General features: G+C 55.9%; 58 protein-coding genes (2 of these 58 running past the window's edge). 18 read left to right on the plus strand and 40 right to left on the minus strand.

Features of this window, described 5'->3' with window-relative positions; genetic code table 11:
- On the minus strand, positions 1–685 hold the 5' portion of the coding sequence (gene tyrB, locus LRM19_RS19190) for an aromatic amino acid transaminase (protein ID WP_271369639.1). It extends 509 nt beyond the left edge of the window; the window shows 685 of its 1,194 coding nt (coding positions 1–685); its start codon is at positions 683–685; the stop codon falls past the left edge of the window.
- 206 nt (positions 686–891) lie between these two features.
- Between tyrB and LRM19_RS19195 the strand changes: the two genes are divergently transcribed.
- The 6 genes from LRM19_RS19195 (at position 892) to LRM19_RS19220 (ending at position 3,840) form a co-directional block, all read left to right on the plus strand.
- Entirely contained in the window at positions 892–1,449 is a 558-nt protein-coding gene (locus LRM19_RS19195) for a DUF2589 domain-containing protein (protein ID WP_271369640.1), read from the plus strand.
- A 75-nt stretch (positions 1,450–1,524) separates the two neighbouring features.
- Complete coding sequence (locus LRM19_RS19200; RefSeq protein ID WP_271369641.1) at positions 1,525–2,127, plus strand: DUF2589 domain-containing protein; 603 nt, start codon at positions 1,525–1,527, stop codon at positions 2,125–2,127.
- A complete protein-coding gene (locus LRM19_RS19205) occupies positions 2,127–2,576 on the plus strand; it encodes a lysozyme (protein WP_252093657.1) in 450 nt (149 codons plus the stop codon). Before LRM19_RS19200 ends, LRM19_RS19205 begins: the two co-directional genes overlap by 1 nt.
- Positions 2,577–2,593: 17 nt before the next feature.
- Positions 2,594–3,076: a ribonuclease domain-containing protein gene (locus LRM19_RS19210; protein ID WP_271369642.1), complete on the plus strand. Its 483-nt coding sequence runs from the start codon at positions 2,594–2,596 to the stop codon at positions 3,074–3,076.
- A gap of 65 nt (positions 3,077–3,141) precedes the next feature.
- On the plus strand, positions 3,142–3,549 hold the full coding sequence (locus LRM19_RS19215) for a hypothetical protein (protein WP_115876918.1): 408 nt from the start codon (positions 3,142–3,144) through the stop codon (positions 3,547–3,549).
- Positions 3,550–3,840 (plus strand): hypothetical protein, encoded by a 291-nt coding sequence (locus tag LRM19_RS19220; RefSeq protein ID WP_111967849.1) that lies wholly within the window; start codon positions 3,550–3,552, stop codon positions 3,838–3,840.
- A gap of 80 nt (positions 3,841–3,920) precedes the next feature.
- Here the strand turns inward: LRM19_RS19220 and LRM19_RS19225 are convergent, their stop codons facing one another.
- On the minus strand, positions 3,921–4,514 hold the full coding sequence (locus tag LRM19_RS19225) for a response regulator transcription factor (protein ID WP_240741472.1): 594 nt from the start codon (positions 4,512–4,514) through the stop codon (positions 3,921–3,923).
- Between the two features lie 316 nt (positions 4,515–4,830).
- Here LRM19_RS19225 and LRM19_RS19230 point away from each other — a divergent pair, with 316 nt between their 5' ends.
- A complete protein-coding gene (locus LRM19_RS19230) occupies positions 4,831–5,961 on the plus strand; it encodes a hypothetical protein (RefSeq protein ID WP_115876920.1) in 1,131 nt (376 codons plus the stop codon).
- Positions 5,962–6,012: 51 nt separating this feature from the next.
- Here the strand turns inward: LRM19_RS19230 and alr are convergent, their stop codons facing one another.
- Together alr and dnaB are read right to left on the minus strand one after the other, a co-directional pair.
- Entirely contained in the window at positions 6,013–7,092 is a 1,080-nt protein-coding gene (alr, locus tag LRM19_RS19235; protein WP_252093656.1) for an alanine racemase, read from the minus strand.
- A 16-nt stretch (positions 7,093–7,108) separates the two neighbouring features.
- On the minus strand, positions 7,109–8,521 hold the full coding sequence (dnaB, locus tag LRM19_RS19240) for a replicative DNA helicase (protein ID WP_023310046.1): 1,413 nt from the start codon (positions 8,519–8,521) through the stop codon (positions 7,109–7,111).
- A 66-nt stretch (positions 8,522–8,587) separates the two neighbouring features.
- Between dnaB and LRM19_RS19245 the strand changes: the two genes are divergently transcribed.
- Positions 8,588–9,571, plus strand: coding sequence for a quinone oxidoreductase (locus LRM19_RS19245; protein WP_271369643.1), 984 nt, complete (start codon positions 8,588–8,590; stop codon positions 9,569–9,571).
- A gap of 184 nt (positions 9,572–9,755) precedes the next feature.
- On the opposite strand, the gene pspG is transcribed toward LRM19_RS19245, so the two are convergent.
- The 4 genes from pspG to LRM19_RS19265 all read right to left on the minus strand — a co-directional run bounded on the left by pspG (position 9,756) and on the right by LRM19_RS19265 (position 13,184).
- The gene (pspG, locus tag LRM19_RS19250) at positions 9,756–9,998 is read right to left on the minus strand and encodes an envelope stress response protein PspG (RefSeq protein WP_271369667.1); all 243 of its coding nucleotides are present in this window, start codon (positions 9,996–9,998) and stop codon (positions 9,756–9,758) included.
- A gap of 136 nt (positions 9,999–10,134) precedes the next feature.
- Positions 10,135–11,130, minus strand: a complete 996-nt coding sequence (gene dusA, locus LRM19_RS19255) for a tRNA dihydrouridine(20/20a) synthase DusA (RefSeq protein ID WP_271369644.1) — start codon at positions 11,128–11,130, stop codon at positions 10,135–10,137.
- A gap of 82 nt (positions 11,131–11,212) precedes the next feature.
- Positions 11,213–12,523 carry a conjugal transfer protein TraF gene (locus LRM19_RS19260; RefSeq protein WP_115876924.1) on the minus strand — a complete coding sequence of 437 codons (1,311 nt, stop codon included), beginning with the start codon at positions 12,521–12,523 and terminating at the stop codon, positions 11,213–11,215.
- Between the two features lie 172 nt (positions 12,524–12,695).
- Positions 12,696–13,184, minus strand: a complete 489-nt coding sequence (locus LRM19_RS19265; protein WP_127729258.1) for a cupin domain-containing protein — start codon at positions 13,182–13,184, stop codon at positions 12,696–12,698.
- Between the two features lie 115 nt (positions 13,185–13,299).
- Between LRM19_RS19265 and zur the strand changes: the two genes are divergently transcribed.
- Positions 13,300–13,812, plus strand: coding sequence for a zinc uptake transcriptional repressor Zur (zur, locus tag LRM19_RS19270; RefSeq protein ID WP_008503369.1), 513 nt, complete (start codon positions 13,300–13,302; stop codon positions 13,810–13,812).
- Positions 13,813–13,859: 47 nt separating this feature from the next.
- Here the strand turns inward: zur and LRM19_RS19275 are convergent, their stop codons facing one another.
- The 4 genes from LRM19_RS19275 to LRM19_RS19290 all read right to left on the minus strand — a co-directional run bounded on the left by LRM19_RS19275 (position 13,860) and on the right by LRM19_RS19290 (position 16,675).
- Complete coding sequence (locus LRM19_RS19275; protein WP_024906712.1) at positions 13,860–14,069, minus strand: CsbD family protein; 210 nt, start codon at positions 14,067–14,069, stop codon at positions 13,860–13,862.
- A 120-nt stretch (positions 14,070–14,189) separates the two neighbouring features.
- A complete protein-coding gene (gene dinF, locus LRM19_RS19280) occupies positions 14,190–15,527 on the minus strand; it encodes an MATE family efflux transporter DinF (protein WP_271369645.1) in 1,338 nt (445 codons plus the stop codon).
- A 62-nt stretch (positions 15,528–15,589) separates the two neighbouring features.
- Complete coding sequence (lexA, locus tag LRM19_RS19285) at positions 15,590–16,198, minus strand: transcriptional repressor LexA (RefSeq protein ID WP_111964211.1); 609 nt, start codon at positions 16,196–16,198, stop codon at positions 15,590–15,592.
- 108 nt (positions 16,199–16,306) lie between these two features.
- Positions 16,307–16,675: a diacylglycerol kinase gene (locus tag LRM19_RS19290; protein WP_271369646.1), complete on the minus strand. Its 369-nt coding sequence runs from the start codon at positions 16,673–16,675 to the stop codon at positions 16,307–16,309.
- A gap of 154 nt (positions 16,676–16,829) precedes the next feature.
- On the opposite strand from LRM19_RS19290, the gene plsB reads away from it, so the two are divergent.
- Positions 16,830–19,250 carry a glycerol-3-phosphate 1-O-acyltransferase PlsB gene (gene plsB / locus LRM19_RS19295; RefSeq protein WP_115876928.1) on the plus strand — a complete coding sequence of 807 codons (2,421 nt, stop codon included), beginning with the start codon at positions 16,830–16,832 and terminating at the stop codon, positions 19,248–19,250.
- A 115-nt stretch (positions 19,251–19,365) separates the two neighbouring features.
- Here the strand turns inward: plsB and gntU are convergent, their stop codons facing one another.
- The 5 genes from gntU to LRM19_RS19320 form a co-directional block, all read right to left on the minus strand.
- Positions 19,366–20,706 (minus strand): gluconate transporter, encoded by a 1,341-nt coding sequence (gene gntU, locus LRM19_RS19300; protein WP_127729256.1) that lies wholly within the window; start codon positions 20,704–20,706, stop codon positions 19,366–19,368.
- 3 nt (positions 20,707–20,709) lie between these two features.
- Positions 20,710–21,237 carry a gluconokinase gene (gntK, locus tag LRM19_RS19305; RefSeq protein ID WP_008503362.1) on the minus strand — a complete coding sequence of 176 codons (528 nt, stop codon included), beginning with the start codon at positions 21,235–21,237 and terminating at the stop codon, positions 20,710–20,712.
- 126 nt (positions 21,238–21,363) lie between these two features.
- Complete coding sequence (gene gntR, locus LRM19_RS19310; protein ID WP_021242747.1) at positions 21,364–22,359, minus strand: gluconate operon transcriptional repressor GntR; 996 nt, start codon at positions 22,357–22,359, stop codon at positions 21,364–21,366.
- Positions 22,360–22,460: 101 nt separating this feature from the next.
- Entirely contained in the window at positions 22,461–23,156 is a 696-nt protein-coding gene (locus LRM19_RS19315; RefSeq protein ID WP_008503360.1) for a pirin family protein, read from the minus strand.
- Positions 23,157–23,279: 123 nt separating this feature from the next.
- Positions 23,280–24,317, minus strand: a complete 1,038-nt coding sequence (locus LRM19_RS19320) for an oxidoreductase (RefSeq protein WP_271369647.1) — start codon at positions 24,315–24,317, stop codon at positions 23,280–23,282.
- A 256-nt stretch (positions 24,318–24,573) separates the two neighbouring features.
- Here LRM19_RS19320 and yhhY point away from each other — a divergent pair, with 256 nt between their 5' ends.
- The gene (gene yhhY, locus LRM19_RS19325) at positions 24,574–25,062 is read left to right on the plus strand and encodes an N-acetyltransferase (protein ID WP_021242744.1); all 489 of its coding nucleotides are present in this window, start codon (positions 24,574–24,576) and stop codon (positions 25,060–25,062) included.
- Between the two features lie 86 nt (positions 25,063–25,148).
- Here the strand turns inward: yhhY and ggt are convergent, their stop codons facing one another.
- A complete protein-coding gene (ggt, locus tag LRM19_RS19330; RefSeq protein WP_271369648.1) occupies positions 25,149–26,894 on the minus strand; it encodes a gamma-glutamyltransferase in 1,746 nt (581 codons plus the stop codon).
- A 123-nt stretch (positions 26,895–27,017) separates the two neighbouring features.
- Here ggt and LRM19_RS19335 point away from each other — a divergent pair, with 123 nt between their 5' ends.
- Complete coding sequence (locus LRM19_RS19335) at positions 27,018–27,395, plus strand: DUF2756 family protein (RefSeq protein ID WP_111964217.1); 378 nt, start codon at positions 27,018–27,020, stop codon at positions 27,393–27,395.
- On the opposite strand, the gene ugpQ is transcribed toward LRM19_RS19335, so the two are convergent.
- The 10 genes from ugpQ to livK all read right to left on the minus strand — a co-directional run bounded on the left by ugpQ (position 27,379) and on the right by livK (position 37,448).
- Positions 27,379–28,125: a glycerophosphodiester phosphodiesterase gene (gene ugpQ, locus LRM19_RS19340; RefSeq protein ID WP_271369649.1), complete on the minus strand. Its 747-nt coding sequence runs from the start codon at positions 28,123–28,125 to the stop codon at positions 27,379–27,381. The two genes, LRM19_RS19335 and ugpQ, sit on opposite strands and share 17 nt — an antisense overlap.
- Complete coding sequence (locus tag LRM19_RS19345; protein WP_271369650.1) at positions 28,122–29,192, minus strand: sn-glycerol-3-phosphate import ATP-binding protein UgpC; 1,071 nt, start codon at positions 29,190–29,192, stop codon at positions 28,122–28,124. The genes ugpQ and LRM19_RS19345 overlap by 4 nt, the downstream gene beginning before the upstream one ends.
- A 1-nt stretch (position 29,193) precedes the next feature.
- On the minus strand, positions 29,194–30,039 hold the full coding sequence (gene ugpE, locus LRM19_RS19350) for a sn-glycerol-3-phosphate ABC transporter permease UgpE (RefSeq protein WP_111964220.1): 846 nt from the start codon (positions 30,037–30,039) through the stop codon (positions 29,194–29,196).
- The gene (ugpA, locus tag LRM19_RS19355; protein ID WP_248175505.1) at positions 30,036–30,923 is read right to left on the minus strand and encodes a sn-glycerol-3-phosphate ABC transporter permease UgpA; all 888 of its coding nucleotides are present in this window, start codon (positions 30,921–30,923) and stop codon (positions 30,036–30,038) included. The genes ugpE and ugpA overlap by 4 nt, the downstream gene beginning before the upstream one ends.
- Before the next feature lie 127 nt (positions 30,924–31,050).
- Positions 31,051–32,367 carry a sn-glycerol-3-phosphate ABC transporter substrate-binding protein UgpB gene (ugpB, locus tag LRM19_RS19360; protein WP_023310025.1) on the minus strand — a complete coding sequence of 439 codons (1,317 nt, stop codon included), beginning with the start codon at positions 32,365–32,367 and terminating at the stop codon, positions 31,051–31,053.
- A gap of 245 nt (positions 32,368–32,612) precedes the next feature.
- The gene (gene livF / locus LRM19_RS19365) at positions 32,613–33,326 is read right to left on the minus strand and encodes a high-affinity branched-chain amino acid ABC transporter ATP-binding protein LivF (RefSeq protein WP_008500102.1); all 714 of its coding nucleotides are present in this window, start codon (positions 33,324–33,326) and stop codon (positions 32,613–32,615) included.
- A 1-nt stretch (position 33,327) separates the two neighbouring features.
- Positions 33,328–34,095 (minus strand): high-affinity branched-chain amino acid ABC transporter ATP-binding protein LivG, encoded by a 768-nt coding sequence (gene livG / locus LRM19_RS19370; protein WP_024906698.1) that lies wholly within the window; start codon positions 34,093–34,095, stop codon positions 33,328–33,330.
- The gene (gene livM / locus LRM19_RS19375) at positions 34,092–35,369 is read right to left on the minus strand and encodes a branched chain amino acid ABC transporter permease LivM (protein ID WP_048226437.1); all 1,278 of its coding nucleotides are present in this window, start codon (positions 35,367–35,369) and stop codon (positions 34,092–34,094) included. Before livM ends, livG begins: the two co-directional genes overlap by 4 nt.
- Positions 35,366–36,292, minus strand: coding sequence for a high-affinity branched-chain amino acid ABC transporter permease LivH (livH, locus tag LRM19_RS19380; RefSeq protein ID WP_013099131.1), 927 nt, complete (start codon positions 36,290–36,292; stop codon positions 35,366–35,368). The genes livM and livH overlap by 4 nt, the downstream gene beginning before the upstream one ends.
- 46 nt (positions 36,293–36,338) lie before the next feature.
- Positions 36,339–37,448, minus strand: coding sequence for a high-affinity branched-chain amino acid ABC transporter substrate-binding protein LivK (gene livK, locus LRM19_RS19385; RefSeq protein ID WP_008500098.1), 1,110 nt, complete (start codon positions 37,446–37,448; stop codon positions 36,339–36,341).
- Positions 37,449–37,872: 424 nt separating this feature from the next.
- On the opposite strand from livK, the gene panM reads away from it, so the two are divergent.
- The gene (gene panM / locus LRM19_RS19390) at positions 37,873–38,256 is read left to right on the plus strand and encodes an aspartate 1-decarboxylase autocleavage activator PanM (RefSeq protein WP_023334145.1); all 384 of its coding nucleotides are present in this window, start codon (positions 37,873–37,875) and stop codon (positions 38,254–38,256) included.
- 177 nt (positions 38,257–38,433) lie between these two features.
- Here panM and livJ read toward each other — a convergent pair whose 3' ends face one another.
- From livJ to ftsY, 6 genes are all read right to left on the minus strand, one after another.
- A complete protein-coding gene (livJ, locus tag LRM19_RS19395) occupies positions 38,434–39,534 on the minus strand; it encodes a branched chain amino acid ABC transporter substrate-binding protein LivJ (protein ID WP_143344528.1) in 1,101 nt (366 codons plus the stop codon).
- A 197-nt stretch (positions 39,535–39,731) separates the two neighbouring features.
- Positions 39,732–40,997, minus strand: a complete 1,266-nt coding sequence (locus LRM19_RS19400) for a 4-aminobutyrate--2-oxoglutarate transaminase (protein ID WP_271369651.1) — start codon at positions 40,995–40,997, stop codon at positions 39,732–39,734.
- A gap of 136 nt (positions 40,998–41,133) precedes the next feature.
- Entirely contained in the window at positions 41,134–41,991 is an 858-nt protein-coding gene (gene rpoH / locus LRM19_RS19405; protein ID WP_115876938.1) for an RNA polymerase sigma factor RpoH, read from the minus strand.
- Between the two features lie 251 nt (positions 41,992–42,242).
- Positions 42,243–43,298: a permease-like cell division protein FtsX gene (gene ftsX / locus LRM19_RS19410; RefSeq protein WP_271369652.1), complete on the minus strand. Its 1,056-nt coding sequence runs from the start codon at positions 43,296–43,298 to the stop codon at positions 42,243–42,245.
- Positions 43,291–43,956, minus strand: a complete 666-nt coding sequence (ftsE, locus tag LRM19_RS19415) for a cell division ATP-binding protein FtsE (RefSeq protein WP_045402529.1) — start codon at positions 43,954–43,956, stop codon at positions 43,291–43,293. The genes ftsX and ftsE overlap by 8 nt, the downstream gene beginning before the upstream one ends.
- Before the next feature lie 2 nt (positions 43,957–43,958).
- A complete protein-coding gene (gene ftsY / locus LRM19_RS19420; RefSeq protein WP_115876939.1) occupies positions 43,959–45,419 on the minus strand; it encodes a signal recognition particle-docking protein FtsY in 1,461 nt (486 codons plus the stop codon).
- A gap of 127 nt (positions 45,420–45,546) precedes the next feature.
- On the opposite strand from ftsY, the gene rsmD reads away from it, so the two are divergent.
- Positions 45,547–46,149: a 16S rRNA (guanine(966)-N(2))-methyltransferase gene (gene rsmD / locus LRM19_RS19425; RefSeq protein WP_023310014.1), complete on the plus strand. Its 603-nt coding sequence runs from the start codon at positions 45,547–45,549 to the stop codon at positions 46,147–46,149.
- The gene (locus LRM19_RS19430; RefSeq protein WP_010436509.1) at positions 46,133–46,414 is read left to right on the plus strand and encodes a DUF1145 family protein; all 282 of its coding nucleotides are present in this window, start codon (positions 46,133–46,135) and stop codon (positions 46,412–46,414) included. The genes rsmD and LRM19_RS19430 overlap by 17 nt, the downstream gene beginning before the upstream one ends.
- A gap of 60 nt (positions 46,415–46,474) precedes the next feature.
- On the opposite strand, the gene LRM19_RS19435 is transcribed toward LRM19_RS19430, so the two are convergent.
- A complete protein-coding gene (locus LRM19_RS19435) occupies positions 46,475–46,831 on the minus strand; it encodes a DUF2500 domain-containing protein (RefSeq protein WP_271369653.1) in 357 nt (118 codons plus the stop codon).
- A gap of 129 nt (positions 46,832–46,960) precedes the next feature.
- Here LRM19_RS19435 and LRM19_RS19440 point away from each other — a divergent pair, with 129 nt between their 5' ends.
- Together LRM19_RS19440 and zntA are read left to right on the plus strand one after the other, a co-directional pair.
- The gene (locus LRM19_RS19440) at positions 46,961–47,587 is read left to right on the plus strand and encodes a lysoplasmalogenase (RefSeq protein WP_024906687.1); all 627 of its coding nucleotides are present in this window, start codon (positions 46,961–46,963) and stop codon (positions 47,585–47,587) included.
- Between the two features lie 76 nt (positions 47,588–47,663).
- Positions 47,664–49,835, plus strand: coding sequence for a Zn(II)/Cd(II)/Pb(II) translocating P-type ATPase ZntA (zntA, locus tag LRM19_RS19445; RefSeq protein ID WP_271369654.1), 2,172 nt, complete (start codon positions 47,664–47,666; stop codon positions 49,833–49,835).
- 87 nt (positions 49,836–49,922) lie between these two features.
- Here the strand turns inward: zntA and ubiA are convergent, their stop codons facing one another.
- From ubiA to malK, 5 genes are all read right to left on the minus strand, one after another.
- The gene (ubiA, locus tag LRM19_RS19450; RefSeq protein ID WP_271369655.1) at positions 49,923–50,792 is read right to left on the minus strand and encodes a 4-hydroxybenzoate octaprenyltransferase; all 870 of its coding nucleotides are present in this window, start codon (positions 50,790–50,792) and stop codon (positions 49,923–49,925) included.
- A 12-nt stretch (positions 50,793–50,804) separates the two neighbouring features.
- Complete coding sequence (gene ubiC / locus LRM19_RS19455) at positions 50,805–51,302, minus strand: chorismate lyase (protein ID WP_021242729.1); 498 nt, start codon at positions 51,300–51,302, stop codon at positions 50,805–50,807.
- Positions 51,303–51,482: 180 nt separating this feature from the next.
- On the minus strand, positions 51,483–52,442 hold the full coding sequence (gene malM / locus LRM19_RS19460; RefSeq protein ID WP_115876960.1) for a maltose operon protein MalM: 960 nt from the start codon (positions 52,440–52,442) through the stop codon (positions 51,483–51,485).
- A gap of 111 nt (positions 52,443–52,553) precedes the next feature.
- A complete protein-coding gene (locus tag LRM19_RS19465; RefSeq protein ID WP_047173657.1) occupies positions 52,554–53,879 on the minus strand; it encodes a maltoporin in 1,326 nt (441 codons plus the stop codon).
- Between the two features lie 71 nt (positions 53,880–53,950).
- Positions 53,951–55,060, minus strand: coding sequence for a maltose/maltodextrin ABC transporter ATP-binding protein MalK (gene malK / locus LRM19_RS19470; RefSeq protein ID WP_023310005.1), 1,110 nt, complete (start codon positions 55,058–55,060; stop codon positions 53,951–53,953).
- A 370-nt stretch (positions 55,061–55,430) separates the two neighbouring features.
- Here malK and malE point away from each other — a divergent pair, with 370 nt between their 5' ends.
- On the plus strand, positions 55,431–56,377 hold the 5' portion of the coding sequence (malE, locus tag LRM19_RS19475; protein WP_271369656.1) for a maltose/maltodextrin ABC transporter substrate-binding protein MalE. 244 nt of this gene lie beyond the right edge of the window; only the first 947 of its 1,191 coding nucleotides appear in the window; the start codon lies at positions 55,431–55,433; its stop codon lies beyond the right edge, outside the window.

Below are 56,377 nucleotides of genomic sequence, written 5' to 3' on the forward strand. Positions count from 1 at the left end.
TGGCGTAAGCATCTTCTTCCATGCCCGCGCCAAAGCCCTGGTAGGCAATGTCGAGGAACGGGATCAGGTCACGGGCCTTCAGTACCTCAATCACCGTATCCCACTGGGCGTTAGTGAGATCTGCACCGGTCGGGTTATGGCAGCATGGGTGCAGCAGCACAATACTGCGCGCCGGCAGCGTGTTCAGTTTTTCCAGCAGCGCTTCAACGCGCACGCCGTTAGTTTTGCTGTCGAACCACGGATAGGTCTCGACCTTGAAGCCTGCGCCCTCGAAGATCGCAACGTGGTTTTCCCACGTCGGGTCACTGACCCACACGCCTGAATCCGGGAAGTATTTTTTCAGGAAGTCTGCACCCACTTTCAGCGCACCCGAGCCGCCCAGCGTCTGGATGGTCGCCACGCGTTTTTGCGCGAGCACCGCGTGATCGGTGCCGAACAGCAGCGGTGCAATGGTGTTGCGATAAGCGTTTAGCCCTTCCATTGGCAGATAAAGAGAAGCGCCGTGTGGAACAGCGTTCAGACGCGCTTCGGCTTCGGCAACGGCTTTTAATTGAGGAATAATGCCATCCTCGTTGTAATACAGACCGATGCTGAGGTTCACTTTGTCGCTGCGAGGATCTTCTTTGAAACGCTCCATTAAGGAGAGGATAGGGTCGCCGGCATAGGCGTCAACTTTCTGAAACACGCGATGGTTCTCCGGAATTCGATGAGGCAGGGATTTCAACAATAAACCGGAATATCACGCAACACCACCCCTTAGGATTATCCTGCGATCGGCATAGGTTTTTTGCGTCCTTTAGCCATGACATTTACCCAATATTTTCTCCTTCTCGCTTTCCGTAATGTGACTCCTGCGCAACCGCGCATTCACTGATTCAAGGAGTTCACATCATGGATTCACAATTTATTGGTTCAGTTATTAACGCCCTGCCGCTGGAGCATATGATCGGCGGTCCGCTGCAGGCGATGATCAAAGCACAGGTTCAGGCGAGCAAGTCCTATACCGACTTCCTGCTCTCTGTCTGCATTAAAGACGGCAAAGCCGTCGCGATCGAGTTCGACTACGACGAAACCATGGTAGACGAACAAGGCGTGAACAAAGGCAGCGTGACCCGCAAGATGAGCATTCCGCTGCTGGCGGCGATCACGCACCCTATCATCTGTATCGAAGACGGCACCATCGACTTTGAGCTGGAAGTGAGCCAGAGCGAAGCCAGTTCCAGCAGTACCGAAGCGGAGGCCTCCGTGGAAGCGTCCGTCGGCTGGGGTGTCTTTAAAGCCAAAATGACCGGCAAAGTCTCCCATAAATCGGAGCAGACCCGTTCGACCGATACACGCGCGAAATATTCCATTCATACCCAGATTAAACGCCAGGAACCACCTGAAGCTCTGCAGCGCGTGATTGATTACCTGACCAACGCCAAAACCAAGCCTGTCGCCGCGCAATAATCTTCCACGCCGCGACATACGTGCGATTCCGTAACGCAGGGGCTACCCGGGTAGCCCTTTTTCCAGGAGCGAAATATGTCTTTTAAAAAATGGCTGCGCGGCGGCAAGGATGAAGAGCCGGAAAACAGGACGGGCAAAGAGGATGAAGGCACGCCGCCTGTACAGGAAAACACGCCCCCTACGCCGCCAGCCGATATTCCCGGCGTGCCGATCTCGCTTGAAGATATTACGCGCGGGATGCAGTACGCGGCCACGGCGGCCAACGAACTGATTGCTCAGCAGTATATGAAAGCGCTGGATCCCTTTTTCGAACCTGCTGAGGACGGTTCGTTGGTTCCACGCACGATACAGCTGGCACTGGATGAAAAGCACTACTTTGACCTGCCCTTGGTCGCACTTTCAACGCCGCGCGGGCTGATGCTGGAGAAAATGAAGGTCAACCTGACGATCCGTACGGAAGGCATGCAGGCACCTTCCCGCCAGTCTGGTGAAAACGAATTTGGTCGCTTTCACGTCAGCCTTTCGCCTTCCAGCGATAACAAAGGCGGGCGTGACAGCCGCCACGTCGATGTGGAGATGCAGTTTACCGCGCTTGAGCCACCGGAAAGCGTTATGCGCTTGATTGACGAATACACCAACAAGGTGATTCCCCGTCCGAAAGCAGAGGAGACTCCGTAATGCACACACAACCAGAACGTACAGGTGACAAGGGTATTCAGCTGATTTGCCAGTTTGAAGGACTGAAGCTGGAGCGTTATCGCGATGCCGTAGGTTTATGGACCATCGGCTATGGCCATTTGATCCTCAAAGAGGAGATGGAAAAGCTCACCAAAATTACTACCGGCGAAGCCAAAGAACTGCTGCGCAAAGATCTGAAACGCACCGAGGACGGCGTGAAAAAGCTGCTGAACCAGCCAGCAACGCAGGCGCAATTCGACGCGCTGGTTTCCTTCGCCTTCAACCTCGGCGTTGGCAATTTGAAGAAATCAACGCTGCTCAAAAAATTCAACGCTGGCGATGTTCAGGGCGCCGCACTGCAGTTCAAAAGCTGGAATAAGGCAGGCGGGAAGGTATTGGCTGGTCTGACGCGTCGCCGCGAGGCGGAAATGAAGTTATTTCTCAGTTAACTCGACAGGAAAAACACATGAAATCATTATCCATAGTGCAAATGGCCGTTCTTTCTGCTTCCTTATTCGCCGTTTTACAGGCTACTGCCGCCATACCAACCTGCGAAGATGAAATAAAGGAAGTTAACGCCTTTTTATCTTCTCAGGGTGTACCGCCCGTCAATAATGTGACCGAGCTGGCGACAACCCTTCGCCATATAAAAAATTTTGGCCGCCTGCCCGACCGCTATATCACGTCGGAAGAAGCCAAACGCCTCGGCTGGTCGGGGAGTGAAAGCGAGTCACTTTGGGGGTTGAAACTCACTCATCAAAAATGGATCGGAGGCGACAAATACAGCCATAGCGCTCTTCCTGCCGATCAGCCCTGGCTTAGCGCGGATGTGGATGTCGTAAAGGGCTATCGCTCTCCTGAACGTTTGATTTACAGCCTGTCAGGGCAACAGCGCTTTATCACTACCGATAAGTATCAGCATATTGTTGAGCTGGATCCCTGCCAATAATAAGCGCCCGTTACGATAATAAATCCCCTTTTTCGAGGGGGTTTATCCTTGCAGAGGATGAATGTATGTCTGACATCTATCTCCCGACCCTCATCAGCGAAGCCTTGCTGGCATTTTCAGGCTTATTTGGCGGCGTCAGTATTTCGTTTTTCTGGCAACCGCAGCGGCTGCATCAGCACAGCCGATTTATGGCAGGCATTATTTTTGGCGGAATCAGCATGGGTGCGGCCGTCGCATTAGGTGGCTTATCAGCCCGCTGGTTAAAGATAGACCTTAACCAGGCCGATATCACGCTTGGTTTAGGTTATATCCTCGGGGCAATGAGTAATGGTCTGATCGTCTGGCTGGCAAACTTTTTCCGCCGGCACGAACAGCGCGATATTTTTGATGTCGCCAGCGTCATCAAAAGCAAAGTCAGGCACGAGTCACTTTCTCCGCCTGATTTAACCCATAACAATCCCGATGGAGAGTAAATGCTTAACATAATGAATGGCTGGGTTCTTCCCTTTATTATCCTCGTCGACCTTGTCACCTCGCTGCTCATTTTGTTTGCAGCCTATAGTCGAAGAGTCCATGCTCTGCCGGTAATGTGTAAAGTCGGCTTAGCTGCCCTCGCCTTTGGCTTTTTTGGTGAGAGCAGTTTAAACATGAAATTTATCCTTACTGGGGCTGATATACTGAGTGACAGTTTTCCCTTCTGGCTATTGCAGGACTTTGGAACTCTGGTGGTCGTGATATACTATTTCAAATCTCAGTATCATTAAAAAAAGCGCGACAGTATTCTGCCTGTCGCGCTTTTCACTAAACATAGTTTGATACCAATCCTGCGTCTTACAAAAACGGCCTAATTGCCCATATATTTAAAATAGAGCATTGCAGCCTGTGTTCGATTGTTGACCTGCAATCGGTGAAAAATGGATTCCAGATGTACTTTGACCGTACCAGCACTGATATTCAGTTGTCTGCTGATCTGCTTATTTGTTCCTCCATTCGCCAGCAGCTTGAGCACTTCCTTCTGCCGACGACTCAGAGTATGAATCGGTAAACCGCCAGTGGGTTGTTCTCGCTGAATCACGGCCTGCTCCGGAAAGCAGACCACACCCGAGGAAACCATGCTAAGTATCTGGCTGATTTTCTCGGCGGGAAGATCCTTAGTAAAAATGCCCTTAATGCTTTGACGAATGTAGAAGTTGAATATCTTATCCGTCGTTTTTCGTAACATTACCACGATCGGTAGCTCAGGCCAGTTTGACATCAAATTTGTGATAAAATCACGGCATTTCATTTCACCATCCAGCAAAATAATGCTGACTGGCATAGAGGTTAAAATTGCGTGTGCATCTTCAAAGTTGTTCGCTGAAAAAACAGTGCATTCCGGCATTACGCGTTCCAGCTCTGTTTTCATACCGTGAATGAAGATCGGTAATTCATCGATCATTAATATGTTCATTGTAGCATAACCCCGTGTGAAATCTATTTTCTTAGATTATTCAACTAACTTATTCCGAAATTAAGTATGCGTGCTATTGCAGAACTGTAAAAACAGCATTCGGCATAAGGCAAATGTCATATGCCTAAGCACAAAGTTAAGCAGTGCTACACATTAAACATAGCCATATTTAATTAAGAACGAACTTATCGCTATCAAAAATACCCTGGGCTTAATAGCATATTTCTCGAAATATTGCCGACACGTATTATTTAACTGCACGCGTGCCATCCACCTACATATTAATATTTCAATGAGGTCATTTATGACAATACTAACAGTGTATTTCTGTGGTACTGGTTCTAATAAGTTTGATGAGTCTCATGCTAATTACTGGAACGGCGAGCTCATTTCTTCTCTGGCCGCCAATAACAAGGGTAAAGAGTTCGCCGAATGGGTCATTCTTGATGGCCCGGGAAGCGGTAATCTTCAAAGCGATGAACTTTGGGTCAAAAGCGGAGAATATTCTCAGCTTCGGGCCCAGCTTCTGGGCAGCGGCTGGAATGAGAATGTTCAGCACGCGATCAATATTATTAAAGGGCACGTTGACTGGCAGCGAGAAAAGCTCACAAAAGAGAACTATGAGCAGCTCAAAAAGGCGGGCGTGCCGATTCAGGACGTTGAGGTTACCGGATCGTTTTGGTGGCGCAAGTATGATTATGGTGACCGTAAAGTGACCCAGCAGGCGCTGCAGCAGCAAATTATTAAAACCTTCCGTCAGGGCCAGATTCTGCCCACTCAGGTGAACCTTGTGGGATGGAGCCGGGGCGGAATTAGCTGCCATATGCTTGCGAATGCGATGCTGGCCGATCCCCTTTTGACGACTATTCCGGTGAATATTTTCGCTGTCGATCCGGTTCCGGGAATGGGTAATTTCCAGCCGGAAAAAGTCACTCTGGGCAGCAACGTGAAGGAGTATGTGGCTTTCTATGCCCGACACGAGCGTTCAAAAGGTTTCTCGTGCGTCATTCCACAGACCGATAGCACGACAAAGGTACATATTTATCCTATGTCTGGTCGTCATGCTACGCTGGTGGGAAATGCGTCGGCTAATGGGAATAGCGGGGAAAAAGTGGTGCATGAACCGGGCACGATCGTGCGTCATTTTGCCGAAGTTTGCCTGCAAAGATGGGGGGTCACGCTGGATAAAAAGCTCAATCTTGATGGTGTGCAGCTGCTGGAATTGCATCAGGTCATTCAGCGTAACGCTCCGCTGTTCGCCGAAATGCAGAAAACGGTGTACACCATTTCGGAAAACGATGGGGGAGAACGCTATGTCTCACTGGGCAATACAGGAAAACGCTTCTCATCCATCCAAGGCGCGCGCTTCAGTCCAGAGTCAGGGCTGGCGTCAGATTATTTAACGAATCAGGCGATTTATAACGTGTTGAAATAAGCGTTACTTGTCCAACGGCAGCGTATGCCGTTGGACTGTTATGTACACGTTTCAGTCGACGTACTTCATCGCCACCCGAGACGTCAGGCGGGTAATAAGTTCGTAAGCACTCACTTTAGTGATTTCAGCAATACGTTCAACGGGTAAACCTTCCCCCCACATCACCACATCGTCGCCGGGCTTATCCTGGGCTTCAGGTCCCAGATCGACACAAATCATGTCCATCGCCACGCGGCCAACGATCTTCACCTCGCGACCGTTGACCAGAACCGGCGTACCCGACGGCGCGGCACGGGGATAACCGTCGCCATAGCCCATCGCCACCACGCCGAGACGGGTATCACGCTCGCTGGTCCAGGTACCGCCGTAGCCCACCGGCTCACCCGCTTTATGGTCACGCACGGCAATCAGGTTAGAGACCAGCGACATGACCGGCTGGAAACCCATGTCCGGTCCCCAAGGCTTATTCTCCAGCGGCGACACGCCGTAAAGGATGATGCCCGGTCGCGCCCAGTCGAAATGCGACTGCGGCCACAGCAGGATCCCGCCGGAAGCTGCGATCGAGCGCATCCCCGGCTTGCCTTCGCAGAAGGTATTAAAGATATCCAGCTGCCGCTCGGTTGCACCGCACTCGGGCTCATCGGCACGGGCGAAGTGGCTGACAATATTCACCGGCTGGCGCACGTTTTTGCACCGGCATAAACGCTGGTAAAACGCTTCCGCGCTTTCAGGACGCACGCCCAGACGGTGCATGCCCGTGTCGAGCTTCATCCAGACGGTCACCGGCTCGCTCAGCTCGGCGGTTTCAAGTGCGGCCAGCTGTTCTTCATTGTGTACCGCCGTGTGCAGATGCTGGTCAGCAATGGTTGGCAGATCGCTGGCTTCGAAAAAACCTTCGAGGAGAAGAATCGGTTGGGTAATTCCCCCCGCGCGCAGACGGAGGGCTTCTTCAAGACGGGCGACGCCAAAGGCATCGGCATCGGGGAGCGTTCGCGCGGTCTCAAGAAGACCGTGTCCGTAAGCGTTCGCTTTCACGACTGCAACGAGCTTGCTGGCAGGCGCCAGTTCACGCAGACGTTGCAGGTTGTGTCGCAGAGCGCGGCGGTTAATAACAACAGTTGCCGCTTGCATTTGAATTCCTTAGAAATTACTCATCATCATATTGAGGACCGGCATAGTTGTCGAAACGCGACCACTGTCCGTTAAAGGTCAGACGTACCGTCCCGATCGGGCCGTTACGTTGTTTACCAATAATAATTTCGGCGATCCCTTTCAGGTCGCTGTTCTCGTGATAAACCTCATCACGGTAGATAAACATGATTAAGTCGGCATCCTGCTCGATGGAGCCGGATTCACGCAGGTCGGAGTTGACCGGGCGCTTGTCGGCGCGTTGTTCCAGAGAACGGTTAAGCTGCGACAGCGCCACCACCGGCACGTGCAGCTCTTTGGCTAATGCCTTGAGCGAGCGGGAAATCTCCGCAATTTCCAGCGTACGGTTGTCGGAAAGCGACGGGACGCGCATCAGCTGAAGGTAGTCGATCATGATGAGGCCGATGCCGCCGTGTTCACGGGCGATACGGCGCGCGCGGGAACGAACCTCCGTCGGCGTCAGGCCGGAGGAGTCATCGATATAGATGTTCCGTTTTTCCAGCAGAATGCCCATGGTGCCGGAGATGCGCGCCCAGTCTTCATCATCGAGCTGGCCGGTACGAATGCGGGTCTGATCCACGCGAGACAGCGATGCCAGAGAACGCATCATGATCTGCTCGGAGGGCATCTCAAGGCTGAAGATCAGTACCGGCTTATCCTGCAACATCGCTGCGTTTTCAACGAGGTTCATCGCAAAGGTCGTTTTACCCATCGACGGACGCGCGGCGACGATGATCAAATCCGACGGCTGCAGGCCGGCGGTTTTCTTGTTCAAATCGTCATAGCCGGTGTTTACCCCGGTCACACCGTCGTGCGGCTGCTGGAACAGCTGTTCAATACGGGCAACGGTGGCGTCGAGGACATCGGCGATGTTTTTTGGGCCTTCGTCTTTATTGGCGCGGCTTTCGGCGATTTTAAAGACCCGGGACTCAGCAAGGTCGAGCAGGTCTTCGCTGGTACGCCCCTGCGGATCAAAACCAGCTTCGGCGATCTCGTTCGCCACCGAGATCATCTCACGGACGACGGCACGTTCGCGCACGATATCGGCATAAGCGCTGATGTTCGCCGCACTAGGCGTGTTTTTTGACAGTTCCGCCAGATAGGCAAACCCACCGCAGCTGTCGAGCTGACCAAGACGCTCCAGTGATTCCGCGAGCGTGATCAGGTCGATCGGGCTGCCCGACTCCTGCAGACGCGCCATTTCGGTAAAGATGTGGCGGTGCGGGCGGGTGTAGAAATCTTCCGCCACGACGCGCTCGGCGACGTCGTCCCAGCGCTCGTTATCCAGCATTAAACCGCCCAACACCGACTGTTCCGCTTCAATCGAGTGCGGCGGGACCTTTAACCCTGCGACCTGGAAATCACGCTCGCGAGGTTCAGTCTGTTTGTTGAAGGGTTTGTTTCCTGCCATAGTGAATGGAGTTACCGAGATAAAGAGTGGGTCGAAAGATTACCATATTTTTCTTACGGAGGGAGCATGGCAACGCGCATTGAATTCCAGAAACACGGTGGGCCAGACGTACTCAAAGCGGTGGAGTTCACCCCCACCGCGCCTGGCGAAAACGAAGTGCAGGTTGAAAACAAAGCCATAGGCATAAACTACATCGACACCTATATTCGCGGCGGGCTCTACCCGCCTCCGTCGATACCGAGCGGACTGGGCACCGAGGCAGCCGGTGTCGTCGTCAAAGTGGGCAGCGGGGTTAAGCATATTAAAGAGGGCGACCGCGTGGTATATGCGCAGTCAGCGCTGGGCGCTTACAGCTCCGTCCACAACGTTCCGGCGGATAAAGCCGCCCTGTTGCCTAACGCCATCTCCTTTGAGCAGGCGGCGGCCTCCTTCCTGAAAGGCTTAACCGTTTACTACCTGCTGCGTAAAACCTATGAAATTAAACCCGACGAGCAGTTCCTGTTTCATGCCGCGGCGGGCGGCGTCGGGCTCATCGCCTGTCAGTGGGCAAAAGCCCTGGGCGCAAAACTGATCGGCACCGTGGGCAATGCCCAAAAAGCGCAGCGCGCGCTGCAGGCGGGCGCCTGGCAGGTGATTAACTATCGTGATGAGAGCATTGTCGAACGGCTGAAGGAGATCACCAGCGGCAAAAAGGTGCGCGTCGTGTATGACTCGGTTGGGAAAGACACCTGGGAAGCGTCGCTGGACTGTCTGCAGCGTCGTGGGCTGATGGTGAGCTTCGGCAATGCGTCAGGCGCTGTCACCGGCGTGAATCTTGGTATTCTGAATCAGAAAGGTTCGCTGTACGTCACGCGCCCTTCCCTGCAGGGCTACATCACCAACCGGGAAGAACTTGAAGAAGCCAGCAACGAGCTGTTCTCGCTGATCGCCAGCGGTGTCATCAAAGTGGACGTGGCAGATGCGCAGAAATTCGCGCTGACCGATGCGCAGCGCGCGCATGAGGTGCTGGAGAGCCGGGCGACGCAGGGGTCGAGCCTGTTGATTCCCTGAGCCCCAAAAAGAAATGGGGCTTCCCGTGGGAAGCCCTTTCTTTTTTTAGTTCGGCTGTATGTAGGGTACAGCACGATGAATTCTTTAACGGCAGTCATAGTGACAGATTCGATAAGTAAATCCTATTCTGTTCTAAGCCATGCTGCCGGAAAAGTTACAACTATGTGACGAACCCCTCAATACCTTAGTAACGAAAGCGGTTATTGCGCTGATAACCGGGCACTTTTGGCGATTTAATCGACCGAATCACCCACACCACAGCAACGGCCAGCAGTAACCACGGCAGCAGTTTGATCGTCAGCGCAAACAGTCCGCCAATAAACATGGCCACCGTCGCCACCACGATAGCCGCCAGAATGCCGAGCAGCGAAACGCCTGTCGCTAACAGCATGACAAAAAAGCCAATCACAAAAAGTAGTTCCAGCATGGTGCTCTCCCACGAGTTCCCGAGTAATGCATTAAGCATTACAAGATCCATGCCAAAGCTAACGTTTTGTTCTTAAAGCAAAACGCCCCGCGAGAACTCGCAGGGCGTGGTGAATTTGACGAACTTTTAGCGAAAGTTATCGCTTGTCTGCCACCAGTCGCAGCGCATGTTCCAGCACCTCAATATCGGCTCCGGCTTTATGCGCATTCTCGCTCAGGTAGCGGCGCCACTGACGCGCGCCCGGTATACCCTGGAACAGACCCAGCATATGGCGGGTGATGTGGCCGAGATACGTACCGTTGCTCAGCTCGCGCTCAATATAAGGGTACATCGCACGCACGACGCCAACCGGATCGGTGTCTGAACCTTCGATGCCAAAGATTTCGCGATCGACCGTCGCCAGAATGCCCGGGTTCTGGTACGCCTCGCGGCCGACCATCACGCCATCCATATGCGCCAGATGCGCTTTGGCCTCTTCCAGCGACTTAATGCCGCCGTTGATCGACATCGTCAGGTGCGGGAAGTCACGCTTCAGTTGATACACGCGCGGGTAGTCCAGCGGCGGGATTTCGCGGTTCTCTTTCGGGCTCAGGCCGGAGAGCCAGGCTTTTCGCGCGTGGATGATGAACATCTCGCATTCGCCCTTTCCGGAGACCGTATCGATGAAGTTGCACAGGAATTCGTAGCTGTCCTGGTCGTCAATCCCGATACGGGTTTTGACCGTCACCGGAATGGAAACGACGTCGCGCATCGCCTTGATACAGTCCGCTACCAGCTGGGCATTCCCCATCAGGCAGGCACCGAACATACCGTTTTGCACACGGTCGGACGGGCAGCCAACGTTCAGGTTGATCTCGTCGTAGCCGCGCGCTTCCGCCAGCTTCGCGCACTGCGCCAGCGCGGCCGGATCGCTGCCGCCCAGCTGCAGGGCAACCGGATGCTCTTCTTCGCTATAGGCCAGATAGTCGCCTTTCCCGTGAATGATTGCGCCTGTGGTCACCATTTCGGTGTACAGCAGCGTATGGCGGGAGAGCTGGCGCAGGAAATAGCGGCAGTGTCTGTCCGTCCAGTCGAGCATCGGCGCAATGGAGAAACGGTGTGCGGGGAAAGCGGTCTGTGATTCTGACGACATGGCGAAGTTTTAAGCATCTGGTGGAAAAGGGGCGCTACTATAGCACAAAGAAAAGCCGGAGGCGCAGCGCCTCCGGTGGACTTTAGAACGTCATGCTCAGCTGAGCCCCTGCGCCCCAGGTTTCGTCTTCACCGTACAGGCCCATCAGGTCAACATGCACGGTGCTAAACGGCGCGAAACCGACACCGCCGGTAAAGACATTGCTGTCGTTACCCTTCACGTCTGCACGATAACCCGCACGCACCGCCAGCCAGCTCAGCGGCGTCACCTCGGCACCGACACCCACGTACTGCGACGTATCTTCGCTCTTGAAGCCTTTGGTTTCGGTCAGATCGCCATCGGCGGTCAGCGTCACCAGGTCGTTGTGCCAGGCGGCACCGGCGGTTACCAGCGGGCGGATCTGATAGGTGTCTTTATAGCTCACCACTTCTCCCGTACGGCCGTTGCGGATACGGATATCTTTGGTGTCGATATCGCGCGACATCAGGTTTTGTCCGCTCACGCCAACGGTCCAGTGTTCGCCAAAATCGGCCGCAATACCGGCATCCACGTTAAAGCCCGTATCGTCAGTGCGGTAGCGGCTATCGTTCCACTTGTTACTGTCGTAATCGTAGATTGACGTGGTGTAGTTATAGACCCAGGTTTTTTGCAGCTTTGGCGTCACGCCCACGGAAACAGGGACGCCGCCGAGGTCAAACTGGCGGGCAACGGCAACACCATAGTCTGAGACAATCGCTGCCCGGCCAGACGCGGTTGAGTTGAGGTTTTTAGTGATCTGATCCGTGCCGTTCAGCGCAGCGTCCAGTGCAACACCGGCAGCCACCACATTACTGCGTTGAATACCGCGAAGGTAATCAATATCCTGCTGATCGATAGACGAGCTCACCCGGCCATGGGCATAGCCTTTCGCCATGAAGGCTACCGAAAGGACATCGTTAGGGATACTCACCGCAAGCCCTGCACCAGCCGTTGCGCGTGCGGTTTTGCCTTTGAGATAGTCCAGCTCATCGGCCAGATCTTTGGCCGCGCCCTGGAATTGATTAATGGAACCTAATGGATTGGTGATAATTTCTCTTGGCGTGAGATTATCAACCACATCCTTGTAGTGATTGATTTTGTCGTTGATGGTATCAATCTCGTCCTGAAGATTGTCCTCATCCGTTACCTGTACGCCAACGGACGGCAAAATGACCGTCACATCATCGTCAGGTTTTGCCTTTGCCAGCAGCGCGGGGTTGATTAATGCCCCACTGCCATAGCTCCCGGAGGCAACGCCAGTGCCACCCATTGCGTCGCTTCGTGATTCTGTCCAGGTATTGGCTGCTCCCGCCTGATTTGCCATAAACAAGGAAACAGCGATACTAACCACCGAAAATTTAAAATTTTTTTTCACAGTATGCCCGTTATAGTCTGTTATGAAATAACCCCTGTCTGTTATCACCCAAACAGGAACGAACTATTGCTGTGAATAAGTAGTAAAAGACCCGCTATTTCTATCCCTAAGTAAAACTCCCTTACGGCCTGTTATATTTTGTGACGGCCCTCAATATTTATAGAAGAGGAAATTATTTTTTCCCAGGTTTTCCATCATGCGGTCCAAAAAACTGGGGCGGGTGGTCTACCCAGCGATCCTCTCGGGTAGCGGCATAAACCGGATTAAGCGGATAGTATATGCGGTTATGCTTCTTGTTGGCCTCGCCAACGACCAGGAGCCGAACCTCGTCGTCCGTGTTGTTGATAAAGGTATGACAGATGCCGGTACCGGCGGGAAAACCTACGCTGTCGCCAGGCTCCAGCTTCCACAAGTAGCCATTAATCCAGGCGTCAGGGTGGCCTTCAAGCACGTAAATAAACTCTTCTTCGTCGCTCTCCGCGTGCGGATAGGACGTCCTGCGCCCAGGCGGCAGGCGCTCATGATGGATGCCAATACGCCCGAGCCCAAGCTTTCGAGCCAGCGGGGCGCCGATAGAAAAAAGCTCATCGCTATCTGGATAGGTCGAATCATCCGCGCCTTCTACGTCGCGCCAGTGCCGAATACAGTCAGGTTTTTTCATTGTTTATTTCCCGGTTTGTAATGGGTCAGGTATAGCACAGACTGGCGGATCTCGGCGTTTTTACCAGAACATGATAAAGTGAGGGTTTTCCGTCCTATAACATCCGGGGTGCTACATGGATAAGTCCACAAAAGAGCTGTTAGCGCAGGCCGAAAAGCTGTGTGCGCAACGCAATGTGCGCCTGACTCCGCAGCGCCTTGAAGTATTACGCCTGATGAGCCTGCAGCAGGGTGCTATCAGCGCCTACGATCTGCTCGACCTGCTCCGCGAAAGCGAGCCGCAGGCAAAGCCGCCGACGGTTTATCGCGCACTGGATTTCCTGCTGGAACAAGGGTTCGTGCACAAGGTGGAATCCACCAACAGCTATGTGCTGTGCCATCTGTTCGATCAGCCCACCCACACATCGGCGATGTTTATCTGTGACCGCTGCGGCGTGGTGAAAGAAGAAGCTGCGGAAGGCGTGGAAGATATAATGCATACGCTGGCAGCGAAAATGGGCTTTGCCCTGCGTCATAACGTGATTGAAGCCCACGGGCTCTGTTCCGCGTGCGTGGAGGTGGAAGCCTGTCGTCATCAGGACGCGTGTCAGCACGACCACTCTATCCTGGTGAAGAAAAAGCCGCGTTAGCGGCAAAAGATAAGGCGGCTTAGAGCCGCCCTGTGGGTTATTCAGCGTTACCAGCGGTAGTCGTTACGGGTTTCCCAGTCTTTGACTTCGTTTTCCGCCTGATCTTTCGCGTAGCCGTAACGTTCCTGAATTTTACCGACAAGCTGATCGCGTTTACCTTCAATGACGGTCATATCGTCATCAGTCAGCTTACCCCACTTTTCTTTCGCTTTACCTTTGAACTGCTTCCAGTTGCCGCCGATTTCGTCTTTATTCATCATCGTGTCCTCTTAGTTAAGCGTCGGGTCGTAACGTCCGTTACGTTCTTTTCTGCTGGACGTGATAATTATTGTAGTTAAGGATTCCGTAGTTAATTTCATATTCGGAATCTTTAACCGTCACGATATATCGTGGCGCGAAGAGAACCAGGTATCGTTTTGCCAGTGGCGGTGCCAGATAAACGCCAGCGATAACCCGCGCAGCGAGAGGAAGACGGCCAGGGCCAGCCACAAACCGTGATTACCCAGCCAGGGAAGCGTTAGCAGCGTCAGACCAAACCCTGCCGCCGCGACCGCCATGCTGTTGCGCATTTCCGCTCCGCGCGTCGCACCAATAAACATGCCGTCCAGCAGATAACACCAGACGCCGACCACCGGTAAGATGACTTGCCAGAGGAGATAGTGACTCGCCAGCTCGCGCAGAGCAGGTATAGACGTCAGCAATGCAACGATCTGCTCACCAAAGCAGGCGTAAACCAGACCAAAGGCCAGCGCCACCAGTCCCGACTGACGGCAGGCTGCCCGCCAGACAGCCCGAAGCTGCCCGCTTTCTCGCGCACCGTACGCCTGCCCGGAATGCGCTTCAACCGCGTAGGCAAAACCGTCCAGCGCATAGGCGGTAAAGGTCAGAAGCGTCATCAATATCGCGTTGACCGCCACGATTTCTGGCCCCAGTCGAGCCCCGAAAACCGTCAGCGCGCCGAAGCAGAGCTGAAGAAGCAGCGAGCGCAGCATGATGTCACGGTTGAGGGCCAGCAGCTTACGGATATTGCCACACCATGCGGTTTTGAGCAGCGCCAGAGAGATCCCGCGCATCGCCAGCACGCGCCAGACCATCCACAAGCCAATGATAAAGGTCCCGTATTCGGCAATCGCCGTCGCCAGCGCCGCGCCCCGCACGTTCATATGCAGGCCCATCACCAGCCAGATATCCAGCACAATGTTGAGAAGGTTGCCCACCACCAGCAAAATCACTGGCGCCCGTGCATACTGAACGCCCAGTAGCCACCCCAGCAGAACCAGGTTAGCCAGCGACGCTGGCGCGCTGAGCCAGCGGATTTCAAGGAAACGTCGCGCCTGATCCAGTACCGCCTCGCTGCCGCCAACGATATGAAGCGCAAGATCGATCAGGGGTGTCCGCAATACAACGATTAATGCACCCGCGCCAAGCGCGAGTATCAGCGGCTGCACCAGCGCACGCGCCAGACGCAGCGGATCTTTCGCACCATAAGCCTGTGCGGTAAGACCGGTGGTGCTCATGCGTAAAAAGAGCAGCAGCATAAACAGGAAGCTGGTTGCCGTCGCGCCAATCGCCACGCCGCCAAGATAAACCGGTGAATCAAGATGGCCTATAACGGCAGTATCAACCAGTCCCAGTAAAGGCACGGTAATATTGGAGAAAATCATCGGCAGGGCAAGACGCCACAATGCCTTATCTGATGCCGTCAGTAGTGACATGCGAAATACCGGGAAAGGTAGATGAACAGGCTACAGCGGAAGCGTAGCCTGTCAGGAAGAGATTACAGCCATTCACCGTTACGAATCACGCCTACTGCCAGACCTTCGATAGAGAAGTTCTGTTCGCGGAGATCGACCACAATTGGGGTGAACTCGTTGTTTTCAGGCAGCAACTGAACGGTGTTACCCTGTTTTTTCAGACGTTTGACGGTGACTTCATCGTCAATGCGCGCGACAACCACCTGGCCGTTACGCACATCCTGCGTTTTATGTACCGCAAGCAGATCGCCGTCAAGAATACCGATGTCTTTCATCGACATGCCGCTAACGCGCAGCAGAAAATCAGCGCTCGGCTTGAACATGGCTGGATCGACCTGGTAATGACCTTCAATATGCTGCTGTGCCAGTAAAGGCTCACCGGCAGCAACACGACCTACCAGCGGAATGCCCGTCTCTTCTTCTACCAGCAGTCGGATACCGCGTGACGCGCCTGATACAATCTCAATCACGCCTTTACGCGCCAGCGCTTTCAGGTGTTCTTCGGCAGCATTCGGAGAACGGAAACCCAGACGCTGCGCGATTTCCGCACGCGTAGGTGGCATACCCGTCTGGCCGATATGATCCCGGATGAGATCAAACACCTCTTGCTGCCTGGTCGTTAACGCTTTCATTCCGCCCCCTGGGTGTATATACAGTTATGCTGTGAGTATATACAGTCAAAGGCGATTTTGGAACCAAAAACTGCACAAAAAACCAGGGACTTAATTATTCCTCGAGGCTCATCGGAAATGTGACCAAAGCAGCGTGACCCAGGTGATAACGGCAGTGATAATCGCCAGTAATACGGCAGCAGATCCCATGTCTTTTGCGCGGCCAGAAAGCTCATGGAAATCGGAACCGATGCGATCCACAACGGCCTCAATAGCGCTATTAAGAATTTCCACTATCATCACCAGAAGTACGGAACCGATAAGAAGTACGCGGGTAATAGCATTAACATCAAGGAAACAGGCGACGATCACCGCGATGATAGCGGCGACGCCCTCCTGGCGAAACGCGGCCTCGTTGGCCCATGCGGCACGGAAACCTTTCCATGAATAGCCGGCGGCTTTGATGATACGTGTTAACCCAGTGGTATTATTGGCCATTAAAAGAACCTTTTTTAAAAAAGAGCGTCAGTAACAGGAGCCGTAGAGCGTTTCGCTACAGCCTGAAGTATGACGGGTAACAACAGAAATTTTGCGCGCTTTCTGTTATCCTTGCGCCGCAATTGCATTATTAACCAGAGGCTTTACATCGTTTATGTCCGGCTGGCCACGAATTTACTACAAATTACTTAATTTACCATTAAGCATCCTGGTAAAAAGCAAGTCTATCCCAGCAGAACCCGCGCTGGAACTGGGGCTCGATACGTCGCGTCCCATTATGTACGTTTTGCCTTATAACTCGAAGGCTGACTTACTGACGCTTCGCGCCCAGTGTCTGGCGCATGACTTACCAGATCCGCTTGAACCGCTGGAAGTTGACGGTACGCTGCTGCCGCGCTACGTGTTCATCCACGGCGGGCCGCGCGTGTTTACCTATTACACGCCGAAAGAAGAGTCCATCAAGCTGTTCCATGACTATCTCGACCTGCACCGCAGCAACCCCGATCTGGATGTGCAGATGGTGCCGGTATCGGTGATGTTTGGTCGTCGTCCGGGCCGCGAAAAAGGTGAAGAGAATCCGCCGCTGCGCATGCTTAACGGCATCCAGAAGTTCTTCGCGGTCTCCTGGCTGGGACGCGACAGCTTTGTGCGTTTCTCCCCTTCCGTTTCGCTGCGTCGCATGGCGGACGAGCACGGCACCGACAAGATCATCGCGCAAAAACTGGCGCGCGTGGCGCGTATGCACTTCGCCCGTCAGCGCCTCGCTGCCGTAGGGCCACGCCTCCCGGCGCGTCAGGATCTGTTCAACAAGCTGCTGGCTTCCAAAGCGATTGCCCGCGCCGTTGAAGATGAAGCGCGCAGCAAGAAAATTTCGCATGAGAAAGCCCAGCAGAACGCCATTGCGCTGATGGAAGAGATTGCAGCGAACTTCTCTTACGAGATGATTCGCCTTTCCGATCGTATTCTCGGCTTTACGTGGAACCGCCTGTATCAGGGCATCAACGTCCATAACGCCGAGCGCGTGCGTCAGCTGGCGCATGATGGCCATGAGATTGTCTATGTCCCCTGCCACCGCAGCCACATGGACTACCTGCTCCTTTCCTACGTGCTCTATCATCAGGGGCTGGTACCGCCGCACATTGCTGCCGGTATCAACCTGAATTTCTGGCCAGCAGGTCCGATTTTCCGCCGCCTGGGCGCGTTCTTTATTCGTCGTACCTTCAAGGGTAACAAGCTCTACTCCACCGTGTTCCGCGAGTATCTGGGCGAGCTGTTCAGCCGCGGCTATTCCGTGGAGTACTTCGTGGAGGGCGGGCGTTCCCGTACCGGTCGTCTGCTCGATCCGAAGACCGGCACGCTGTCGATGACCATCCAGGCCATGCTGCGCGGAGGTACCCGTCCGATTACGCTGGTGCCTATCTACATTGGCTACGAGCACGTGATGGAAGTGGGCACGTACGCGAAAGAGCTGCGTGGCGCGACCAAAGAGAAAGAGAGCCTGCCGCAGATGCTGCGCGGCTTGAGCAAGTTGCGCAATCTTGGTCAGGGCTACGTTAACTTCGGCGAGCCGATGCCGCTGATGACGTACCTGAACCATCACGTTCCGGAGTGGCGCGAGTCCATCGATCCTATCGAAGCGGTGCGTCCGGCCTGGCTAACGCCAACGGTTAACGGCATCGCGTCCGAGCTGATGGTGCGCATTAACAACGCCGGTGCGGCTAATGCCATGAACCTGTGCTGTACGGCACTGCTGGCTTCGCGCCAACGCTCGCTGACCCGTGAACAGCTCACAGAGCAGCTGGATTGCTATCTGGATATGATGCGGAACGTGCCGTATTCGGTTGATTCGACCGTACCTTCTGCGACCGCCAGTGAGCTTATCGATCACGCGCTTCAGATGAACAAGTTTGAAGTCGAAAAGGACACGATCGGCGACATCATCATTCTGCCGCGCGAGCAGGCGGTGCTGATGACCTACTACCGCAACAACATCACGCATATGCTGATGCTGCCGTCGCTCATGGCCGCCATTATTACCCAGCATCGTCATATCTCCCGTCAGGAGCTATTGCGCCATCTTGAGACCATCTATCCGATGCTGAAAGCGGAGCTGTTCCTGCGCTGGAGTAAGGATGAGCTGGCGACAGAACTGGATAAGATGACGGAAGAGATGCGTCGCCAGGGGCTGATCGCTGTTTCAAACGACGAGCTGCACATCAATCCGTCACGCTCCCGTACCCTGCAGCTGCTGGCGGCCGGTGCGCGTGAAACGCTGCAGCGCTACGCCATTACGTTCTGGCTGCTGAGTGCGAACCCGTCCATCAACCGCGGTACACTGGAGAAAGAAAGCCGGACGCTGGCCCAGCGCCTGTCCGTTCTGCACGGCATTAACGCCCCTGAATTCTTCGACAAAGCAGTCTTTAGTTCTCTGGTACTGACGCTGCGTGATGAAGGCTTCATCAGCGATACAGGCGATGCCGAGCCGGAAGAGACGCTGAAGGTTTACCAGATGCTCGCAGAGCTGATTACCTCGGACGTGCGCTTGACGATTGAGAGCGCCACGCAGGGCGAGTGATGTTAAAAACCCGGGTGATGGTTTCACCTGACCCGGCCTGACGTTCTGCATAATAAAAGGCCCGGTAAGCGTTAACGCTACCGGGCCTTTTTTTTGCCTTGTTAAATCATTGCATTTAGCTGAGCAGCGTAAAGGCAATCATCCCGACAATCGCACCCGTCGTGCCGAGTATGGTTTCCATCAGCGTCCAGGTTTTCAGAGTTTGCGCTTCGGTGGCACCGGTAAACTTACCGAACAGCCAGAAGCCGGCGTCGTTAACGTGAGAGACCACAATCGAACCGCCCGCGATACAAATAGAAAGCGCGGCCATCTGGGCACCGGAGTAGTTCAGCTGTTCAATCACCGGCATCACCAGACCCACGGCGGTTAAACACGCCACGGTAGCAGAACCCTGGATGATACGTACCGCCGCAGCCAGCACAAAGCAGGTCACCGCAATTGGCAGGCCCATCCCGGTCAGCGCTTCACCCAGAGCCGGGCCAACGCCGGAATCCACCAGCACCTGCTTGAACACGCCGCCGGCACCGATCACCAGCAGGATAATGCCCGCAGGCTGCAGCGCCGCACCGCAGATCTCCATCACCCGGTCTTTCGGCATCCCCTGACGCATCGCCAGGCCGTAAATCGCCACCAGACAGGCCACCAGGATCGCCGTGAACGGGTGACCGATGAACTCAAACCATTCGTAGGCAGTGGACCCCACCGGCACAAAGCGCGCGGCGATGGTTTTCAGACCCACCAGAACCAGCGGCAACAGGATCAGCGACAGGCTGAAGCCGAAGGACGGCATTTTGCCCTCGCCCAGGTGCGGCTCGGTGACGTCATCCGGAATATGCAGCTCAACGTAACGGCTGATGAAGTTGCCCCACAGCGGACCGGCGATAATCATCCCCGGGATTGCCGCGCACAGGCCAATCAGGATCATCCAGCCAAAGTCGGCGTGCATCTGGGAGGCCAGCAGCATCGGCGCAGGCCCCGGCAGCAGAAACGCCGCAGCCGCCGCCACCCCCGCAAACAGCGGAATGACCAGCTTCACGAGGTTAGTACCAGTATGGCGCGCCATGGAGAATGCGACGCTTATCAGCAGCACAACGGCCACTTCGAAGAACAGCGGCAGCGCGCAAATCAGCCCTGCCAGGCCAATCGCGTAGTGCGCACGGCTGTGGCCAAAGGATTTCAGCATCTTCACTGCAATCTGGTCGACCGCGCCCGTCTCGTGCAAAATCTTGCCAAACATCGCGCCCAGCGCGACCACAATCGCCAGGAAGCCCAGCGTACCGCCCATCCCTTTTTCCATCGTCGCGGCGATCTTGTCGAGCGGCATACCGGAAAAGAGACCAGCACCAATAGAAACCACCATCAAAGCAACAAAGGCGTGCATGCGCGCCTTCATCACTAAAAACAGCAGCAGCAATACCGAACCCACTGCTGTCAAAACTAGCGTTAATGTACTCAAAACTTACTGCCTTTTATTAATGACCTCGATGGTGCTGGCAACAACACCCTCCAGTGACTGATCGATATCAACCACTAAGACGTCTTTCTCGTCTTCACCCGGCTCCTGCAGCGCTTCGAACTGCGTTACCAGCATCTGGGTTTTGAAGAAGTGACCTTTACGCGCCTTCAGGCGGCTTTCAATCACCTCGAAATCCCCTTTCAGGTAGATGAAAGAGAGGTTTGGGTTGCCGTCGCGCAGCAGGTCGCGATAGGTTTTTTTCAGCGCGGAGCAGACGATCAGGGAGACTTTATTGGTACGCTGCATAGCGAACGCGGCGTCATTCAGCGCCTGCAACCACGGTTTGCGGTCGTCATCGTTCAGCGGCTCGCCGGAGGCCATTTTCATGATGTTGCTGCGCGGATGGAGGAAGTCGCCATCAAGAAACGCAGCCTGGAGTTGATGCGCCACTTCGCTGGCCACGGCTGATTTCCCGCTACCGGAAACGCCCATCAGGACGTAGACGTGGTGATCGTGATTAGTCGTGCTCAAAGGGTGTCCCTCAGTCAATTGTTACGGGTAACAGTTATCGGTAACATTGTCCTGCTGGGGCAAAAGAGAAGCAATATCCAAACGTGCGCGAAGTGAATAAGTGTGAGCTACTTCAAATTTGTCAGTTCAAATAGATCCACCCGGTGACAAGGTGAAACCTAAATCTAACATTTTCGGGGTAACCGTCTCGCCACGAATGCGCGCCAGCAGGCGTTCTGCGCCAATGCGGCCCATACGCTCACGCGGGGTCAGGACGCTCGCCAGACGCGGCTCCATCACCTGACCGATGTCATGGCCGTGGAAACCGGCGATCGCCATATCATCAGGGATCTTCAGCCCCAGACGCTGGCACTCAAACGCTGCGCCGACCGCAAGGTCATCGTTGGTACAAAAAATACCGTCCAGTTGCGGATACTCGCGTCGCGCCTGACGCATCAGCTCAATACCCGACGTATAGGAAGAGGACTGCTCCACCATCACGCTGTACGGGGTTAAGTTCGCGTCGAGCATCGCCTGCTCGTATCCCTTCTGTTTGATGATAGTACGTTCATCAAGACGCGCACCCAGATAGGCGATATGACGATGCCCGCGGGCGATAATGGCCGCCGTCATCTGGCGCGCCGCTTCGAAGTTATCAAAGCCGACGGCGATGTCGAGGCACGGCGACTGGCTGTCCATCAGCTCCACGACCGGAATACCGGCCACTTCAATCATTTTGAGCGTGCGGGCAGTGTGGGTTCGTTCGGTTAAAATCAGGCCGTCAATGTTCCAGGAAAGCATCGACTCAAGACGTTCCTCTTCGAGTTCCGGCTTGTACCCGTAGTGGGCGAGCATGGTCTGGTAGCCAAACGCATCGGTGACGCTTTCTATTCCACGTAATACTTCGGCGAAAACCTGGTTGGTCAAAGAAGGAAGCAGAACGCCCACCGCGCGGCTGGTCGCATTGGAGAGAATATCGGGCGCGCGGTTGGGGATATAACCCAGTTCATCAAGGGCAGCGGCAATCTTGCCACGTAACGCTACGGAAACCTGTTCCGGGTTACGTAAAAAACGGCTGACCGTCATTTTGGTCACACCGACGCGATCGGCGACATCCTGAAGTACGGGGCGTTTCTTTTTCATCGTCCTGAGAAATCTTGAAGTGAGAGATTTGCTCAGTTTACCACGGACAAAGCCCATCCTTCCCCTGTCAAAGGGAAGGATGGGGATTTATTTATGTTTTATTACACCGGCGGCAGGTCAAACAGCAGAATTTCGCTTTCGCTGTCGGCATGCACGGAGATCGCCTGCTCATCCCAGATGGCCAGACCATCGGCGGTTGTCGCTTTGGTGCCGTTGATGGACACCTCCCCTTTCACCACCTGGATCCAGACGCGGCGGTTAGCGGCAATCTGATGCACGGACTGTTCATCTTTCGCCAGCGCCCAGCGGTACAGCTCCATATCCTGATGCACTTTCAGGGAACCTTCACGCGCATCCGGGGAGAGCACCAGCTGTTTACCCTGTTTGGCGTCGAAGCGGCGCTGCTCGTAGCGCGGCGTGATGCCGGTCTCTTCTGGAATGATCCAGATTTGATACAGGTGCAGTTTTTCCGTTTTGCTTGGGTTGTACTCAGAGTGACGCACCCCGGTACCCGCGCTCATAATCTGGAACTCGCCCGCCGGAACCTGCTCTTTGTTGCCCATGCTGTCCTGGTGCTCAACCGCGCCTTCCAGCACATAGGTCAGGATTTCCATGTCTTTGTGCGGGTGGGTACCAAAGCCCTGGCCTGCATCAATCACGTCGTCGTTAATCACGCGCAGCGCGGAGAAGCCCATGAAGTTCGGGTCGTAGTAGTCGGCAAACGAGAATGAATGCCATGAGTCCAGCCAGCCATGATTCGCGTGACCACGTTCGTTTGCTTTGCGTAAGTAGATCATTGTTTTCACCCTCAGTTCGTTTCGATGGAGTAAGTGTGGACGCAAACGGTCTGGGATCATAGAGGGTGAAAATTGACTCCTCTGTTCAAAAATTATGAACAAGCGCAGAGGAGCCGTTTTTGCTTATTTCGCGAGGGTTATCGTGGCAGGAGAAGCCTGTTCGAAGGCTCGCTCAAGGATTTCGAGGTTGGTCAGAACGTCAGATTCCTTGACGTAATTCGCCGTGCCGTTTGTGAGGGTCTCAAACAGCGCATCGTAGACGCGGCCATAGTCGCCGGTTTCCGGCTTCAGCGTTTCTGTGACCGTCATGCCCTCGTCGTTCACATACTCCAGCACGCCCACGGAATCGTCTGCGGCAAATCCCGGCTCGCCCGGCATGATATTGGCCTTCAGGCTGGTCTCCTGCTGGTCAATGCCGTACTTAATGAACGAACCCCGGGTACCGTGAACGATAAATTTCGGGTAGTCGATCTTCACCAGGTGGCTGGTTTTGACGATGGCCTTCAGGTCGCCGTAGAACAGCTGGGCTTCGAAGGTATCGTCCGGATTGGCTTTGTTGCGCAGGCTGCGAATGTCATACGCCACGTGGTCCGGGCGGCCAAACAGGGAGATGATCTGGTCCATGGTGTGCACGCCCAGACCATAGAACGAACCATCCTGAGGCAGTCCGGGTTGCGTTTCCGCCACAGGACGGTAGTAATCGAAGTGACTTTCGATTTCCACGATGTTGCTGAGCTTGCCGCTTTCAATCGCTTTTTTCGCCGTCAGAAAGCAGCTGTCAAAGCGACGGTTCTGGTACGGCGTAACGGTCAGGCCTTTGCTTTTCGCCAGCGCGAACAGCTCTTTCGCTTCGGCAATGGTCGGGGTGAACGGCTTTTCTACCAGCACGTTTTTACCCGCATTGAGCGCGCGTTTGGCATAGTCAAAATGGCTGTCGGCGTGGGTGCAGACAATCACCAGCTTCACCTGTGGGTCGTTAAGCACCTCGTCGAGATCGCTGGTGAAGTGGATGTGGGAGTACTGCGGAGATTGCTCTTCCGGCTTCGCGCGGCGGCGGTAGATATGGGCCACATGCCAGGTATCTTTACGGTTGAGGACATACGGCAGGTGGTAGCGGGTGGTGCTTTTACCAAATCCAATAAATGCACAGTGTAGTGTCATGGCTCAGTCCTTTTGGAAGGTTACTGAGTCTAACCATAACAAAAAAAAAGCCAGCTAAAAGCTGGCTAAAGTAATACTGGAAGCAATGTGAGCAATGTCGTGCTTTCAGGTTCCCGTAGGGGTCTTCCTGAATGCAGAGCAATAATAATCATTCTCATTCGCACTTGTCCAATACTTTTTGCAAAAAATAGCGGTTGACTCAAATTTTAAAGTCATTGATGTTGGAAGGGACTTTTAACTGACTGAGGAACAAGGAATGAGTGAGATAGTGATACGCCACATCGAACCCAGCGATGCAGAAGCTTTACGTGACATCATGTCGCATCCTGATGTGTATCACGACACGCTACAACTCCCTCATCCTTCTATGGAAATGTGGCACGAACGCGTTGCGACAAAACCAGGCCGGCGCCATCTCGTTGCCTGTCTTGACCAGCGCGTTATTGGACATATGGCGCTGGACGTAATGGAAAACCCGCGTCGCAGCCATGTTGCCACATTCGGCATCAGCGTGGCTGCGGATATGCAGGGACGCGGCGTAGGCCGCAGGCTCATGAGCGAGATGATCAACTTGTGTGACAACTGGTTGCGCATTGAACGTATCGAACTGACGGTCTTTGCCGATAACCCCGCGGCAGTTGCCCTCTATAAAAATTTTGGTTTTGAAATCGAAGGGACCGGCAAGAAATTTGCCCTGCGCAACGGCGAGTATGTGGATGCGTATTATATGGCGAGAATGAAGTAGTGATTTGCCGGGTGGCGGCTTCGCCTTACCCGGCCTACGTTCGTGCAGTTGTAGGCCCGGTAAGCGCAGCGCCACCGGGCAATACATCAATACCCCGCCGTCAAATCATCCACCGAACGCGGATCTGATGCGCCAAACAGCGCTCCGTCCGGCCCTACCATAATGCTCTGGGTGCTGCCCATCGCCTCTTTCACCGCCACCTTCTGCCCACGCTGCTCAAGCAGTTTAATGGTGTCCGGGCTAAAGCCCTTCTCGACGCGCAGCTCGTCCGGCAGCCACTGATGATGGAAGCGCGGGGCGTTGGTGGCTTCGGCGACGTTCATCCCAAAGTCAATGCTGTTCACCACCATCTGCAATACTGTGGTGATAATTCGGCTGCCGCCCGGGCTGCCGGTTACCAGCCAGGTTTTGCCCTCTTTCACCACGATGGTGGGCGACATGGACGACAGCGGACGTTTCTTCGGCCCTACCGCATTCGCATCACCGCCGACCAGCCCATAGACGTTCGGCACGCCCGGCTTGGCGGAGAAGTCATCCATCTCGTTGTTCAGCAGAATGCCGCTATTGCCCGCCACAATCCCGGTGCCAAACGTGGTGTTGAGCGTATAGGTCACCGCCACCGCGTTACCGTCTTTATCCACCACCGAGAAGTGGGTGGTCTGGTTGCTTTCATACGGCGCCAGCTTGCCGGGGCGGATCTCGCTCGACGGCTTGGCCTTGTTGATATCGATCTGATCGGCAATGGATTTGGCGTACGCCTTGTTGGTCAGCGCCTGCCATGGCACCTTCACGAAGTCCGGATCGCCGAGATATTCCGAGCGGTCGGCGTAGGCGCGTTTTTCCGCTTCCGCCATTATCTGCATGGCATCCGCGCTGCCGAAGCCGAACTTGTGCATATCGAAGTTTTCAAGAATGTTGAGGATCTGCACGATGTGAATGCCCCCGGAAGACGGCGGCGGCATGGAGAAGACCTCGTAGCCGCGGTAGGTGCCGCTAATCGGCTCGCGCTCCACCGCCCTGTAGTCCGCCAGATCCGCTTTGGTGATGAGCCCGCCGTTCTTCTGCATCTCTTCCGCAATCTGGTCGGCAATCGCCCCTTTGTAGAAGGCGTCCGGACCGTGCTCCGCAATCAGCTCCAGGCTTTTGGCGAGGTTCTTCTGCACCAGCTTATCGCCCTTCTTCAGCGGCTCGCCATCTTTCCAGAAGATCGCCTTGCTGTTTTCGTGATTCGGAATGACTTCGCTACCGTAGGTTTTGAGGTCGTCTGCCAGCGCGTCATTCACCACAAAGCCCTCCCGCGCCAGCTTGATGGCAGGCTGCACCACCTTGTTTAGCGGCATCGAGCCGTATTTTTCCAGCGCCAGCGAGAAGCCAGCAACGGTGCCCGGCGTGCCGGACGCGAGATGCGAGGTCAGGGATTTTTTACTGTCCGGGTTGCCCTGGTCATCAAGGAACATGTCCCGTGACGCCTGAGAAGGCGCCATTTCACGGAAGTCGATGGCGGTGGTTTTCCCGTCTTTGGTGCGCAGCATCATAAAGCCGCCACCGCCCAGGTTCCCCGCTTGCGGGTGCGTCACCGCCAGCGCGTAGCCGACGGCGACCGCGGCATCCACCGCGTTACCGCCCTGTCTGAGAATATCGACGCCCACGCGGGTCGCCAGCGCATCCACGGATGCCACCATGCCGTGGGTTGCCCGCACGGGATGAAAAACATCTTCCTCCACGCCGTAAGAGACCGGAGGCGCCGCGGGCGGGTTCGCCGCCACGCTAAATGTACCGCCAGCCATCAGCGCGGCGAGGGCGACCCAGCGCAAAAACGTTGGTTTCATCATTATTGTTCTCCAGGTGAAGGGATCCATATTCCCCGCTTAAGCCTGGTTCACAACTCCTAAAAAATCATCGTCATGGTGAAATCAGGGTAAACTTAAGAGAGACCTCAAGAGGAGGAAATGACAATGAAACGCTTATTGATTCTTACGGCGCTGATCCCCTTTGCCGCGCTCGCACAGCCACTCAACACCATGAATAACCCGAATCAGCAGGGTTACGTCATCCCGAGCCAGCAGCGTATGCAGACCGAGATGATGAGCCAGCAGCAGCAGCAAAAAGGGATGCTGAATCAGCAGCTGAGAACGCAGACCCAGGTGCAGCAGCAAAGCCTGCAAAATCAGATGAACGCCAACACCCAGCGCGTGCAGCAGGGGCAGGTGCGCGAGCAGCCGTTGCCAAATAAAAACGGCGGGATGTTAGGGGGAATGACGTCGTCAGGCAGCGGACAGCAGCATATGCTGCCGCCGCAGTCGAATGGCAGTATGCTTAATCCGCAGAACTAAAGTCCGGGCCGATCAGGTCGATTGCATCGGTGCAGATGCTGTCCACCCCCCAGCGCAGCAGTTCGGCCGCGCGCTGGGGTTTATTGACGGTGTAAACCAGAATATGCAGACCCGCGTCCTTCAGCATCTTCACCCGCGTCTCATCCAGCAGCTTGTGGTTGAGATGAATAGAGACGCACGCTAAGCGCGTCGTCAGCTCGCGCCAGTCCTCGCGCCACTCGTCAAGCAGCAGCCCGCGCGGCAGCTCCGGCACGGCCGCCTGTGCCGCTTCCAGTGCGTCAATTTCAAACGAGGAGAGCAGCGGCGCGGTCATCCCTTCCCACAGCTCGCGCGCGGCAAGGGCAATCACTTTGCCGGTCAGCGGCCCGGTGCCAGTGGTCGGTTTGATTTCGATATTGGCCATCATGCCGTGCTGGCGACAGCGATCGGCTACTTCCGCCAGCAGCGGCAGCGGTTCGCCTTTAAATTCGCCGCTGTACCAGCTTCCGGCGTCAACTTTCAGCAGATCGCGCCACGGCAGCTCGCCCGCCACGCCCCAGCCGTTGCTGGTGCGTTCAAGGTTATCGTCATGCAGCAGGAAAATTTCGCCGTCTTTCGACAGCTTGGCGTCGAACTCGATCATCGTGTGACCGTAGCGCGCGCCGACGTCAATCGCCGCCAGCGTGTTTTCCGGCGCCAGCTTACCGCCGCCGCGGTGGGCGACGATGTGGGGATAAGGCCAGTTGCTCATACTCGTTGTCCTGTTTCACCGTCAAACAGGTGCAGATGATTTTCCGGCAGGTGCAGCCACAGCGTGCTGCCTGCTTTAGGGCGCTCCTGATGTGCCAGACGCACCACCATCTTTTGCTCGCCCCAGCGCCCGTGCGCCAGGTTATCTGCACCCAACATCTCCAGCGTGTCCATGATCAGCGGCACGCCGCCTTCCGCCTGAGAGGTTAAACCGATATGTTCCGGGCGGATACCGAGCGTCATCTTACGCCCGGCGTAGCCACGATAGTACCAGTTGATTGGCAATGCCATCCCGCTTTCCAGCTCAAAGTGCGAGCCCGCGCTGCTGATACGCCCTTCCAGCAGGTTCATCGCCGGGCTGCCGATAAAGCTCGCCACAAAGCGGGTAGCCGGTTTCTCATACACTTCCACCGGGGTACCAATCTGCTCGGCAACGCCTTTGTTCATCACCATCACGCGCTGGGCGAGGGTCATGGCTTCGACCTGATCGTGGGTAACGTACAGCGAGGTGGTTTTCAGACGACGGTGCAATTGCTGCAGCTCAAGACGCATCTGCACGCGCAGCTTGGCGTCGAGGTTAGAGAGCGGCTCGTCGAAGAGGAATACCGCCGGATCGCGCACGATGGCGCGCCCCATCGCCACGCGCTGGCGCTGGCCGCCTGAGAGCTCGCGCGGGCGGCGCTTGAGCAGACCGTCCAGCTCCAGAATGCGTGCAGCCTCTTTCACGCGCTCGTCGATATGGCCTTTGCCCATGCCGCGGATTTTAAGCCCCCAGGCCATGTTCTCCTCCACGCTCATGTGCGGGTAGAGAGCGTAGTTCTGGAAGACCATCGCGATGCCTCTGTCTTTCGGCTCCATCTCGGTGACGCGCTGGCGGTCAATCCAGATGTCCCCGGACGTCACGCGCTCCAGCCCCGCCACCATGCGCAGCAGGGTGGATTTGCCGCAGCCGGACGGGCCGACCATCACGATAAATTCCCCGTCCGCCACGTCGAGCGTGAGCGGCTGGATCACCTGGGTTTTGCCGTCCCAGCTTTTGGTTACTGCCTGAAGTTTTAAACCTGCCATCTTATTTCTCGCTATCGACCAGGCCGCGGACAAACGCGCGCTGCATGGCTAAAACAATGACTACGGGTGGGATAAGGGTGAGCAGCATCGCCGCCATCACCTGGTTCCAGAGGGTGGTGCCTTCGCCGGTGGCAATCATGCCTTTGATGCCCGCCACGGCGGTGCCGAGATTGACGTCCTGAATAATCAGCAGCGGCCACAGGTACTGGTTCCAGCCGTAGATAAAGGTGATCACAAACAGCGCCGCAAGGTTGGTTTTCGACAGCGGCAGCACGATGTCGCGGAAAAAGCGCATCGGCGAGGCGCCGTCGATGCGCGCGGCTTCAATCAGCTCGTCCGGCAGGGTCATAAAGAACTGGCGGAACAGGAAGGTGGCGGTCGCCGAGGCCATCAGCGGCAGGGTTAAGCCCGCGTAGCTGTCGAGCATCTTCAGGTTGGCGATCACCTCCACCGTCGGGAAGATACGCACCTCAACCGGCAGCATCAACGTGATGAAGATCATCCAGAAGAAGAGGTTACGCAGCGGAAAGCGGAACCAGACGATGGCGAACGCCGAAAGCATCGACACCGTAATTTTGCCGACCGTAATGCCAAACGCCATGATGAAGCTGTTGAGCATCATCAGCCAGAACGGTGCGCTGTTGACGCCCACGCCCTGGGTCCAGATGGTCTTCATGTTCTCAAAGAGGTGGCCGCCGGGGATCAGCGTCATCGGCGTATCGAACACCGCTTTGGTGTCCAAAGTGGCGGCGACAAAGGCCACGTACAGCGGGAAGAGGATGACGATGATCCCTAAAATCAGCATGGTATGGCTGAAAATCGTCAGCCCCCGACGGTTCTCAATCATTGGTAGCGCACCTTACTTTCGACATAGCGGAACTGCACCACCGTGAGGATGATGACGAGGAACATCAGCACAACCGACTGCGCGGCAGAGGCGGAGAGATCCAGCCCGGCGAAGCCTTCGCGATAGATTTTGTAAATCAGCGTGGTGGTCGCCTGCACCGGGCCGCCTGCGGTGGCCGCATCGATTACCGGGAAGGTGTCGAAGAAGGCGTAAACGAGGTTAACCACCAGCAGGAAGAAGCTTACCGGGGCGATCAGCGGCAGCGACAGCCTGAAGAAGCGACGAATCGGCCCTGCGCCGTCAATCGCGGCGGCTTCCACCAGCGAACGCGGAATGGACTGCAGCGCGGCAAAGAAGAACAGGAAGTTATAGCTAATCTGCTTCCACACCGAGGCGAACACCACCAGGAACATGGCCTGGCCGCTGTTCTGGGCGTGGTTCCAGTCGTAGCCGAACTCAGCCAGGAAGTGGGTAATCAGCCCGCGACCGGGGTTAAACAGGAAAATCCACAGCACGGCGGCGACGGCGGGCGCCACGGCGTAAGGCAGCAGCATCAGGGTCTGATACAGGCGGCTGCCACGCACCACGTAATCGACCAGCGCGGCGAAAAATAGCGAGGCAACAAGGCCGCTGACGGTGACCAGCGCGCTGAATTTCATCGTCGTCCAGAAGGACTCCAGGTAGTAGCTGTCATTGAACAGCGCGGTAAAGTTGTCCAGCCCGACAAACTGGCTGGAAAGCCCAAACGGATCGACGCTTTGTACCGAGTACCACAGCGCTTCGCCCGCAGGCCAGATAAAGAAGATAACGGTGATGACCAGCTGAGGCGCGACCAACAGGTACGGCAGCCAGCGGGAACGGAACACCGGACGGGATGATGACATAGGTTAGCTCTGTAGGTATTCACCCCTCACCCTAGCCCTCTCCCCAGAGGGGAGAGGGGACTGCACGGAGCCGTCTTTTCTCCCTCGCCCCTTTGGGGAGAGGGCCGGGGTGAGGGGCAGGTTTGAATTACGATTTCGTCGACTGCTCAAAGCGGCGCAGCAGCTGATTCCCGCGCTCTACCGCGGAATCCAGCGCCTGCTGTGGCGTTTTCTTACCGGTCCAGACGCTTTCCAGCTCCTCATCCACAATGGTGCGGATCTGCGGCATGTTGCCCAGGCGCAGGCCTTTGGTGAACGGCAACGGCGGCTTGTTCAGCATCTGACGCGTCGCGATATCCGCGCCCGGGTTCTTACTGTAGAAGCCCTGCTCGCGGGTCAGGTCGTACGCGGCTTTGGTGATCGGCAGGTAGCCGGTCTTCTGGTGCCATTCGGCGGCGTTTTCCGGCTTCGCCAGGAAGTCGAGGAACTCGGCCACGCCTTTATAGGTGCCCTTGTCTTTACCCTGCATCACCCACAGGCTCGCCCCGCCGATGATGGCGTTCTGCGGCGCGCCCTTCACGTCAGCGTCGTACGGCATCATGCCCACGCCGTAGTTGAATTTGGCGTAGTGACGGATGTCCGCCAGCGAGCCGGACGAGGCGGTGGTAATGGCGCAGTCGCCGTTGTAGAACTTCTCGGTGGATTCGTCTTTACGCCCGAAGTAGCTGAAGTCGCCCTTCTTGTTCAGATCGGCAAGCAGCGCAATGTGCTTCACCTGCTCCGGCTTGTTGAACTCCAGTACCGCATCGGTGCCGTCGAAGCCGTTGTTTTTGGTCGCAACCGGCAGGCCATGCCAGGCGCTGAAGTTTTCAATCTGGATCCAGCCCTGCCAGCCGCTGGCGTAGCCGCACTTCATTCCCGCCGCTTTCAGCTTCGCGGTGTATTCGGCCAGGTCCTGCCAGGTTTTTGGCGGCTGCTCCGGATCTAAACCGGCTTTCTTGAAGGCGTCTTTGTTGTAGTACAGCACCGGCGTGGAGCTGTTAAACGGCTGAGACAGCAGATGTCCGGTTTTGGAATCGGTGTAGTAACCCGCTACGGTTGGCACGAACTGGGATTCATCGAAGTTAATACCCGCTTCTTTGAATACTTCATAGACCGGCTTGATGGCTTTGGAGGCCATCATCGTGGCGGTGCCCACTTCATAAACCTGTAACAGTGCAGGCGCGTTGCCGGTACGGAAGGCGGCAATGCCCGCGCTCAGGCTCTGCTCGTAGTTACCTTTGTACACCGGCACAATTTTGTAATCCGGATGGGTGTCGTTGAAACGCTGCGCCAGGGAGTCAACTTCTTTACCCAACTCCCCTTCCATTGAATGCCAGAACGGAATGGTCGTCACAGCCATTGCGTTCGTCGCAAAAGCCAGACCCAGTGCCAGACCCAAAGCTGTGTGTCGTAACGATGTCATTGTCATCTCTCTTATTGTGCCGGATGCGCGATATCACGCGTTTTATGCTCGCGAGGTAACATGACATGCTCGAATGACAGAAAAATAACTGTTTGTTTACAGATAAGTGACAGTAAAGGGTCAGGGGGATGATGGTTGTGTGAAGGGGGTTTATGTGAAAAAGCCGGGTGGCGGCTTCGCCTTACCCGGCCTGGTTGATACCGTAGGCCCGGTAAGCGTAAGCGCCACCGGGCGATACAGACGACTCAGCCGCCCAGATACGCGCTCCGCACCGCTTCGTTCGCCAGCAGCGCGTCGCCGGTGTCTTCCAGCACCACGCGGCCGTTCTCCAGCACGTAGCCACGGTCGGCGAGCTTCAGCGCCTGGTTGGCGTTCTGCTCGACGAGGAAGATGGTCATCCCCTCTTTGCGCAGCTGCTCGATGGTGTCGAATATCTGCTGGATGATGATTGGCGCCAGGCCGAGCGACGGCTCGTCCAGCAGCAGCAGGCGCGGCTGGCTCATCAGCGCGCGGCCGATCGCCAGCATCTGCTGTTCACCGCCGGACATGGTGCCCGCACGCTGAATGCGGCGCTCCCACAGGCGCGGGAAGAGTTCGTACACCCACTTGATGCGGGTCTGGTATTCATCGCGGTGGGCGAAGAACCCACCCATCGCCAGGTTCTCTTCCACCGTCATACGCGAGAACACGCGGCGCCCTTCCGGAACAATCGCCACCGCCTCGCGCATGATTCTGGCGGTCTGCCAGTCGGTAATGTCTTTGCCATCAAACACAATCCGCCCGCTGGTGGCGCGCGGGTCGCCGCAAAGGGTGCCGAGCAGCGTGGTTTTGCCCGCGCCGTTGGCGCCAATCAGGGTCACGATTTCACCTTGATTGATATGCAGGCTGACGTCGTGCAGCGCCTGGATCTTGCCGTAGTGCGCGTTGACCTTGTCGAACGTTAACATCGCTTTTTCCATCTTATGCCTCACCCAGGTATGCGCGGATCACGTCCGGGTTGTTGCGGATCTCTTCCGGCGTGCCGTTTGCCAGCGGCGTACCCTGGTTAACCACGTAGATACGGTCGGAAATGCCCATTACCAGCTTCATGTCGTGCTCAATCAGCAGAATGGTGGTGTCGTGGTGATCGCGCAGCTCGGCAATCAGCTCGTCCAGCTCTTTGGTCTCTTTCGGGTTGAGGCCCGCCGCCGGTTCGTCGAGCATCAGGATTTCCGGCTGGGTGACCATGCAGCGCACAATCTCCAGACGACGCTGGTCGCCGTAGGCCAGGTTGCTCGCCTGACGGTTGGCGTGCTGCAGCAGGCCAATTCGGTCGAGCCAGGTGGCGGCGCGATCGAGCGCTTCATCCTGGGCGCGGCGGAAGGCCGGGGTTTTCAGCAGACCGGAGAACAGCCCGGTTTTCAGCTGCTGATGCTGCGCAACCAGCAGGTTCTCAATCACCGTCATCTCGCGGAACAGACGCACGTGCTGGAAGGTACGCACCACGCCCATGCGGGCAATCTGCTGGCCCGGCAGCCCTTCAAGGTGCTTGTCGCGCAGCATGATGGTGCCGCCCGTCGGCTTGTAGAAGCCGGTCAGGCAGTTAAAGACGGTGGTTTTCCCCGCGCCGTTCGGGCCAATCAGGGAGACAATCTCTTTCTTGTGCAGATCCAGTGACACATTGTTGACCGCCAGCAGGCCGCCAAAACGCATCATCAGACCGTTAACGGATAATAATGGCTGACTCATGCCTGCTCTCCTTTCGCTTGCCCGTTCTTCAGCTTCAGCTGTGGACGGGTCATCGGCAGCAAGCCCTGCGGACGCCAGATCATCATCAGCACCATCAAACCACCCAGCATTAACATGCTGTATTCGTTAAAGTCGCGCATCAGCTCGCGCGAAACCACCAGCAGGATGGCCGCGAGGATAACGGCGAACTGCGAGCCCATCCCGCCGAGCACCACAATCGCCAGCACAAAGGCAGATTCGGCAAAGGTGAACGATTCCGGGCTGACGAAGCCCTGACGCGCGGCAAACAGCGTCCCGGCGAAACCGGCAAACGCGGCGCTGATGGTGAACGCGGTCAGCTTGATGCGTGTCGGGTTCAGGCCCAGGGAACGGCAGGCAATCTCATCCTCGCGCAGTGCTTCCCACGCGCGGCCCAGCGGCATGCGCAGCAGGCGGTTAATCACGAACAGGGTGATCACCACCAGCAGCAGCGCCACCAGATAGAGCCAGATCACGCGGTCGGACGGGTCATACTTCACGCCGAAGAAGTTACTGAAGGTATCCCAGCCGCCTTCGCGGGCGGTACGGCTGAACTCCAGACCGAAGAAGGTCGGTTTCGGGATCTGGCTGATGCCGTTCGGGCCGCCGGTCACTTCGGTGTTGTTCAGCAGCAGGATACGGACGATTTCACCGAAGCCTAAGGTCACGATCGCCAGGTAGTCACCGCGCAGGCGCAGCACCGGGAAGCCAAGCAGGAAACCGGCTGCGGCGGAGACCAGCCCCGCCAGCGGCAGACAGGTCCAGAAGCCGAGGCCGTAATAGTGGTTCAGCAGCGCGAAGGTGTAGGCGCCGATGGCGTAGAAGCCGCCGTAGCCAAGCACCAGCAGGCCAGATAGCCCCACCACCACATTCAGACCAAGACCAAGAATCACGTAGATCATGGTCAGGGTAGCGATATCTACGGTTCCACGAGAGACCACAAACGGCCACGCCACGGCGGCCACCAGCAGCGCCACGAGGAACAGCTTCTGCTTAACGGTTGACCCGTCGATGGCCGGCAGAACGAATTTCGGCCCGGAGACGTTTTTCAGCGACTTCTGGAACAGCGGACGCAGCAGCTGGAACAGGAACACCACGGCAGTGCCGATAAATACCCACTGCCAGCGGATGTCGGGGGCGGCGTCTACCACCAGCTTCGTCCCGTCCAGACCTAACTGGACGCCCATAAAGACGCCCGCCAGCACGAAGAACATGGCGGCAGAGAGCAGCGCCATTGCAAAATGCATCGGTTTCATACTTTCTCTACCTCCGGACGGCCCAGAATACCGGTAGGCATCACCAGCAGAACCAGAATCAGCAGGGCAAACGACACCACATCTTTATACTCAGTGCTCAGATACGCCGAGGAGAGCGCTTCCGCCACACCCAGGATCAGGCCGCCGATCATCGCCCCCGGAATACTGCCGATACCGCCCAGAACCGCCGCGGTAAACGCTTTCATCCCGGCCATAAAGCCGATGTACGGGTTGATCACGCCGTAGAACTGGCCGAGCAGCACGCCTGCGACGGCCGCCATCGCGGCGCCAATCACGAAGGTCAGGGCAATCACGCGGTCGGTGTTGATGCCGAGCAGGCTCGCCATCTTCAGGTCTTCTGCGCAGGCGCGGCAGGCGCGACCCATACGCGAGTAGCGGATGAACAGCGTCAGGGCGAGCATCGCAATAAAGGTCACGACCCAGATAACCAGCTGCATAGTGGTGATAGAAGCCGAGAAGTTTTCACTGGCCCCCACAATCCACTGGCCGTTAAACAGGCTTGGCAGCGCCACGTCACGCGAGCCTTCGGTGAGGCTGACGTAGTTTTGCAGGAAGATCGACATCCCGATCGCGGAAATCAACGCAATCAGACGCTTGGAGCTGCGCACCGGCCGGTAGGCCACGCGCTCGATGCTCCAGCCGTAGGCGCTGGCAATCACAATCGCGCCAACAAACCCGGCGGCGACCAGCAGCCAGCTGCTGTCGATGCCCATCATCATAAGGGCAGCAATAATCATAAAGGAGACATAGCTACCGATCATGTAGACCTCGCCGTGGGCGAAGTTGATCATGCCGATAATGCCGTAAACCATCGTATAGCCGATGGCGATCAGCGCGTAGGTGCTTCCCAGCGTAACGCCGTTAAACATCTGCTGCAGGAAATAGAGAAACTGCTCGGACATATGCAAACCTTTTTATACCCGCCCGTCAGTCCGGGCGGTGGGATAATTATTTGGCGGCCGAAGACGAACCGTCGGCGTGCCACTTAAAGACACCAAACTCAAATCCCTTCAGATCGCCTTTCTCATCCCAGTTCAGCGGCCCAATCACGGTGTTCGCCCCGTGTGCTTTTAAATCTTTCACCAGATCCAGCGGTTCTTTGCTGCCGGTACGATCCAGCGCGGTGGCCAGAGACTGCACGGCGGCGTAGGTGATCCAGACGTACGGACCACTCGGATCTTTCTTCTGCGCCTTGAGCGCATCCACGATAGCCTTGTTGGCCGGATCCTGGTCATAGCGTTTTGGCATCGTCACCAGCATGCCTTCGGCAGAATCCCCGGCGATGTTTGACAGAGAGGCATTGCCCACGCCCTCTGGCCCCATAAACTGGGTCTTCAGACCGGTGGCGCGCGCCTGACGCAGCATCTGGCCCATCTCCGGGTAGTAGCCGCCGTAGTAAACAAAGTCGATATTCTCTTTTTGCAGGCGGGCGATCAGCGCGGAAAAGTCTTTCTCACCGGCGGTAATCCCGTCGAAAAAGACGATGTTTGCGCCGCCTTTTTTCAGGCCGTCCTGAACGGAGCGCGCCAGGCCTTCGCCGTACTGCTGCTTGTCATGAATAATGGCGATACGCTGCGGCTTGACGGTTTCAAGGATGTATTTGGCGGCGGTTGGCCCCTGAGAGGAGTCCAGCCCCGCGGTACGCATGATGTGCTGGTATCCGCGCTGGGTCAGCTCAGGGTTAGTAGCGCCAGGGGTGATCATCAGAATGCCTTCGTCTTCGTAGATATCAGACGCGGGCTGAGTGGACGACGAGCACAGGTGGCCGATCACATACTGGATGCCGTCGTTGACGATTTTGTTGGCGACCGCGACGGCCTGTTTCGGATCGCAGGCGTCGTCATATTCTACGCCCACCAGCTTGTCGCCTTTGATGCCGCCCTTAGCGTTGATGTCTTTGATGGCCTGGCGCGCACCGTTGAACTCCATATCACCCCACTGGGCAACAGGGCCGGACATCGCGCCCACTACCGCAACTTTAATGTCCTCCGCCATGGCGGCATGCGAGATCGACAGTGCGACCATCCCCGCGATTAACGTCTTCGCGTTCCTTTTCATCTCTGAATCCCCATTCGTGATGTCGTGTTTATATTTTGTTTTATTATGCTTAAAAAGCATTCTGTACTTTTAATGAACAACGCTATTTTTACCAGTGCCTTTAATGGTTTAGCGCAGGTTTTTGTCAAAAACCAGACTAAAATCTCTATTTTTCAGGCGATTAAGCAAAGATAATATTCTGAAATCAGGCAGAGATAAACAAATAAAAGTGCAGTTTGCAGCATAAAATAACGGTACAAAGCGCCGAATAAATCACTACCATTCAGGTTAAAATTCTGCTTATTTTTCGATCCATGTGTTTTCAAACTGCCCATCGCGCTGCCAAAAAACTAATCACCTGGTTAATGAGAATAAAAAGAGGAAGCCGCTGAGTGAATAAATTGAGTACACTGCCTCTACTCAATTTGATTTGGACAAGTAGCTAATGAAACTGACTATCGTGCGTCTGGTGACCTTTAGCGACCAGGATCATATCGACCTGGGCAAGATCTGGCCGGAATATTCCCCTTCGTCGCTGCGCGTTGATGAGACCCACCGCATTTATGCCGCGCGTTTTAACGAGCGCCTGCTGGCTGCGGTTCGCGTCACCCTGAGCGGTACAGAAGGAGCGCTGGACTCACTGCGCGTTCGTGACGTCACCCGTCGTCGCGGCGTGGGACAGTATTTAATTGAAGAAGTGATCCGCGAAAACCCAAGCGTGACCTCATGGTGGATGGCCGACGTGGGCGTGGAAGACCGCGGCGTGATGGCAGCGTTTATGCAGGCGTTAGGCTTTACGGCGCAGGAGAGCGGGTGGGAGAAGCGCTAAAAGAAAGCCGGGTGGCGGCTGCGCCTTACCCGGCCTACATTCTCCACTGTATTTTCCCAAGCATTTCGTGTTGCAGGAAGGCGGCAAGTTATGAAATCCCCGGGAGCTTACATAAGTAAGTGACCGGGGTTGAATAACGCAGCCAACGCACCTGCGGCGCGAAAGGAGACGGGAAAATTATTTTGCGTCTGTCGCCGTGCCATTGGCATGCCAGTCAAACACGCCGAACTCGAAGCCCTTCAGGTCGCCCTTCTCGTCCCAGGAGAGTGGCCCCATAACGGTCTGAACCGTATTCGCTTTCAGCCAGGTGGCAATTTCAGCCGGATCGGCTGACTGGTTCAGACCTGCCTGCAGAGACTGCAGCGCCGCGTAGGTGGTCCAGACGAACGCGCCGCTTGGATCCTGTTTCTTCGCCTTGATGGCATCTACGATAGGTTTGTTCGCAGGGACCTGGTCGTAGTTCTTCGGTTTGGTCACCAGCAGACCTTCGGCTGATTCACCCGCAATGTTAGACAGAGAAACGTTCGCCACGCCTTCCGGGCCCATAAACTGGGTTTTCAGGCCCGCAGCGCGCGCCTGACGCAGGATCTGGCCCATTTCCGGATGGTAGCCGCCGTAGTATACGAAGTCGATATTCTCTTTCTTCAGACGCGCAACCAGGGTGGAGAAGTCTTTCTCACCGGCGGTGATGCCGTCGAAGAACACCACGTCGGCATTGGCTTTCTTGAGGTTGTCCTGCACTGAACGCGCCAGACCTTCACCGTACTGCTGCTTGTCATGAACGATAGCAATGCGCTTCGGCTTCACTTTTTCAACGATGTATTTCGCCGCGGTTGGGCCCTGGTCAGAGTCCAGACCGGTGGTGCGCAGGGTCAGCTTGTAGCCACGCGCAGTCAGCTCCGGTGCGGTCGCTGCCGGGGTGATCATCAGAATACCTTCGTCTTCGTAGATGTCAGACGCGGGCTGAGTAGAGGAAGAGCACAGGTGACCGATAACGTATTTGATCCCGTCGTTCACCACTTTGTTCGCGACCGCGACCGCTTGTTTCGGGTCACAGGCATCATCATATTTTACGATCTGCAGTTTTTCGCCTTTGATACCGCCCTTAGCATTAATGTCTGCAACCGCCTGTTCAGCGCCGGTAAATTCCTGGTCGCCGTACTGTGCTACCGGACCGGACATCGCGCCAACCACAGCCACCTTGATGTCTGCCTGTGCCATGGTGCTGAATGCCAACGCGATACATCCTGCCAGTAACGCTTTACCCTTCATGTTCATCCTGAGATTCCCCATTATTATGGTTATTACGATTGTTGTGATGTTGTTGTGCAGCGCTTTATGTCAGTTATAGGTGTGCTGTCCGCGCTTTTTCAGCATACTCTGCTAAAACATACCCGATTTTTATGATTTTGGAATAGCTAATTTGAAATGAATATATGATAAGCCCGGCAGGATTTACCGCCGGGCATGTGGCTTTAACGTGTCAGCGACGCGGAGATAATGTCCAGCGCTTTACGGAACTGCACTTCGGGAATCGTCAGCGGATAGAGGAAACGAATGACGTTGCCGTAGACGCCGCAGCTTAGAAGCAGCAGACCTTCCTGCAATGCACGCTCCTGCACCTGGCGGGTAAATTCCGGCGAAGGCTGGCCCGTTTGCGGGTCGTTAAACTCAACCGCCACCATCGAGCCCTGCGCGCGAATATCCGCGATATACGGGCAGTGTTCCTTCGCCTTGTTCAACACTTCCACCAGGTGATGGCCGAGATGCGCCGAGCGCGTGCAGAGATCTTCCTCGTCAATTACGTCCAGCACCGCGTGCGCTGCGGCAATCGCCAGCGGATTACCCGCGTAGGTGCCGCCCAGCCCGCCCGGCGCAGGCGCGTCCATCACGTCGGCACGGCCCGATACCGCCGAGAGCGGCATCCCGCCCGCCAGGCTTTTTGCCATGGTGATCAGGTCCGGCTTCACGCAGTGGTGTTCCATCGAGAAAAGCTTGCCGGTGCGGGCGAAGCCGCTTTGCACCTCGTCGGCAATCAGCAAAATACCGTGGGTATCGCACAGGGCGCGAAGAGCCTGCATAAAATCAGCAGGCGCAATGTTGAAACCGCCCTCTCCCTGAACCGGTTCGAGAATAATCGCCGCGACCTGGTCAGGAGCAATATCCGCTTTAAAGATACGTTCCAGGCTTTTTAACGCCTCAGCGGTGCTGACGCCGTGTAGGTCATTCGGATACTGCGCGTGATAAACCGAGCCGGGGAAGGGTCCGAAGCCGAGCTTGTACGGCGCAACTTTGCCGGTAAGCGCCATGGTCATAAAGGTGCGGCCGTGGAACGCGCCGCCGAAGGTGATAAGGCCAGGACGTTTGGTATAGGCGCGCGCAATTTTGACCGCGTTTTCGACCGCCTCAGCCCCCGTGGAGAAGAACGCCGTTTTGGCAGGACCTTCTACGGGCACGCGTGCGTTGATACGCTCGGCAAGCGCCACGTAGCCTTCGTACGGCACAATCTGGTAGGCCGTGTGGGTAAACGCGTGGAGTTGTTTTTCGATGGCGGAAATGACTTTGGGATGCCGATGGCCGGTATTCAGCACCGCGATCCCGGCGGCGAAGTCGATATACTCATTGCCTTCCACGTCCCACACCGTGGCGTTTTCGGCTTTATCGGCATAGAAGTTACACATCACGCCGATGCCGCGCGGCGTCGCCTGTAAACGCCGGTCGTTCAGTTCGTTGTTTTTCACCCTGTCCCCCTGAGAAAGTCGCCTGCTTAGCGCATCAGTAAGTGTTTGCCAGGGGGAGGGAATTCGCCAGAGCGGGCGCTAAAAAAACAAAACCCCCAGACTCTCATCCAGGGGTTCTCGGTGTACTTCGCGGAAATTACGCTTCGATAGCGGCGCGAAGTTTTTTCATGGCGTTCTTTTCAAGCTGACGCACACGTTCTGCAGAGACGCCGTAACGGTCAGCCAGCTCCTGCAGCGTGGACTTGTTGTCTTCGTCCAGCCAGCGGGCGCGGATAATATCCTGGCTACGTTCGTCGAGGCCTTCCATCGCATGGGTCAGCTTGTTCGCGGCCTGATCTTCCCAGTTGTCCTCTTCGATGCCATCAGCAAAGTTAGAGGTTTTATCCTGCAGATACAGAACCGGTGCCATCGGCTGGCTGTCGGAGGCGTCGTCGTCGGAGGACATATCAAAGGTCATGTCCTGCGCGGCCATACGGGATTCCATCTCACGCACGTCTTTGCTGGTTACGCCCAGCTCGCGCGCCACCATTTCCACTTCATCCTGGTTGAACCAGCCCAGACGCTGCTTGGTTTTACGCAGGTTAAAGAACAGTTTGCGTTGCGCTTTTGTCGTGGCGACTTTCACGATACGCCAGTTGCGCAGCACGTATTCATGAATCTCTGCCTTGATCCAGTGTACGGCGAAGGAGACGAGTCGCACACCCACTTCCGGGTTGAAGCGACGCACAGCCTTCATCAGGCCGATGTTGCCTTCCTGAATCAAGTCCGCCTGCGGCAGGCCATAGCCCGCATAATTACGAGCAATGTGAACAACAAAGCGCAGGTGAGACAGGATCAGCTTTTTCGCTGCTTCCAGATCGCCCTGGTAATGCAGCTTTTCAGCAAGCTCCTTTTCTTCCTCGGCCGTTAACATCGGCCAGGTGTTCGCAGCCCGGATATAAGATTCCAGGTTACCAACAGGGGCTAAAGCTAAAGTTTGCATTTCTTTGGTCATTCATTCCTCTCAGTATTTCTTCTGGTCCAGGCTGTCCCCGTCAGGCAACAACCATGCCAAAGCGTTTGAGCAACGAGATTAACATTCACTCTTTTATCAGACAGTGATTTTATCCACAAGTTCCAGGTGCAACGGTGAATAAATTACGCACAAAATGTGACATGGAGATGATAACAGGGGAAGAGACAACAGGGACGCTTTCCCTGCAGAGCGAACATCTCGGTGCAGGGAAAGATTATATCACGCTTTTATTAGTCGGGAGTAAAGTGACGTAAATGTTGAACGGTTGCCAGCCACGCTGCCACCCACCCAATCATCGAACACACCAGCAGCAGTAACAGGCACTCATCGAACCCTAAGCCACTGATATCAAACTTCGTTCCGAAAACCTGCGCCACTTCAGTCACGGCAGACGAAAGCCGCATCACCAAAATTTCTGACAATATCAGTGAAAGAAATGCGCCGGAAAAACCGAGCAGTGCGCCACCGTAAAGGAACGGTCGGAGGATGAAGCCATCCGTCGCACCAATCAGTTTCTGCACGTTGATGGTATCGCGACGGGCGAAAATGCTCAGGCGCACGCTGTTGCCGATGACGAGGAAGACCGCCGCTACCATCAGCACGCCAATCATCGCCGCGACGCGGCCTACCAGCCCGGTGAGAGCAGAAAGGCGCGCAAACCAGCTGTCATCCATGCGCACTTCATCAATGCCCTTAATGCGCGTGATGCGATCGCGCAGGGTGTTAAGCGACTCGGTCCCCTGGAAATCCAGCTTCGGGATCACCACCGCCACGGCGGGCAGCGGGTTCTCTTCAAGCATATCCAGCGCGCCGCCAAAGCCAGACCAGTTACGGAACTCGCCCAGCGCGTCTTCACGTGAGAGATAGTTGACCTTCTCCACGCCCTGCTCGGCCTGAATTTGCCCAACCACCTGGGCCGCCGCGTTATCGTCGAGCGCTTTATCCAGATAGACCGTGATCTGCGGGGACGGATAATACTGTGAGGCCGCCTGGTTGACGTTTTTATAGACCATATAGCAGACGCTCGGCAGCGTGAGGGAGATGGCGATCACCATCACCGTCAGGAACGTCGCAAGCGGTTTGCTTTTCAGGTCCTGCAGCGCGCCGTGGAACGCGTAGCGCACCTGCTCGTTAAAGACGTTGGTTTTACGGGAGGCCGGTTTTGTCGCGGCCTTCTGGCGCTTCGGCGCATTACGATTGCCGTCCCCCCCGCCCTGCGGCTTACGGAAACGGTCAAACCGGTTCCCGAACTGCCGAATCTGGTTTATTGCATCACGCTTATTCACCGTGGCCTCCGTGCAAATGACCGTCGCTCAGGGTCAGCATGCGGTACGAACGACGGGAAATCAGCCCGATGTCGTGCGTTGCCATCAATACGGTGACCCCTACGCGGTTAAATTCCTCAAACAGACGCAAAATCCCTTCTGACAGAGCATCGTCCAGGTTACCGGTCGGTTCATCCGCCAGCAGCACCGCAGGCTTGTTCACCACCGCGCGGGCGATACCCACGCGCTGCTGTTCACCGCCGGAGAGCTGGATCGGGAAGTTCTTCGCTTTGTCCAGTAGCCCGACCTTATCCAGCGCCGCAGAGACGCGGCGGCGGATATCGTCATAGCTGGCGCCGGCAATAATCAGCGGAATGGCCACGTTATCGAAAACGGTGCGATCCATCAGCAGGTGGTGATCCTGGAAAATCATACCGATCTGGCGACGCAGGAACGGCACCTCACGGTTTTTCAGGCGGCTGATCTCATGGCCGCTGAAAAAGATCTTCCCGGCGCTTGGCCGCTCGATCCCACAGATAAGCTTGAGCAGGGTACTTTTCCCCGCGCCGGAATGGCCGGTCAGGAATGCCATCTCGCCCGGCTGCAGGTGGAATGTGACCCCCTGCAGCGCTTGTCTCCCACCGAGATAGGCCTTGCTGACGTGTTCAAAGCGAATCATTGTTAGTCCTCTCGGGCAAATAATGCCTCAATAAAGTCGTCCGCCTTAAACGGACGTAAATCCTCAATACGCTCGCCCACACCGATGTAACGGATAGGAATGCCGAACTGGTCAGCCACGGAGAAAATCACCCCGCCTTTCGCGGTGCCGTCCAGTTTGGTCAGCGTGATCCCCGTCAGTCCTACCGCTTCATGGAACAGCTTCGCCTGGCTGATGGCGTTCTGTCCGGTGCTGGCATCGATGGTCAGCATAATTTCATGCGGTGCGTCTTCGTCCAGCTTCTTCATGACGCGAACGATTTTCTTCAATTCTTCCATCAGGTGCGATTTGTTCTGCAAACGCCCTGCGGTATCGGCAATCAGCACGTCCACGTTGCGCGCCTTCGCCGCCTGGATGGCGTCAAAGATAACGGACGCGGAATCCGCGCCGGTATGCTGGGCAATCACCGGAATGTTGTTGCGCTGGCCCCACACCTGTAGCTGCTCAACCGCCGCTGCACGGAAGGTATCGCCCGCCGCCAGCATCACCGATTTGCCCTGCTGCTCGAACTGGCGCGCCAGCTTGCCGATGGTGGTGGTTTTACCCACGCCGTTCACGCCGACCATCAGAATAACAAATGGCGTTTTGCCTTCAATATTAAGCGGTTCGTCAACTTTTGCGAGAATTTCACCCATCTCGTCTTTCAGCAGACCGTACAGCGCTTCGGCGTCGCGCAGCTGTTTGCGGCTCGCCCCTTCGGTCAGATTGGCGATGATCTTACGGGTAGTTTCTACCCCAACGTCAGCAATCAGCAGCTGTTCTTCCAGCTCTTCAAACAGATCGTCGTCGATCTTTTTGCCGCGGAACAGACTGATAAATCCGGAACCTAAGTTTTCTTTAGTTTTAAGCAGGCTGCGCTTCAGGCGCGCGAAGAAACCTTCTTTGGTCGGTTTTTCCTGCTCCTGAACGATCTCGTCTTCGGCCTGCTCTTCTACCGGCACAACGATGACCGCTTCTTCAGCTGCCTCCGCCGCCAGCGCCTGGGCTTCCAGTTCTTCGTCGGTCAGCTCTGGCTCAAGCGTCGCTTCTTCTTCCACCGCCTCAACGATTTCAACGGTTTCCGCTTCGGCCTGCCACTCTTCGGCAGACACCGCTTCGTCTTTGACCTCTTCCGGCAGCGGAAGCTCTTCGTGTTCGATAGCGGCCTGTGGCGCTTCGGTAACGGCTTCGACGACAACCGGTTCTGGCTTCTCGCTCTCCTGAACCTGTTCAGTGATCTCAACCACCTCTTCAGCAAAGGTTTCAATCTCTTCTTTGCTGTGCGCCGTTTCTTCCGCTTCGACAACCGCGGCGGTTTCTACAGGCGTTTCAGGCTGTGACTGCTCTTCAACGGCTTGTTGCTCTTCGGTTTTCTGTTCTGTTTCTTGCTCTTTTTCACCGAAGCCCAGCCAGGAAAAGAAGCCACGTTTTTTTTGTTTTGCCATCTGCGACTACACTCCTCGCGGCGCTATATACATGGAAGCTAAAAAAATGATGAAATAGTCTAACACTTTACTTAATTGACATCACCGCCCGCAATCGCAGGCCAATTGTTAACAGAGCTTTCCTGAGATGAAGAAACCCAACCGCGCCCCGGCCGGTCAAATTCGTATTATCGGCGGTCAGTGGCGAGGCCGGAAATTACCGGTGCCGGACAGCCCCGGTTTACGCCCAACTACCGACCGCGTGCGCGAGACGCTGTTTAACTGGCTGGCTCCGTCTATGGTAGACGCCCACTGTCTGGACTGCTTCGCAGGAAGCGGCGCCCTCGGGCTGGAAGCGCTGTCGCGCTATGCCGCCAGCGCCACGCTGCTGGAGATGGAGCGCGGCGTTGCGCAGACACTGCAGCAAAATCTGGCGACGCTGAAGGCGAGCAACGCCAAAGTGGTGAACACCAACACGCTGAGCTTCCTCGCGCAAAAGGGCACGCCGCATAACGTGGTGTTTGTCGACCCGCCGTTCCGCAAGGGGCTGCTTGAAGAGACGTTATCCCTGCTGGAGCAAAACGGCTGGCTGGCGGATGACGCGCTAATTTATGTTGAAAGCGAAGTGGAAAACGGTTTACCGCCGGTTCCCGCCCACTGGGATCTGCACCGTGAAAAAGTGGCAGGTCAGGTTGCTTATCGTCTTTATCACCGTCAGGCACAAGGAGGATCCGATGCCGGTACTGATTAACCTGGGACGCTTGCTGATGCTGGGCGTCTGGGCGTTCTTGATTCTGAATCTGGTGCACCCGTTCCCGCGCCCGATGAACATTTTCGTTAACGTGGCGCTGATTTTCACGTCGTTTATGCACGCCCTTCAGATGGTGATGCTGAAAAACGGCCTGCCGAAAGACGGCCCGCAGATGACGGGCTGGCAGCAGCTGCGCGTCTTTATTTTCGGCGTGTTTGAGCTGCTGGTGTGGATGAAGAAGTTTAAGGCGCAGGTGAAGAAGTAAGGTGCGGCCTGATGCCCTCACCCTAACCCTCTCCCACAGGGAGAGGGAAACGATCGCGCATTACTCAGCCCTAAAATCTTCAAACCGCGACCCTTTGTAACTCAGCGTTCCTTTCTCTCCCACCGTCAGCTGGTGGTACTGTTGCGCCTCCAGGCGGAAGGTCATCTCAAGGCCGCCCGTTTCCGGCTTAAAGCTCGCTTCATAGCGCATTGTTGTGCCCGCAGGCGACACCTGCTGCTGGCGCGAGCGGCGGTCATTGAGCGGTTTTTCGCGTTTGTTCGTCACCACCACGCGCTTTTGCATCAGCGGTGCGGCATCGTTATCCGCCTTCTCGCGGCGCTGCTGCACGAAACGGAACGAGGCGGCAATGACGATAATCGCCACCACGATAATGAAAAAAAGCGGCATCTTGCTCATTGAAAAATCCCATCAGATTATGCGGAATTCAGGATACCTTGCCTTCCCCACCATTGCCAAACGCCCGCCCGCGTCACTACACTGGATCAGAAACTGATTATTCAGGCTTAACAGATACAGGGAGTTAATATGCTTTGGTCATTTATCGCTGTCTGTTTTTCCGCATGGCTTTATGTCGATGCGTCGTACCGTGGTCCCACCTGGCAGCGCTGGTTGTTTAAACCGGTCACGCTGCTGCTCCTGCTTCTGCTGGCCTGGCAAGCGCCAATGTTTAACGCCGTCAGCTATCTGGTGCTCGCCGGGCTGTGCGCCTCTCTGATTGGCGATGCCCTGACCCTGCTGCCGCGCCAGCGCCTGCTGTATGCCGTAGGGGCATTTTTCCTGTCGCATCTTCTGTATACCATCTACTTCGCCAGCCAGATGACGCTCTCTTTCTTCTGGCCGCTGCCGCTGGTCCTGCTGGTGATTGGCGCCCTGCTGATCGCGGTGATCTGGTCGCGTCTGGAAGAGATGCGTTTGCCGGTTTGTACGTTTATCGCCATGACGCTGGTAATGGTATGGCTGGCAGGTGAACTGTGGTTCTTTCGTCCGACCGCTCCGGCGATGTCAGCGTTCTTCGGCGCCGCACTGCTGCTGATCGGGAACGTCGTCTGGCTGGGCAGCCACTATCGCCGCCGCTTCCGGGCGGATAACGCGATTGCCGCCGCCTGTTACTTTGCCGGGCATTTCCTTATTGTGCGTTCGCTGTATATCTAAATAGCGCTTGACTCTGGAGTCGACTCCAGAGTGTATGCTGCGGTTAATGAGAAAATTATCATTGCCGGAGACTGCCATGTCGACTCCAGAAATACCTAAAAAAGTTCCTCAATTCTCGGCACTTAAGCTCAGCCCGGTTCCGTCGAAAGACGACTGCTGCTGCGAAGGCGCGTGCGAAACGCAAACTCAACCCCTTCCTGAAAGCGGCAACCGCTACAGCTGGGTCGTCAACGGCATGGACTGCGCCGCCTGCGCGCGCAAAGTGGAAAACGCCGTCAAACAGGTGCCGGGCGTGAGTCACGTTCAGGTGCTGTTCGCCACCGAAAAGCTGCTGGTTAGCGCCGATAACGACGTCAGCAAGCAGGTTGAAGCCGCCGTCAGCAAGGCAGGTTATACCCTGCGCAGCGAAACGGCGCCCGTTGAAAAAGTCTCCTCCCTGAAAGAAAACCTGCCGCTCATTACCCTCATCATCATGATGTCCCTGAGCTGGGGTCTGGAGCAGATTAACCACCCGTTCGGCAATCTGGCGTTTATCGCCACCACCCTGGTCGGTCTGTTCCCGATTGCCCGTCAGGCGCTGCGCCTGATGAAAAGCGGCAGCTGGTTTGCCATCGAAACGCTGATGAGCGTGGCGGCCATCGGCGCGCTGTTCATTGGCGCGACGGCAGAAGCGGCGATGGTGCTGCTGCTGTTCTTAATCGGCGAACGTCTTGAGGGCTGGGCGGCGAGCCGGGCGCGTAAAGGGGTCAGCGCGCTGATGGCGCTGAAGCCGGAAACCGCCATTCGCGTGGTAAACGGTACGCGTGAAACGGTCGCCATCACTACGCTGCGTCCGGGCGACGTGATAGAAATCGCGGCAGGCGGACGCCTGCCTGCAGACGGCGCGCTGCTTACCGCCACCGCAAGCTTTGATGAAAGCGCCCTGACCGGCGAGTCCATTCCGGTTGAACGTGAGGCGGGTGAAAAAGTGCCTGCAGGCGCCACCAGCGTCGATCGTCTGGTACAGCTCACCGTGCTTTCCGAGCCAGGCGACAGTGCCATCGACCGTATCCTGAAGCTGATTGAAGAGGCTGAGGAGCGCCGCGCGCCGGTCGAACGCTTTATCGACCGCTTCAGCCGGATCTACACGCCCGCCATTATGCTGGTGGCCCTACTGGTTACCGTCGTCCCACCGCTGTTCTTTGGCGCGCCGTGGGAGGGCTGGATTTATAAAGGGCTGACGCTGCTTCTGATCGGCTGCCCATGCGCGCTGGTGATTTCCACCCCGGCGGCGATTACGTCCGGTCTGGCGGCTGCGGCACGTCGCGGGGCGCTGATTAAGGGCGGCGCGGCGCTGGAGCAGCTCAGCCAGGTCCAGCATATCGCTTTTGATAAAACCGGTACGCTGACCGTGGGCAAGCCGCAGGTGACCGGCGTGTATCCGCAGGATATCAGTGAGGATGAACTGCTGACCCTGGCCGCCGCCGTTGAACAGGGCTCCACCCATCCGCTGGCGCAGGCGATTGTGCGTGAAGCGCAGTCGCGCGGACTAAACATACCTCCGGCAACCGCCCAGCGGGCGCTGGTAGGGTCAGGGATTGAGGCCACCGTTGACGGTAAAAAGGTGCTGATTGTCGCGGCGGGTAAGTCTTCTACTCCAGAGGTGGAGACGTTAGAACAGACCGGACAGACGGTCGTGACCGTCATGCAGGACGGCACCGCAAAAGGGATGCTGGCGCTACGCGACACCCTGCGCGATGACGCAAAAGAGGCCGTGGCGGCGCTGCATCAGCTGGGCGTGAAGGGCGTGATTCTCACCGGTGATAACCCTCGCGCGGCGGCAGCGATTGCCGGTGAGCTGGGGCTGGCGTTTAAAGCCGGATTGCTGCCTGCGGATAAGGTCAGCGCGGTGACGGAACTGAACGCTCAGGCTCCGCTGGCGATGGTCGGTGACGGGATTAACGATGCCCCGGCGATGAAAGCGTCCACCATTGGTATTGCGATGGGTAGCGGTACTGACGTGGCGCTGGAGACCGCCGACGCGGCGCTGACCCACAACCGCCTGACCGGGCTGGCCCAGATGATCGATCTTGCGCGCGCGACGCGGGCCAATATCCGTCAGAACATCGGCATCGCGCTCGGGCTGAAGGGGATTTTCCTGGTGACGACCCTGCTCGGCATGACCGGACTGTGGCTGGCTGTGCTAGCGGATACCGGGGCAACGGTGCTGGTGACGGCGAACGCGCTTCGGCTGCTGCGCCGCCGGTAAAAAAACGCCCGGTGGCGCTAACGCTACCGGGCCTATATGTTCTGCCAGATCGTAGGTCGGGTAAGGCAAAGCCGCCACCCGACTTTTTTATAAGAAATAGCTCATCGCCAGGCCTAAAAACAGCACCAGACCGACGTAGTTATTGTTCATAAACGCCTTGAAGCAGGCATCACGTTCACGCTTCGCAATCAGCTTCTGCTGATAAGCAAACAGCAGCCCCGCCACCAGCACTGACCAGTAAAACGCCCAGTTCAGCCCGTTCAGGCGGCCAATCGCCACCATCAGCGCCAATACCGCGACCTGCAGGATACCGATAATCAGCTTGTCGTGACGACCAAAGAGGATGGCGGTGGATTTGATGCCGATTTTCAGGTCATCGTCGCGGTCTACCATTGCATATTGCGTGTCGTAAGCCACCGCCCAGAGAATGTTCGCCAGGAACATCAGCCAGCAGCTGAGCGGTAAGGACTCACTAACCGCCGCAAACGCCATCGGAATCGACCAGCCAAACGCCGCGCCCAACACCACCTGAGGCAGGTGGGTATAGCGCTTCATAAACGGATAAACCCAGGCCAGGGCCAGCGCCGCAACGGAAAGCAGAATGGTCATGGTGTTCAGGGTTAACACCAGCAGGAAAGAGAGCAGCACCAGAACAATAAACAGCACGCGGGCTTCTTTCCCGGTGACCTGCCCGCTGGGTAACGGACGACCGGCAGTACGCTTAACATGACCGTCGAATTTACGATCGGCATAGTCATTCACCACGCAGCCCGCCGCGCGCATCAGCCAGACGCCGGCAACGAACACGCCCAGGATCCACAGCGGCGGCACGCCCGGCGTGGCAAGCCACAGCGCCCAGAGGGTCGGCCACAGCAGCAGCAACGCGCCAATGGGTTTATCGGTACGCATTAAGCGGTGATACGCCAACAGCTTATTCTGCGTCAGGCTCCACTCCATTTTTTCTTCCTCTTAGTACAACGGCGATGCCGGTAAAAAAAGCTCCGTCAGTATTAACGGTTTACCGCTCAGGCGAAGGCGGGAACGACGCCCCCACAGTTCAGCATCACGACCAATCTCAATAAAATCCCGGGTAAGCTCAGACGAGGTGAAAAGGTAACGCCCCAGAGGCGTTTTCCCCAGACGTTGCAGTGCCAGCTCTGGCCCGGAAAGGGTGGACTCGGGCACTACCGTCCGTCCGGCAAGCCACGGCTCGCCATCGGCACAGAGCAAAATTTCGCGCAGCCAGTAACGTGGCTCGTGCGGCAGCAGCGGCAGCTCGTTGGCGATCTCATCGCCAGAGACAAACCCTTCCTGAATCAGGGTCACCGTGACCGTTTTACCCTGTTGCTCAAAACGTTTCGTCATGGAATCTTCCAGCAGCAACCAGTCCAGCTGCTGCGGATCAAGCGCAGGTATTTGGTCGAAATAGCGCAGCGCACGCAGTTGCGTTAGCGCAGGGTGTGACATGCCAGACTCTCCGATACATAACGTAATGGCATTGTATCGCAGAAACACGGATTGAGGGGGGCCAAACGTTATTTAACGATCACGATCGCAACATGGGTGCAACAGCCTGGCCGATACGAAAAAAAGTGCGCCCACTCAGGCGCACCAAACTACTAACAAATCAGCACTGTGGGGAAACGGTTACCCCTTGCCTTTTACACTGCTGATAAAGGTGGAACGGGCAGTGGTTGAACCTAAACGTTCGGCTTCATCAAGCAGCTTCAGCGCTTTATCGACATCGCCGCGCTTCACCGCCTGCTTAATGGCGTTGTTGAAGTACTCTTCGGTGTCGTTCAGTACCGGCTCGGCTTTCTTCGCCGGGGCAGGCGCTGCAGTCGCTACCGGTGCGGCTGCCGTGGCAGCGGGTGCGGTATAGGCAGGTGCAGGTGCCGCAGTGTTGCCAACGGTGACAGCAGCAGGGCCAGAGGATCCGAATAACGGCCCGACCAGAATACTGGAGCTGGTGTTTGTTTGAACTTTGAGTTTTAGCGTACCGTTCGTCACATGGCGTGCGACCGGATCAGGAATATCAGGAATAGCGTTACCCGCCCCCTGAGCATAGGATTTTGCCGGATCAATCATTTTGGTGGTGCGCTGCAGATCTTCGGGCGTAGTAAACGCGAGGATATAAATCTTTTGCTGGCCTAAAGCGGGTGTCAGTTTCAGGATGCCCTCAAGGCGGTCAGCCGACATGACGCCGGGTTTCTGATAGGTAAAATAACTGCTTGGGAAAAAAGCTGAAGGCGACATGTTTTGATCAAGCACTAACACGTTTGGTGCAAATACAGAGGGTGTTTTGTCGGCTTCACTGACAAGCGTTAACGTTAACTCACCCACATTTGCAGGGACACTCCATGCAGCAACCGGTCCTGAAATTCCCGGTACATTCAGGGTCTGTCCTGTATTCCCCAACTCGATGGTCTGGGTTTGTGACACATTCACGGGCACCCAGTTCAGACTTTGCAGTGTGGCAGAGGGGATCGCAGGCGCAGCAGTCGTGTTCTGCGGAACGATATTGACATCAGCCAAGCTCACTGCTGGTAATGCAGCAAACATGCCCGCCGTCAGACAGAGTGCTAAGAGACTTTTTTTCATCGTTATGACCTCATTATTCGAAAGCATGGTAGCCAGGCAATAGCGCATACTTTCCGAGAAATGCGTTATGAGTTAGAGGGGCCTAAGCCCCTCTTTTAAATACATTAACGTCTAAAATTACCACCAGATTTCCATCTGAGCACCGAAGGTCCACTCATCGCTGTCACCACGGCTGGTCGTACCGAACGGAGTTACGGTGCTGTTGCTTGCAGCAGTGGAAGAGAAGTTACCCTCAGAGTCGGTCTTCACGTAACCCCATTTCTCATCCCACTTGGCGTAGGTAGCAAACACGCGAATCGCTGGACGGGACCAGATGCTGTCACCCGCCTGCCACTGTTGTGCCAGAGTGATTTTGTATTGGTCGTTACGATCGCCGGTTTGCTGAGATTTGACGTTGTCATATCCCACTTCCAGCAAGGTGCTCATGATAGGCGTCCATTTGTACATTGGACGCACGCCCACGGTGTACCAGGTGGTACCTTGATTGTTGTCACGATCGATATCCTGATACATACCGACGTACATCAGGTCCCATTTATCCGCCAGCGTGATCGCACCGTGGTCGAGGATACGGATCAGGCTGCCGTCATTATCAACAGCACCCCCACGCGCCTGACCTTTACCCTGAGAAATCATGGAGTCGGTGGCGTACTGCACCACAAACTTGTTGAAGCCTTTCATCATGCTCTGGGTGTGTTCTGCAGTGAACATCCAGCCATCTTTCGATGCACCAGGCTGCAGGTAGTAATCGTCAGGAATGTTGGTATGGCCGTAGTCAACACCCAGTTCCAGAGTACCGCCCGGGTTAATTTCCATACCGGCTAAACGCGCATCAAACACGTCGTTTGGCACTTTGTTGTTATAGGTACGCAGACCGGTATTCGGATCGCGATCGCCAAAAGCCGAGGAGCCGCCGGATTCAGAAGAACGAGTTGCTGCGAGAGAGAGTTTACCTATACCGACATCAACGTTTTCCAGACCTGCACCAGGACCAGAAATATCCCAGTAGTAGAAGTCGATCATGTGAACGTCATGACGTTGATAGAAACGCTTACCTGCCCAAATATTTGCCCCTGGCAGTGAATCAATCAGGTTTTTACCTACGACGTTAAACTCACGCACTGCTGGCGTGTTACTGTCTTCCCAGTCGTTAAGCTGAGCAGTTTTATAGGCGATGTTGGAATCGAAATAGAAGCTCTTGTCCGCTTCTTTCCACACTTCCTGGCCTAATTTAACTTCCGCATAGGTTTCACACTCGTTACCAAGACGATATTTAGAATCCGCACCGGTGGTCTGGAAACATTGTTGTTCACCACCGCTCCCGGTCCAGCCGATGCCAGAACGAGCATAACCTTTAAAATCTACAGCACCCGCCTGGGCAGACAGGATGCCTGCCGCAATGGCGATTGCCAGAGGGACTTGTTTGCGCAGAGTAATCATCATTCTATCTCCTGAGATCATTGCTTTTCTTTGAACACTTCACCTGTCGGTTTCGTGTCTTCTTTTGGGATTGCTTAAACGCCTGGCTCTTTATGCAACCGACGACATGCAGTGCCATCCTCACGGAACAGATGGCAACGCTCTGGCGGCAAGCCGATAGCGAATGTGGCACCCTCTTCTACCAACACCACGTCGTTCTGGCGGTAGACCAGGTTCTGACGGATGGCGGGGATCTGGATATGAATCTGTGTTTCGTGACCAAGCTGTTCGACGACCTGAACGTCACCTTCCAGGGTCACATCAGCGATGTGGCTCGGCAGCAGATGCTCAGGACGAATACCGAGGGACATGTTTGCCCCGACCTGTACGTTGGCGCTGTCGACCGGCAGCCAGACCTGCTGGCGGTTTGGCAGCTCCACCTGTACCTGTTCAATGGCTGTCGCGGTCACTTTGACGGGCAGGAAGTTCATCTTTGGCGAGCCAATGAAGCCCGCAACAAAGCGGTCTGCCGGGTAGTGATACAGCTCCAGCGGTTTACCCACCTGCGCCACGCGACCGGCATCCAGCACCACGATTTTGTCGGCGAGGGTCATCGCTTCGACCTGATCGTGGGTGACGTAAATCATCGTGCGGCCAAGACGCTTGTGCAGACGGGAGATTTCGATACGCATCTGGACGCGCAGGGCGGCATCCAGGTTGGAAAGCGGTTCGTCGAGCAGGAAGACGCGCGGCTCGGCGACCAGGGTACGGCCAATCGCCACGCGCTGACGCTGACCGCCGGAAAGCGCTTTCGGCTTACGCTCCAACAGGTGCGCCAGCTGTAATACTTCAGCTACCTGCGTCACGCGCTGGTTAATGACCTCTTTCTTCGCGCCGGCCAGCTTCAGGCCAAAGGACATGTTCTCGGCAACGGAAAGATGGGGATAGAGTGCATAAGACTGGAACACCATGCCTACGCCACGTTCGGCAGGCGGGATGTCATTCATTCGGGTATCACCAATCAGCAGGTCGCCGCTGGTGATGGTTTCAAGACCGGCAATCATACGCAGCAGAGTAGATTTACCACAGCCTGATGGGCCAACAAACACCACGAATTCGCCTTCGTTGATGTCCAGATTGATGTCTTTCGACACCACAACGTCACCCCAGGCTTTCGTTACATTACGCAGCTGTACGCTCGCCATGCCCTTCTCCCTTCGTTACAACCTGTCACCGACAGAAACATTCAAGATAAGTTCACTATGGGGTATCCATTACTTTCCCGAATCCTCCACCCCCCGCCTTTTTTATGGGGGAGGAGGCGGGAGGATGAGAGAGCAGGCTCTGCGACCGCCGTGGGAGGGCTGAGGCAAAATTCGTGAAGCCGCCTGCAAAATTCGGTGGGTTTTTATGTGCGCCAGCACTCATAACTTAAATTTATGCAACGGAGATCACACAAACGGGGGGCGGGGCGTAGGGGTTGGGAGGATGGAAAGAGGATGTCAAATAAGGAGACTGAGACACGTTGAACCACTGAAGTCATACCATGAGACATCACCAAAAAGGATGGCAGCTATGAATATCAAGACTGGCGCACGCGTTTTCGCATTGTCCGCCCTCGCAGCAATGATGATTTCCGCACCGGCGCTCGCCAAAATTGAAGAAGGCAAACTGGTTATCTGGATTAACGGCGACAAAGGCTATAACGGCCTGGCCGAAGTGGGCAAAAAATTCGAGAAAGACACCGGCATCAAAGTTACCGTAGAACACCCGGACAAACTGGAAGAGAAATTCCCGCAGGTTGCGGCAACCGGCGACGGCCCGGACATCATCTTCTGGGCGCATGACCGTTTCGGTGGTTACGCGCAGTCTGGCCTGCTGGCTGAAGTCACCCCGGACAAAGCTTTCCAGGACAAGCTGTTCCCGTTCACCTGGGACGCTGTTCGCTATAACGGCAAGCTGATCGCTTATCCTGTCGCGGTTGAAGCCCTGTCTCTGATTTATAACAAAGACCTGGTACCTAACCCGCCGAAAACCTGGGAAGAGATCCCGAAACTGGATAAAGAGCTGAAGGCGAAAGGTAAATCTGCCCTGATGTTCAACCTGCAAGAGCCGTACTTCACCTGGCCGCTGATTGCTGCCGACGGCGGTTACGCGTTCAAGTTTGAAAACGGCAAATACGACGTGAAAGACGTGGGCGTCGACAGCGCAGGTGCGAAAGCGGGTCTGACCTTCCTGGTTGACCTGATCAAGAACAAACACATGAACGCGGATACCGATTACTCCATCGCGGAAGCGGCGTTCAACAAAGGCGAAACCGCGATGACCATCAACGGTCCGTGGGCCTGGACCAACATCGATAAGAGCAAAATCAACTACGGCGTGACGCTGCTGCCAACCTTCAAAGGCAAGCCGTCTAAACCGTTCGTTGGCGTGCTGAGCGCGTGTATCAACGCCGCCAGCCCGAACAAAGAGCTGGCGAAAGAGTTCCTGGAAAACTACCTGCTGACCGATCAGGGTCT

This window comes from Enterobacter sp. PI-10 (genome assembly GCF_027947695.1).
Classification (GTDB): Bacteria; Pseudomonadota; Gammaproteobacteria; order Enterobacterales; family Enterobacteriaceae; genus Enterobacter; species Enterobacter vonholyi.

Bases quoted from the DNA above. Each gene is read 5' to 3' on its own strand.
- panM (WP_023334145.1), top strand. From the start codon at position 37,873: ATGAAACTGACTATCGTGCGTCTGGTGACCTTTAGCGACCAGGATCAT.
- livG (WP_024906698.1), bottom strand. From the start codon at position 34,095: ATGAGTCAGCCATTATTATCCGTTAACGGTCTGATGATGCGTTTTGGC.
- dnaB (WP_023310046.1), bottom strand. From the start codon at position 8,521: ATGGCAGGAAACAAACCCTTCAACAAACAGACTGAACCTCGCGAGCGT.
- LRM19_RS19275 (WP_024906712.1), bottom strand. From the start codon at position 14,069: ATGAATAAAGACGAAATCGGCGGCAACTGGAAGCAGTTCAAAGGTAAA.
- LRM19_RS19200 (WP_271369641.1), top strand. From the start codon at position 1,525: ATGTCTTTTAAAAAATGGCTGCGCGGCGGCAAGGATGAAGAGCCGGAA.
- LRM19_RS19320 (WP_271369647.1), bottom strand. From the start codon at position 24,317: ATGACACTACACTGTGCATTTATTGGATTTGGTAAAAGCACCACCCGC.
- ubiC (WP_021242729.1), bottom strand. From the start codon at position 51,302: ATGTCACACCCTGCGCTAACGCAACTGCGTGCGCTGCGCTATTTCGAC.
- ugpQ (WP_271369649.1), bottom strand. From the start codon at position 28,125: ATGAGCAACTGGCCTTATCCCCACATCGTCGCCCACCGCGGCGGCGGT.
- yhhY (WP_021242744.1), top strand. From the start codon at position 24,574: ATGAGTGAGATAGTGATACGCCACATCGAACCCAGCGATGCAGAAGCT.
- ugpB (WP_023310025.1), bottom strand. From the start codon at position 32,367: ATGACATCGTTACGACACACAGCTTTGGGTCTGGCACTGGGTCTGGCT.
- LRM19_RS19430 (WP_010436509.1), top strand. From the start codon at position 46,133: ATGCCGGTACTGATTAACCTGGGACGCTTGCTGATGCTGGGCGTCTGG.
- LRM19_RS19345 (WP_271369650.1), bottom strand. From the start codon at position 29,192: ATGGCAGGTTTAAAACTTCAGGCAGTAACCAAAAGCTGGGACGGCAAA.
- ugpA (WP_248175505.1), bottom strand. From the start codon at position 30,923: ATGTCATCATCCCGTCCGGTGTTCCGTTCCCGCTGGCTGCCGTACCTG.
- LRM19_RS19290 (WP_271369646.1), bottom strand. From the start codon at position 16,675: ATGGCCAATAATACCACTGGGTTAACACGTATCATCAAAGCCGCCGGC.
- gntR (WP_021242747.1), bottom strand. From the start codon at position 22,359: ATGAAAAAGAAACGCCCCGTACTTCAGGATGTCGCCGATCGCGTCGGT.
- LRM19_RS19440 (WP_024906687.1), top strand. From the start codon at position 46,961: ATGCTTTGGTCATTTATCGCTGTCTGTTTTTCCGCATGGCTTTATGTC.
- ggt (WP_271369648.1), bottom strand. From the start codon at position 26,894: ATGATGAAACCAACGTTTTTGCGCTGGGTCGCCCTCGCCGCGCTGATG.
- LRM19_RS19210 (WP_271369642.1), top strand. From the start codon at position 2,594: ATGAAATCATTATCCATAGTGCAAATGGCCGTTCTTTCTGCTTCCTTA.
- ftsE (WP_045402529.1), bottom strand. From the start codon at position 43,956: ATGATTCGCTTTGAACACGTCAGCAAGGCCTATCTCGGTGGGAGACAA.
- ubiA (WP_271369655.1), bottom strand. From the start codon at position 50,792: ATGGAGTGGAGCCTGACGCAGAATAAGCTGTTGGCGTATCACCGCTTA.
- ftsY (WP_115876939.1), bottom strand. From the start codon at position 45,419: ATGGCAAAACAAAAAAAACGTGGCTTCTTTTCCTGGCTGGGCTTCGGT.
- livF (WP_008500102.1), bottom strand. From the start codon at position 33,326: ATGGAAAAAGCGATGTTAACGTTCGACAAGGTCAACGCGCACTACGGC.
- lexA (WP_111964211.1), bottom strand. From the start codon at position 16,198: ATGAAAGCGTTAACGACCAGGCAGCAAGAGGTGTTTGATCTCATCCGG.
- rpoH (WP_115876938.1), bottom strand. From the start codon at position 41,991: ATGACCAAAGAAATGCAAACTTTAGCTTTAGCCCCTGTTGGTAACCTG.
- livJ (WP_143344528.1), bottom strand. From the start codon at position 39,534: ATGAACATGAAGGGTAAAGCGTTACTGGCAGGATGTATCGCGTTGGCA.
- LRM19_RS19215 (WP_115876918.1), top strand. From the start codon at position 3,142: ATGTCTGACATCTATCTCCCGACCCTCATCAGCGAAGCCTTGCTGGCA.
- livK (WP_008500098.1), bottom strand. From the start codon at position 37,448: ATGAAAAGGAACGCGAAGACGTTAATCGCGGGGATGGTCGCACTGTCG.
- LRM19_RS19205 (WP_252093657.1), top strand. From the start codon at position 2,127: ATGCACACACAACCAGAACGTACAGGTGACAAGGGTATTCAGCTGATT.
- LRM19_RS19315 (WP_008503360.1), bottom strand. From the start codon at position 23,156: ATGATCTACTTACGCAAAGCAAACGAACGTGGTCACGCGAATCATGGC.
- LRM19_RS19225 (WP_240741472.1), bottom strand. From the start codon at position 4,514: ATGATCGATGAATTACCGATCTTCATTCACGGTATGAAAACAGAGCTG.
- LRM19_RS19465 (WP_047173657.1), bottom strand. From the start codon at position 53,879: ATGATGATTACTCTGCGCAAACAAGTCCCTCTGGCAATCGCCATTGCG.
- LRM19_RS19435 (WP_271369653.1), bottom strand. From the start codon at position 46,831: ATGAGCAAGATGCCGCTTTTTTTCATTATCGTGGTGGCGATTATCGTC.
- alr (WP_252093656.1), bottom strand. From the start codon at position 7,092: ATGCAAGCGGCAACTGTTGTTATTAACCGCCGCGCTCTGCGACACAAC.
- rsmD (WP_023310014.1), top strand. From the start codon at position 45,547: ATGAAGAAACCCAACCGCGCCCCGGCCGGTCAAATTCGTATTATCGGC.
- LRM19_RS19195 (WP_271369640.1), top strand. From the start codon at position 892: ATGGATTCACAATTTATTGGTTCAGTTATTAACGCCCTGCCGCTGGAG.
- LRM19_RS19220 (WP_111967849.1), top strand. From the start codon at position 3,550: ATGCTTAACATAATGAATGGCTGGGTTCTTCCCTTTATTATCCTCGTC.
- dusA (WP_271369644.1), bottom strand. From the start codon at position 11,130: ATGTCGTCAGAATCACAGACCGCTTTCCCCGCACACCGTTTCTCCATT.
- plsB (WP_115876928.1), top strand. From the start codon at position 16,830: ATGTCCGGCTGGCCACGAATTTACTACAAATTACTTAATTTACCATTA.
- LRM19_RS19265 (WP_127729258.1), bottom strand. From the start codon at position 13,184: ATGAAAAAACCTGACTGTATTCGGCACTGGCGCGACGTAGAAGGCGCG.
- LRM19_RS19230 (WP_115876920.1), top strand. From the start codon at position 4,831: ATGACAATACTAACAGTGTATTTCTGTGGTACTGGTTCTAATAAGTTT.
- zur (WP_008503369.1), top strand. From the start codon at position 13,300: ATGGATAAGTCCACAAAAGAGCTGTTAGCGCAGGCCGAAAAGCTGTGT.
- LRM19_RS19335 (WP_111964217.1), top strand. From the start codon at position 27,018: ATGAAACGCTTATTGATTCTTACGGCGCTGATCCCCTTTGCCGCGCTC.
- LRM19_RS19245 (WP_271369643.1), top strand. From the start codon at position 8,588: ATGGCAACGCGCATTGAATTCCAGAAACACGGTGGGCCAGACGTACTC.
- zntA (WP_271369654.1), top strand. From the start codon at position 47,664: ATGTCGACTCCAGAAATACCTAAAAAAGTTCCTCAATTCTCGGCACTT.
- pspG (WP_271369667.1), bottom strand. From the start codon at position 9,998: ATGCTGGAACTACTTTTTGTGATTGGCTTTTTTGTCATGCTGTTAGCG.
- livM (WP_048226437.1), bottom strand. From the start codon at position 35,369: ATGAAACCGATGCATTTTGCAATGGCGCTGCTCTCTGCCGCCATGTTC.
- dinF (WP_271369645.1), bottom strand. From the start codon at position 15,527: ATGTCACTACTGACGGCATCAGATAAGGCATTGTGGCGTCTTGCCCTG.
- ugpE (WP_111964220.1), bottom strand. From the start codon at position 30,039: ATGATTGAGAACCGTCGGGGGCTGACGATTTTCAGCCATACCATGCTG.
- malK (WP_023310005.1), bottom strand. From the start codon at position 55,060: ATGGCGAGCGTACAGCTGCGTAATGTAACGAAAGCCTGGGGTGACGTT.
- livH (WP_013099131.1), bottom strand. From the start codon at position 36,292: ATGTCCGAGCAGTTTCTCTATTTCCTGCAGCAGATGTTTAACGGCGTT.